The sequence below is a fragment of the Pseudomonas sp. NPDC099000 genome (assembly GCF_044759925.1).
Taxonomy (GTDB): Bacteria; Pseudomonadota; Gammaproteobacteria; order Pseudomonadales; family Pseudomonadaceae; genus Aquipseudomonas.
Window position 1 is genome coordinate 32843 of record NZ_JBIWAF010000025.1, and the last position, 53280, is coordinate 86122.

Genomic DNA, 53280 nt, shown 5'->3' on the forward strand with positions numbered 1-53280 from the left:
CAGGGAGACGCCGCAGGAAAAAAAGCCTCTGAATCGAATGACGATGCGGCGTTCGTCGTCGGTCAGGCCTTCCGGGTCTTTCCAGAGGGCGATGTCGGCGGTCATGTTGACTTCTTGCGGCATCCAGTGGTTTGCGCAACCGTCCAGGTATTTCTGCCAGGCCCAGTCGTACTTGAAGGGTACGAGTTGGTTGAGGTCGGCGCGGCAGTTGATCATGCGCTTTTCGTCGACGGCGACGCGGGCGGAGGCGCCTTCGAGTTCGGCGAGGCCTTCGGCGATGTCGAGGTTGTCCAGGGCAGCTTTGGCACGGGCGATAGCGGCAGAGTCGGTCGCGGTGACGGCGCGAGCTTCTTGAGCGGCGACACCACCAGCGGTGTCGAGTCGGTCCATGTTGGCTTCAGTCGCGTGGCCGGCGTTTGCGCCTTTTACCACGGTCTCGCCGCTGTCTTCTTTGTCGAATTCGTCCCAGCTCAGCATGACGTGTCGTCTCCTGCGTGAGGGCCAGATGCCCGTGTGAAAACTGATTGGTTGGTTTTTCACACGGCCGTACTGGCCGCGTTGGATAGCGTTTTTTGCAGCGGTACACGCAGGCAAATAAACATAATTTTGTACGGGGTTCCGAGAGCCTCTGAGGGGCGCAGAAATCGGTGAGGACTTCGGCGTGGGCTTCAGACTGGCTTTTCGTCCCTGTAAGGGAATATTGCAGGCCCGTTTAAGCCGGCATTATAGGGAAATTTTTGCCGGCGTGGTGCGGCGAATCGGCTCATGGAGGGGCCGGAAGGGGTGGTTTTTGGAGCAAACCGAGGTATTACAGGGCTTTGACCGCTGTAGATTTTTTTTCGTTAATTTTGACGCTGAATCGAATTTGTTCAAAAAACAGCCAAAAACGGCGTTTTTCACTACATCTTGTGTTTTGCAAGGGGTTTCACCGCTTCAAAACACAACTGAGCCCGACCGAAGCCGGGCTGGAATCGACCGTTAGCGATCAGCTGACAAGGTCCGATTCGGTGCAGTCTGGATCAGCCGTTGGTGCAGCCGTTACCCATGATGCTGTAGCGCAGGATGTGGCGTTGACCTTGGGAGTCGTCGTATTCCATTTTCACCGGAACAACTTCGCACACATTGGGGACTTCACTCATGGAGATAACTTTGGCGACGTCCAGGTGAGTCGAGTAAGTGTATTCCTCGATGGCTGGTTTCTGCTGTGCGACATCAGTCGGGACCTCGTCTGCCATGGCGGTTGCGCACAGGCTGGAGAGGGCCAGAACTAATAAAGCTTTCATTTCAGATTTACCTTTTAGAGGTCGAATGGGGTCACGCAACCTTTTTGGGGTTGCGTGTGGAGCTTGATTAAAAGTTTTGGATTAACGGCCTTCGTGGGGGCTGTAACTTGGTTAATCACGTTGCCTTGTTGGCGAGACGGATTTTAGGCGTGGGGTGTCCATTCATATAGGTGGGGTTTTGATAAACACCTTTGACAGATCCTGTAACAATCCTCGAATAAGGTTGTGTTAACCGGTCGATTGCGATTTTGGTGATGTGGTTTTTCAGGTGGGCCGCGTTATCGTTCTTCGCGGGCAAGCCACGCTCCCACAGGGTTTGCGTCCATTTAGACAGCGCATTCCAGGCTTATCACGGTAATTTGTAGGGGCTTGTTACTACCATCGTCGAATGGTTCTATAGGCCCGGCCCGGCTACAACTGGGGGCATACAAAAACAACTATTCCACCGAGGTAAGAAAGATGAGTGCGGCTTCTCTGTATCCCGTTCGTCCCGAGGTTCTGGCCAATACGCTGACTGACGAGGCAACCTACAAAGCCATGTACCAGCAGTCGGTCGTCAATCCGGACGGCTTCTGGCGCGAGCAAGCCAAGCGCCTCGACTGGATCAAGCCTTTCACCACGGTGAAGCAGACCTCCTTCGACGATCACCATGTCGACATCAAATGGTTCGCCGACGGCACCCTCAACGTTTCCTACAATTGCCTCGACCGTCATCTGGCCGAGCGCGGCGATCAAGTCGCGATCATTTGGGAAGGGGATGACCCTGCCGAGAGCCGCAACATCACCTACCGCGAGCTGCACGAACAAGTCTGCAAGTTCGCCAACGCCTTGCGCGGCCAGGATGTGCACCGCGGCGACGTGGTGACTATCTATATGCCGATGATCCCCGAAGCCGTGGTCGCCATGCTGGCCTGCACCCGGATCGGCGCGATTCACTCGGTGGTGTTCGGTGGTTTCTCGCCGGAAGCCCTGGCCGGTCGCATCATCGACTGCAAATCCAAAGTGGTGATCACCGCTGACGAAGGCATTCGTGCCGGCAAGAAGATCCCGCTCAAGACCAACGTCGACGACGCGCTGACCAACCCGGAAACCAGCAGCATTCAGAAAGTCATCGTGTGCAAGCGCACCGGTGGCAACATCAAGTGGAACCAGCATCGCGACATTTGGTACGAAGACCTGATGAAAGTGGCGGGCAGTGTTTGCGCGCCGAAAGAGATGGGCGCCGAAGAAGCGCTGTTCATCCTTTACACCTCCGGTTCCACCGGCAAGCCGAAGGGCGTGCAGCACACCACGGGCGGTTACCTGCTTTACGCCGCCATGACCCACGAGCGTGTGTTCGACTACCGCCCGGGCGAAGTCTACTGGTGCACCGCCGACGTCGGCTGGGTCACCGGCCACACTTACATCGTCTACGGCCCGCTGGCCAATGGCGCGACCACCGTGCTGTTCGAAGGCGTGCCGAACTATCCGGACATCACCCGGGTGGCGAAGATCGTCGACAAGCACAAGGTCAATATCCTCTACACCGCACCGACTGCGATCCGCGCGATGATGGCGTCGGGCAAAGCCGCTGTTGAAGGCGCTGATGGCAGCAGCCTGCGTCTGTTGGGTTCGGTCGGTGAGCCGATCAACCCGGAAGCGTGGGACTGGTACTACAAGAATGTCGGCCAATCCCGTTGCCCGATCGTCGACACCTGGTGGCAGACCGAAACTGGCGGCAACATGATGAGCCCGTTACCGGGCGCTCACGGCCTCAAGCCGGGTTCGGCGGCACGTCCGTTCTTCGGCGTGGTGCCGGCGCTGGTGGATAACCTGGGCAACATCCTCGAAGGCGTTGCCGAGGGCAACCTGGTGATTCTCGATTCGTGGCCAGGCCAGGCGCGCACGCTGTATGGCGACCATGACCGCTTCGTCGATACCTACTTCAAGACCTTCCGTGGCATGTACTTCACCGGTGACGGTGCGCGTCGTGACGAAGACGGTTACTACTGGATTACCGGCCGCGTGGACGACGTGCTCAACGTGTCCGGCCACCGCATGGGCACCGCCGAGATTGAAAGCGCGATGGTCGCTCACCCGAAAGTCGCCGAAGCCGCAGTGGTGGGTGTGCCGCATGACATCAAGGGGCAGGGCATTTATGTCTACGTCACGTTGATCGGTGGCGAAGAGCCGAGCGAGCAGCTGCGACTTGAGCTGAAAAACTGGGTGCGTAAGGAAATCGGCCCGATTGCCTCGCCGGATGTCATCCAGTGGGCACCGGGTCTGCCGAAAACCCGTTCGGGCAAGATCATGCGCCGGATTCTGCGCAAGATTGCTACCGCCGAATACGATGGGTTGGGAGATATTTCCACCCTGGCCGATCCGGGTGTGGTGCAGCATTTGATTGATGAGCACAAGATCATGAACGTCGCGTAAGCGCTGATTCTTGAGTCATCGAAGCCCCGTCCGGCATTGCGCCGAGCGGGGCTTTTTCGTACCGATCGTTCCCATGCTCTGCGTGGGAATGCCGCCCGGGACGCTCCGCGTCCCTTACTGCATGTGACGCAGAGCGTCACTGGATGCATTCCCACGCGGAGCGTGTGAACGATCATCGGAATCAACATCGCCCAATAATTATCGGCTTCATCCGTAAGCCAATTCCCACTGTTACCCGCCACCCTTCAAGTTACTGAATGTGTAACCGCACGCTCCTAGACGGGGCATTGGGAAACGCCAACCCCCATTCCCGGGCCGCTGCAACCCCAATAAAAAATAAGACACAACGCTGCGCTTGCCGGATTAGAAGGGTTTGCCAATAATAGGCCCGCAATTTGCAATATAGATCGGTTCACTGTCTTTTGCTCTTGCATGAATTTGCAAGGCTGTCAACGCGCCCGGGCGGCTTTCTCGGTGCTTCTGTAATTAGTTGTCGCATTGAAGAAATATCGGCTTCGGGCCTGTCGTTAGAATGCCGATCACTCGCTCGTCGTTGCCTGTGTTGAAATTCGCACATGCGCTGTAGGACGCAGCATCGCTTACCGGTTCCACTCATTCGCATATTGGGCTGTCGCTCACTCTGCCGTTTTAGCCCTTTACCGATGGAGTCCCAAGATGAAGAAACTCATGCTGCTTGGCGCCCTGGCACTGTCCGTGCTGTCCCTGCCGACTTTCGCCGATGAAAAGCCTCTGAAAATCGGTATCGAAGCGGCTTACCCTCCGTTCGCTTCCAAAGCACCGGACGGCAGCATCGTTGGTTTCGACTACGACATCGGCAACGCCCTGTGCGAAGAGATGAAGGTCAAGTGCACTTGGGTCGAGCAAGAGTTCGACGGTCTGATCCCGGCGCTTAAAGTGCGCAAGATCGACGCGATCCTGTCGTCCATGTCGATCACTGAAGACCGCAAGAAATCCGTGGACTTCACCAACAAGTACTACAACACCCCGGCTCGCCTGGTCATGAAGGCCGGCACTCAAGTCAGCGAAGGCCTGGCCGAGTTGAAGGGCAAAAACATCGGCGTGCAACGTGGTTCGATCCACGAGCGTTTCGCCCGCGAAGTCCTGGCCCCGCTGGGTGCCGAGATCAAGCCTTACGGTTCGCAGAACGAAATCTACCTCGACGTGGCCGCTGGCCGCCTCGACGGCACCGTGGCAGACGCTACGCTGCTGGATGACGGTTTCCTGAAAACCGACGCCGGCAAAGGTTTCGCCTTCGTTGGCCCGGCCTTCACCGATGTCAAATACTTCGGCGACGGCGTGGGTATCGCGGTTCGCAAGGGCGACGCTCTGAAAGACAAGATCAACACCGCGATCGCGGCCATTCGCGAGAACGGCAAGTACAAGCAAATCCAGGACAAATACTTCGCCTTCGATATCTACGGCAAGTAACACGTCTCGGCGACAAGTCCGAAATGGCGCAAGCAACAGGATCTCTGAGGTTTGCGCCATTTTTTCATCCCCCTTTTCGAGGACCTGAATCATGTTGAAAGGCTACGGGGCTGTCATCCTCGATGGCGCATGGCTGACGCTTCAGCTCGCCTTGTCGTCCATGGTCCTGGCCATCTTTCTGGGTCTGATCGGCGTTGCGCTGCGTCTGTCCCCGATTCGCTGGCTGGCCTGGCTGGGCGACCTGTATTCCACGGTGATCCGCGGTATTCCCGATCTGGTACTGATCCTGCTGATTTTTTACGGCGGCCAGGACCTGCTCAACCGCGTGGCGCCGATGCTCGGCTTTGACGACTACATCGACCTGAACCCGCTGGCCGCCGGTATCGGCACCCTGGGCTTCATCTTCGGTGCGTACCTGTCGGAAACTTTCCGCGGCGCGTTCATGGCGATCCCCAAAGGGCAGGCTGAAGCCGGCATGGCCTACGGCATGAGCAGTTTTCAGGTGTTCTTCCGGGTATTGGTGCCGCAGATGATTCGCCTGGCGATTCCGGGCTTCACCAACAACTGGCTGGTACTGACCAAGGCCACCGCGCTGATTTCGGTGGTGGGTCTGCAAGACATGATGTTCAAGGCCAAGCAGGCGGCAGATGCCACCCGCGAGCCTTTCACCTTCTTCCTCGCAGTGGCGGCGATGTACCTGGTGATCACCAGTGTCTCGTTGCTGGCATTGCGTCACCTTGAGAAGCGCTACTCGGTAGGCGTAAGGGCGGCTGATCTATGATCTTCGACTACAACGTCATTTGGGAGGCCTTGCCGCTGTACTTCGGCGGCCTGGTGACCACCCTCAAATTGCTCGCGCTGTCGCTGTTCTTCGGCCTGCTGGCGGCACTGCCGCTGGGGCTGATGCGCGTCTCGAAGAACGCAGTCGTCAACATGACGGCCTGGCTCTTCACCTACGTGATCCGCGGCACGCCGATGCTGGTGCAGCTGTTTTTGATCTACTACGGGCTGGCGCAATTCGAAGCGGTACGTGAAAGCTTCTTGTGGCCATGGCTGTCCAGCGCGACGTTCTGTGCGTGCCTGGCCTTTGCGATCAACACCAGCGCCTATACCGCTGAAATCATCGCCGGCAGCCTGCGTGCCACGCCGAACGGTGAAATCGAAGCGGCCAAGGCCATGGGCATGTCGCGCTACAAAATGTACAAGCGCATCCTGCTGCCCTCGGCCCTGCGCCGGGCGCTGCCGCAGTACAGCAACGAAGTGATCATGATGCTGCAGACCACCAGTCTGGCGTCCATCGTGACCCTGATCGACATCACCGGCGCCGCGCGCACGGTCAACGCTCAGTTCTACTTGCCGTTTGAAGCCTACATCACGGCGGGTGTGTTCTACCTGTGCCTGACCTTCATTCTGGTGAAGCTGTTCAAACTGGCCGAGCGCCGCTGGCTGGGCTATCTGGCCCCGCGGAAGCACTGATATGGAACGCATCGATCATTCATTGCCGTGGAACCACCTGGGCAGCGAACGCCAGATTTCGGTGTTCCGCTTCGGCACGGGTGAGCGCAAGGCTTACATCCAGGCCAGCCTGCACGCCGATGAACTGCCGGGGATGCGCACGGCCTGGGAGCTGAAAAAGCGCCTGACCGAACTCGAAGCCCAAGGCTTGCTCAACGGCGTGATCGAACTGGTACCGGTGGCCAATCCACTGGGCCTCGGTCAACTGTTGCAAGGCAGCCATCAAGGTCGTTTCGAAGCGGGCAGCGGCAAGAACTTCAACCGGGATTTCGTCGAGCTAAGCGCGCCAGTGGCCGCCGCGGTGGAAGGGCGTCTGGGTGATGATCCGCACGCCAATATTCAGCTGATCCGTCAGGCCATGAGCGATGCGCTGGCCGCATTGCCGCCGGCCGCGAGTCAGCTGCAAGGCATGCAGCGCATCCTGCTCAGCCACGCTTGCACCGCTGATGTCGTGCTGGACTTGCATTGCGATACCGAAGCGGCGCTGCACATGTACGCCTTGCCGCAACACTGGCCGCAATGGCGTTCGCTCGCCGCGCACCTGAATGTGAAAGTGGGGCTGCTGGCGGAAGATTCCGGCGGCAGTTCCTTTGACGAGGCTTGCTCGCTGCCGTGGTTGCGACTGTCGCGTCAGTTTCCTGATGCACAAATCCCGCTGGCCTGCCTGGCGACTACCATTGAATTAGGTGGTCAGGCCGATACCGGTCGCGCTGAGGCCGAGGCGTACGCTGAAGGTATTCTGGCGTTCCTCGCCGAGCAGGGTCTGATCAGCGGCGAATGGCCGAAACCTGCGCAAGACGCTTGCGAAGGCCTGCCGTTCGAAGGCACTGAATTGCTGTTCGCGCCGCACCCTGGCGTGATCAGTTTCTTGCGTAAACCCGGCGAGTGGATCGAAGCCGGCGACGAGATTTTCGAAGTGATCGATCCGTTATCGGATCGGGTCAGCACGGTGTGTGCTGGTACGTCCGGGGTGCTGTTTGCCATTGAACGGCTGCGTTATGCCCAACCCGGTTTCTGGCTGGCCAAGGTGGCGGGGCGCGAAGCGCTGCGTCACGGGCGCTTGCTCAACGACTGACTGACTGTTTTTGTGAGAACCGACCGCATGTACAAACTTGAAGTCCAAGACCTGCATAAACGCTATGGCAGTCACGAAGTGCTCAAGGGCGTGTCCCTGAAAGCGGCGGCCGGCGATGTGATCAGCATCATCGGCTCCAGTGGCTCCGGCAAAAGTACTTTCCTGCGCTGCATCAACCTGCTCGAACAGCCGCACGCGGGCCGGATTCTGCTCAACAACGAAGAGCTGAAACTGGTGGCGAACAAGGACGGCGCGATGAAAGCGGCCGACCCGAAACAGCTGCAACGCATGCGTTCGCGCCTGTCGATGGTGTTCCAGCATTTCAACCTGTGGTCGCACATGACCGCGCTGGAAAACATCATGGAAGCGCCGGTTCACGTGCTGGGCATGTCCAAGGCCGAGGCCCGTGAAAAGGCCGAGCACTACCTGAACAAGGTGGGCGTGGCGCATCGTAAAGACGCTTACCCGGGCCACATGTCCGGCGGCGAGCAGCAGCGCGTGGCGATTGCCCGTGCGCTGGCGATGGAACCTGAGGTGATGCTGTTTGACGAACCGACGTCGGCACTCGACCCGGAACTGGTCGGCGACGTGCTGAAAGTGATGCAGGCCCTGGCGCTGGAAGGCCGGACCATGGTGGTGGTGACGCACGAAATGGGCTTCGCCCGTGAAGTGTCGAATCAGCTGGTGTTCCTGCACAAAGGCGTCGTTGAAGAAAGCGGCAACCCGCGCGAAGTGCTGGTCAATCCACAGTCTGAACGTTTGCAGCAATTCCTCTCGGGCAGCCTGAAGTAAAGCGAACTCCCGTTGCGCACCGGGATAGTGCATGCTTCGCAAATTAGAAGCTGACCCCGATCCCTGTAGGAGCGAGGCTTGCCCGCGAAGGCGGTGGTTCAGACAGCAATGATGTTGACTGATACACCGCTTTCGCGGGCAAGCCTCGCTCCTACAGGGAGTTGCTGCTGGTTTTGAGATTTGCGTTCATTTACGGGCTAGCATTGGCCCATGCCTTCATCACTGTTTTCGTTTCGGATTGCCCGCCATGACTGCCCATCGAATTGGTTTCCTGATTTGGCCCAGCACTAAAGCACTGACGCTTGCGCTGGCTGAGGAGGCCTTGCGTGTTGCCCAGCGTGTGCATCCGGATGTTGTCTACGAATTGTCGTTTTTGCAGGCCGAACCGCCGACCGAAGGCGCCTGGCAATTGCCGGGTGAACCGTGGGCCGGCAAGCTCGAAAACTTTCACAAACTGTTTCTGCTCGCCGATGAGCCGCCAACCACACTCGCACCGGCACTCAGTAGTTCGCTGAAACAACTGGTGCGTGCTGGCTGCGTGATCGGTGGTTTGTCTGCCGGTGTTTACCCGTTGGCGCAACTGGGTTTGCTCGACGGTTACCGCGCTGCCGTGCATTGGCGCTGGCAGGACGATTTCACTGAGCGTTTCCCTAAAGTCATCGCCACCAGTCATTTGTTTGACTGGGATCGTGATCGTCTGACCGCTTGCGGCGGCCTGTCGGTGCTCGACTTGCTGCTGGCGGTGCTGGCCCGTGATCACGGCGCCGAACTGGCCGGTGCCGTCTCCGAAGAACTGGTGGTCGAGCGCATCCGCGAGGGCGGCGAGCGCCAACGCATTCCATTGCAGAACCGCTTGGGCTCCAGCCATCCGAAGCTCACCCAAGCGGTGTTGCTGATGGAAGCGAATATCGAAGAACCGCTGACCACCGACGAAATCGCCCAGCACGTGTGCGTGTCCCGTCGACAACTGGAGCGGATCTTCAAGCAATACCTCAACCGTGTGCCGAGCCAGTACTACCTGGAACTGCGCCTGAACAAGGCCCGGCAAATGTTGATGCAAACCAGCAAGTCGATCATCCAGATCGGCCTGTCGTGTGGCTTCTCCTCGGGGCCGCATTTCTCCAGCGCCTACCGCAACTTCTTCGGCGCCACGCCGCGGGAAGATCGCAACCAGCGGCGCAGCAGCAGTCCATTCGAGTTGTCGTCGGTGCCGTCCGAACGCGGCTGATTTTACTCGTCGATCTCGGAACCCTCTGAGGTGGAAACCTGCATTTCACCTCGGTTGATGACCTCTTCCACACCAAAATCCGCACGGGTCAGTTCAAAGTAGCGGACCAGTCGCGCGAGGCTTTCCTCCGAAAACGGATTGCCTCTCAAGGTGATGTTTTCGGCAACCTCCACCGGTAATTCCAGCAAGTCGCTGGGCACCTCGGTAATCGCATTCATGCTCAAGTCGGCCCAGTCCAGGTCCGTCAGGTGAAGCAGGCCATCGGGTATGTCGGTGATGCCGGTGTCGTTGAGCAATACTGTCGACAGTTCCGGCATTTGACTCAGATCAGGCGTGCGTCCCAGCGGGTTGAAGCCTAGGTCGAGGTAGTCAAGCTGTTCCATTCCTGCCAATGCGCTTGCCGTCTCTGCTGACAGGCTGACCCGGCAATCGGGAAGCGACAGTGAGCGCAAGCGCCCCATTTTGAAGACCGAATCGGGAATGTCACCAAGGTCACACTCGCGCAGCCTCAGGCTCTTGAGGTTGGGAAAGGACTCGAGGAAACGCCCGAGTCGCGTAGCGCCCTCGGCACTGTGCACCTCCAGCGCGGAAACATGACTGAAATCTGCACTCAGGGCCGGCAGTTCTCCATTGATGACCGGACGAACCCTGAGTTCGAACGTCGGCTCAAGTGTGTCGTTGAAATCATCCAGTTCAGACTCACGTTGCCAGCACTTCTCAAGTGCCTGCTTGAATTCGTCTCGGTTGGCGTGCTCGGCAGCGAGTTGGTCGGCGCTGAACGCTTCGCCCGTCACGGCATGCCGGTCCGGAACATCGGCAGTCCACGCAGACAAATCATTTTTCAGTTGGGTGAGCTCTTCTTCAAGGCGTGTCAGATAGGTACGGCCATCCGCCAGAGTCCCCGGCAATTCGTAGACAAACTCGCTGGCCTGTTCGACTTCCATGCCGGGGTACAACGTCTTGACGCGATCAATATCTGCTTCGGGAGCATAGACGCCCATGTCGTAGGCGTTCTCGGAGTGGTGTTGCTTGATCAGTTCTCGGGCGCTGTTCGAAAGCGGGTTGTGGGTGAGGTGCAGGCCGCGCTTGTCGTACAGCGAGCTCTCGAATAACCCGGCAGGCAACTCGCTGATGCGGTTGTTCATCAGCAGGAGGGTTTCGAGCTTCGGGTGTTGCAGAGCGCTGGCCGGAATCCCTGTCAGGCGGGTGTCGCTCAGGTCCAGATGCACCAGTTCGCTCATCGTGTCGATGCGCGGCAGGGTTTCAAACGGATTTTTGTACAGGTCCAGCATCGCCAGTTTGTTCAATGACGTCAGCTTCGACCACGTGGCTGCGTCGACCTTGATGCCGCAATCGCTTAGCACCAGGGCGTGAAGGTTTGGCATTCGGCTGATGGGGTCGGGGAGCGTGGCCAGGGAAAATCGGCGCAGTTCCAGGCGACGCAGCCCGCTGAAGCCCTGCAGAAACGCGGGAATGCCCTGCACGCTGCGGGTGCCTTCCAAGGACAGTCGTGACACATGACTGAAGTCGGCATTCAGTGACGGCAAGTCACCGAGGATCGGCTCTTCAAACCTGAGCACATACTGAGTAACCCCCTCCGGTGTGTCGAAGTCCCGGTCGGACTGTCGCCGCCAGCTGCGCTGGATTTCCTGGGCCAGCAACCGGCGATTGTTTCGCTCGGCTTGTTGCTCCAGCTCGCTGAGCGGGCGCCCGGTTTCAGGATGAGCCGTGGGTGAGTCGCCGACCCAGGCGCGCAGGTCCTGATGCAGTCGGGCCAGCTCCCTCCTCAAACGTGAAAGTTCTACGCGAGCACCATCGGGATGAAGTTGCAGTGCCTGGACAATCGACTGCATTTCTTCCTGAGGCAGGTTGGGGTAAACCTCGCGAACCCGATCGTTGAGCGTCGGTGTCTCGCGGTTGACTCGAGCATAACCTTCAGCACCACCGGGCAGGCGCATGGTGGTCGGGTCATACAACGGTTTTCGATGGGGATTTTTTGCGTACAGCCTGCGTAAACCCGGTTGCTCCAGCGCGTGTTCGGCGATGCGCTGTTTAAGTGCTCGGGCGTCTGCGATCGAAGGGTTCAGCTTATTGCGTTGCGCATCCGGCAGCGCCCGGAACAGGGCCTGATAAAAATCCCCCGGCGTCGAACCATTGTCTTGGTCAACCTGGTAAGTCCCGTCTTCAGCGCGAATCAGTGTTTTTTGAATGGGCGCATCGGGCTGCCCAATGCTGTCGCGCAAGGTTCCCTCGGCAGAGTAGTCCCTCACTTCGATACGCAGTTCGGCTGGTAAATCCGGCAGTGAGTTCAGGCTTTGCAAGGCCAGTCGGTGGGTGTCGGTGGTGTCCAGCGCTTCGGCATAAAAGCCTTCACTCGCCCGGGTTGCGCGCACGGCTTCCATGGCTTTGAGCGCTGCGTCCTTGAGTCGCTGGGGCGTTCGGCCGTTGTGCAGCTGTTTCAGCTCGGTGCCGGACGCATTGCTTACCAGTTCTTCGGCGATATCGGTGGGTAGCCCCTGCACATCATCGAGCAGTCGCTGGACTCGCAGGTCATCGGTTTTTTCCAGCGCGCGATAACGCAGGTCGAACAGTGACTTGCGGTAGTTCCGGGCGAGTTCGGCGGTCCGTTGTCTGAAGGCCGACGTTTGGGCTTCCGGTGTCGGCATCGGCGTGTCGACAGGCCAGGCGTCGTAGCCGCTCAGCAGTTGATGTTGCAGGGTTACATCGGCCTTTCGGTAGTGCTCGGCTTGATCGCTGCCGATCTGCTCGATAAAGGTGTCAATGTCCCGGTTGATTCTGAAACGCTTGATCGTGTCGGTCAGCAGCGAAGGCGGGCGGTAATGTTCGGCATGCATTTCGCGCACGGCGTTGTCGTGGTAACCGCTGACCCGCAGGATCTGCTCGCGCTCGGCGTTGCTGAACGACTCGACATCCTGGCCGAGGCGACGCATGACCGTTTCCCGATCCCATTCCAGCGGTTGCTCCAGCTCGGTGTGCCAGGCGCCGTAGTTGTTGTGCAGTAAAGAAGGCTGATAGGCATCGGCCCGGGTCGGGTGCTCGATCTGATACGCGCCGGATGTGCCATCGGGTTTCACGGCATACAGTTTTCCTTCCAGGGGCAGCAGCGTCTTGCCCTCGTTGCGATAGAGGCCAAGCTGATCGGGTTTTGCGCCGTCGGGCAAACGCTGTGCTTGTTCGTAAGGTGTCAGATCCTGCTTCCAGTAGCGGATTTTTCCTTTCGGCGTTGCGACGGGTTTGAGCGGGTCGACCAGCGCGACCGCTTCGTGCGAAAGCAAACGGCTGAAGGCGCCGGCAGCAATCGCACCACCCACCGCGAATGTGCCCACTTGAACCACTGTTTCAGCGAGCGTAATCAGATGCCCGACCGCCTCTTTTTTCAGCCCTTCGGCCAATTCCACAATGCCTTCGAAGGTTTCGTCGAGTAACTGGTAGGCCATATAACCCAACATCACTTCGCCGAGAAACGGGACGAACGGCAATGCCACGAACGCCGCGATTTCAAGCAGCGTCGAAGCCACTTTGCTGAAGGCATCCCACAATGCCCATCGCGCGTTTCGGTCGGCAGAGGCGGTGGAGACAGCCAGCGTGCTGGCATCGTTGAGGATCTTGTTCAGTTGTCGCTGATAGAGATGATTCCACAGGTCCGCGCTGAACGGCGTCATCGAAAACCGCAGGTTGGGTCTGTCGATGGGCGTTTCGCGCCAGCTCGGCAGTGGGTCGCCCCGCTTGTGCTGATGCCAGGTCACGCGCTGGAGACGATGGTTGAGATCAGCGAAAAAATGGCCCCTTTCCTTGTGCTCGACGAAGCGGCTGAAGAACGTCTGGTAGGCGGGGGCGCGCAGCTTGCGGGTCAGTTCGGTCAGGAACGCCAGGGTGTTCGGGTATTCCTTGAGCGGATGCTCCGGATCGTCGGGAATGTAGGCGATGATCCGTGTTCCCTTGCGTGCGCGCTCCAGGCTCGGCGCGAAAATGACAATCCCGGTCAGGGAGGAAGACATGATGGTCAGGTCATGACCGTACAGCGGTTGGCCATTGAGTCGCACCCCGGAACGTCCTTCCACAAGACGCAGGATCGAGACATAGGCGTCCTCTGAAATATCCTTGCGGATATGAGCCATTTGCAGCGCCGCTTTGAGTGCCGATTTGTGTGAGCTGATCACCTTTGGTTTCAACACCGCGCCGGCCACCGGGTTGGTCAGCCCCAGAGTGTCTTTGAGGTACGTGTTGTACCGGGCGCCGATGTCCAGTTCCCGGCACAGTCGCGCAAAGGCCGCGACGGTCAGCTTCTGATTGACCGCCGGCAGCGTATCGAACTGCCCGGCGGGCGACGGTTCGGTAATAAACGTCGAGGCGGACTCATAAGCATCAGCCGCCATTTCCGATTCCTGGAAGTTGTGCAGGGCGGCGTCGAGCAGCGACACGGTCCAGGTGCGCGCGGCGCCCGTCTTGATCCCGAACCAGGGCACGGTTTGCGGGATGTACAGGCGCAGGAAGGTGGTTTTAACGTCCAGTTCCAGATCAAACCGGGTTTTCAGGGCCACGCTTAGCAGGGTTTCGGCAAAGGCGCGTGCGCTTTGCAGCTTCGACAGCGTTGAGTCCAGTCGATTTCGCTGGGTCCAGTGTTCCTGGCTGAGCTTTTTCAGCGACTGGTGTTGCAGGGATGTCGCGGTGCCGTGCCAGTGCGGCGTGGCAAGCGAGGCGGTTTTGAGGGCGTCGCGTGTAGCGGGCGATGCTTCCAATACCCAGGTCGGCAGATTGTTGAACAGGTGATGGTAGTGATCGTCTGGTTGAGTGGCGGATTCATTGCCACCGACATTTGAAGGGCGATCGTTTTCGTGTCGACTCATGCGCTATTCCCTTAGCGTTTGGATGAGTCGCCAGCAAAACAGACGAAGATCGGTTTTGTGCGGTACATATTTACCGCACCGCTCGACAAGCCTGCCTATAACCTGTGCCGGCGGTTTAAACTGCGCCTTTGCGACCCTATATGTCGCATTGCCGTAAACCCGGGAAAAACCGGGGTTTGCGCTATAAGAAGTTGTCGCTTGGCGGCAAGGCCGGGCTGAAAACTGTCCTTACAATCCCCCCATCGCTCGCCAGTTTCCGGCGAGTGTTCCTCTTCAGGAGACTCCGATGTCCGTTGAGCACGCTGCGGTAGAACGCGCCGATTTCGACCAGGTAATGGTTCCCAACTATGCGCCTGCCGCATTCATTCCTGTGCGTGGCGCCGGTTCCCGCGTCTGGGACCAGTCTGGCCGCGAGCTGATCGACTTCGCCGGCGGGATTGCCGTTAACGTATTGGGCCATGCGCACCCGGCGCTGGTCGGTGCCCTGACCGAGCAGGCGAACAAGCTGTGGCACGTGTCCAACGTGTTCACCAATGAGCCGGCCCTGCGCCTGGCGCATAAGCTGATCAACGCCACCTTTGCCGAGCGCGCTTTCTTCTGCAACTCCGGCGCCGAAGCCAACGAGGCCGCTTTCAAGCTGGCCCGTCGCGTCGGTTTTGATCGGTTCGGCAGCGAGAAGTACGAAATCATCGCCGCACTCAACAGCTTCCACGGCCGTACCCTGTTCACCGTGAACGTCGGTGGCCAGTCGAAGTATTCCGATGGTTTCGGTCCGAAGATCACCGGTATCACCCACGTGCCGTACAACGATCTGGCCGCTTTGAAAGCCGCCATTTCCGACAAGACCTGTGCCGTGGTGCTGGAGCCGATCCAGGGTGAAAGCGGTGTGATCCCGGCTGAACTTGAATACCTGCAAGGCGCCCGTGATCTGTGCACCGCGCACAACGCGCTGCTGATCTTCGACGAAGTGCAGACCGGCATGGGTCGCACCGGCCATCTGTTTGCCTACCAGCATTACGGCGTGGTTCCGGACATCCTGACCAGCGCCAAGAGCCTGGGCGGCGGTTTCCCGATCGCGGCGATGCTGACCACCGAAGACCTGGCCAAACACCTCGTCGTTGGCACTCACGGCACGACTTACGGCGGCAACCCGCTGGCGTGCGCGGTCGCAGAAGCGGTGATCGACGTGATCAACACTCCAGAAGTGCTGGCCGGCGTCCACGCCAAGCACGACAAGTTCAAGGCGCGCCTGGAGCAGATCGGCGAGAAATACGCCATCTTCACCAAGGTCCGCGGTATGGGCCTGTTGATTGGTTGCGTGCTGAGCGATGCCTGGAAAGGCAAGGCCAAAGACATCTTCAACGCCGCCGAGCGTGAAGGCCTGATGATTCTGCAAGCCGGCCCGGACGTGGTGCGTTTCGCGCCAAGCCTGGTGGTTGAAGACACAGACATCGATCAGGGCCTGGATCGCTTCGAACGCGCCGTGGCCAAGCTGACGCAAGCCTGATAGACCCTTCGGCGCCTGGCTATCCGGGCGTCGAACCCAATTTTTATGCCGGACCCGCTTTTCTGTAGGAGCGAGGCTTGCCCGCGAAGGCGGCGTGTCAGCCACCATCATCATCGGCTGACACGCCGCCTTCGCGGGCAAGCCTCGCCCCTACAAGGGGCCGGCTTATTTTCCTCAAAGAGTATGAGAAAGGAGTGACACCATGCTGGTGATGCGCCCCGCGCAAATGGCTGATCTGGGCGAGGTACAGCGTCTGGCTGCGGACAGCCCGATTGGTGTCACTTCCTTGCCGGATGACGTTGAACGCCTGAGCGACAAGATCGCCGCAAGCGAAGCCTCGTTTTCCGCTGAAGTCAGCTTCAACGGTGAAGAAAGCTATTTCTTTGTCCTCGAAGACTCGGCCACCGGCAAACTGGTCGGTTGCTCTGCAATCGTTGCCTCCGCCGGTTATTCCGAGCCGTTCTACAGCTTTCGTAATGAAACCTTCGTGCACGCGTCCCGCGAGCTGAAGATTCACAACAAGATTCACGTGCTCTCGCAGTGCCACGACCTGACCGGCAACAGCTTGCTGACCAGCTTCTACGTGCAGCGCGAGCTGGTGGGTTCGCCTTGGGCCGAGCTCAACTCCCGTGGTCGCTTGCTGTTCGTCGCCAGCCATCCGGAGCGTTTTGCCGATTCCGTGGTGACCGAGATCGTCGGTTACAGCGACGAAAATGGCGATTCGCCGTTCTGGGATGCGATCGGTCGCAACTTCTTCGACCTCAACTACGCCGCAGCCGAGCGTCTGTGCGGCCTGAAGAGCCGGACCTTCCTCGCCGAACTGATGCCGCATTACCCGATCTACGTGCCTTTGCTGCCGGACACCGCTCAAGAAGCGATGGGTCAGGTGCATCCGCGAGCGCAGATAACCTTCGACATCCTGATGCGCGAAGGCTTCGAGACCGATCATTACATCGACATTTTTGACGGCGGCCCGACGTTGCATGCCCGCGTCTCCGGGATCCGTTCGATCGCGCAGAGCCGTGTGGTGCCGGTGAAAATCGGCGAAGCGGTCAAAGGCGCCGGTCGTCAGTACCTGGTGGCCAACGCCCAGTTGCAGGATTACCGCGCCGTATTGCTCGAGCTCGATTACGCGCCGGGCAAACCCGTGACCCTGGATCTGGAAGCGGCCGAAGCCCTGGGCGTCGGAGAAGGTGCCAGCGTGCGCCTGGTGGCGGTTTAACGACTGCTTGAGTGTTTAGAAAGCAGCGAAGTTTCGCGGGTGGCGCAAGCGGCCCGTTTGAGGAGATAGCATGATCGTTCGTCCTGTACGCAGCAGCGATTTACCCGCTCTGATCGACCTGGCCCGCAGCACCGGCACCGGCCTGACCACCTTGCCGGCCAACGAAGAACGTCTGGCCCATCGGGTCGGCTGGGCCGAGAAGACCTTTCGCGGCGAAGCCGGGCGGGGCGATGCGGACTACCTGTTCGTGCTTGAAGACGATGACGGCCGCGTGGTGGGCATTTCCGCCATCGCTGGCGCTGTCGGCCTGCGTGAGCCTTGGTACAACTTCCGGGTTGGCCTGACCGTCAGCGCCTCGCAAGAGCTGAACATCTACCGCGAGATCCCGACGCTGTTCCTGGCCAACGACCTGACCGGCAACTCTGAATTGTGCTCGCTGTTCCTCCACGCCGATTACCGTACGGGCCTCAACGGCCGCATGCTGGCCAAGGCGCGAATGCTGTTCATCGCCGAATTCTCGCAGTTGTTTGGCAACAAGATCATTGCCGAGATGCGCGGCGTGTCCGACGAAGCCGGGCGCTCGCCATTCTGGGAAAGCCTGGGCCGTCACTTCTTCAAGATGGAATTCAGCCAGGCCGATTACCTGACTGGCGTCGGCAACAAGGCGTTCATCGCCGAACTGATGCCGAAATTCCCGCTGTACACCTGCTTCCTGTCGCCAGACGCGCGCAACGTCATCGGTCAGGTTCACCCGGACACCGAACCGGCGCTGGCCATGCTCAAGAGCGAAGGTTTCAGCTACCAAGGCTACGTCGACATCTTCGACGCCGGCCCTGCGGTGGAGTGCGAAACCGGCAAGATCCGCGCAGTGCGCGACAGCCAGGCACTGGTGTTGGCCATCGGCACGCCAGGTGACGACGCAACCCCATTCCTGATTCACAACCGCAAGCGCGAAGACTGCCGGATCACTGCCGCGCCAGCACGCTTCGCCGCTGGTACGTTGGTCGTCGATCCGCTGACCGCCAAACGTCTTCAACTCAACGCCGGCGATCAAGTGCGCGCCGTTCCGTTGTCTGCTGCCAGGGAGTCGAAATAATGAATTCGCTATACATCGCAGGTGAATGGCTGGCCGGTCAGGGCGAAGCCTTCCAGTCGCTGAACCCGGTGACCCAGCAAGTACTGTGGACCGGTGAAGGCGCTACCGCCGCTCAGGTTGAGTCGGCCGTGCAGGCTGCTCGTCAGGCGTTTCCGGGCTGGGCCCGCCGCACGCTGGAAGAGCGCATTACCGTGCTTGAAGCCTTTGCCGCCGCGCTGAAGAACCACGCTGACGAACTGGCCCGCACCATTGGTGAGGAAACCGGTAAACCGTTGTGGGAAGCGGCAACTGAAGTGACCAGCATGGTCAACAAGATTGCGATCTCGGTGCAGAGCTACCGCGAGCGTACCGGCGAGAAGAGCGGCCCGCTGGGCGACGCCACCGCCGTGTTGCGTCACAAGCCACACGGCGTGGTGGCGGTGTTCGGGCCTTACAACTTTCCGGGCCACTTGCCGAACGGTCACATCGTGCCGGCACTGCTGGCCGGTAACAGCGTGCTGTTCAAGCCCAGCGAACTGACCCCGAAAGTCGCTGAGCTGACGGTTAAATGCTGGATCGAAGCGGGTCTGCCGGCGGGCGTGTTGAACCTGCTGCAAGGCGCTCGTGAAACCGGTATCGCCCTGGCGGCGAACCCGGGCATCGACGGTTTGTTCTTCACCGGTTCGAGCCGCACCGGCAATCACCTGCACCAGCAATTCGCCGGTCGTCCGGACAAGATCCTCGCGCTGGAGATGGGCGGTAACAACCCGCTGGTGGTGGATCAGGTTGCAGACCTCGATGCTGCCGTTTACACCATCATCCAGTCGGCGTTCATTTCCGCTGGTCAGCGTTGCACCTGTGCCCGTCGCTTGCTGGTGCCGCAGGGCGCCTGGGGCGACACGTTGCTGGCGCGTCTGGTGGCGGTCAGTTCGACGATTGAAGTCGGTGCGTTTGATCAGCAACCGGCACCGTTCATGGGCTCGGTGATTTCCCTCGGTGCTGCGAAAGCGCTGATGGATGCTCAAGAACATCTGCTGGCCAATGGCGCCGTGGCGCTGCTGGAAATGACTCAGCCTCAGGCGCAAGCCGCGTTGCTGACGCCGGGCATCCTGGACGTGACGGCAGTTGCCGATCGTCCTGATGAAGAGCTGTTCGGCCCACTGCTGCAAGTGATCCGCTACGCTGATTTTGAAGCGGCGATCGCTGAAGCCAACGACACCGACTATGGCTTGGCGGCCGGTCTGCTGTCGGATTCCGAAGCACGTTATCAGCAGTTCTGGCTGGAAAGCCGTGCGGGCATCGTCAACTGGAACAAGCAGCTGACCGGCGCCGCGAGCAGCGCGCCATTCGGCGGCGTCGGCGCCTCGGGCAACCACCGCGCCAGCGCCTACTACGCCGCAGATTACTGCGCGTACCCGGTGGCCTCGCTGGAAACCCCGAGCCTGACCTTGCCGACCGCGCTGACCCCAGGCGTGCGCATGTCGTAAGACCGCTTTCGCGGGCAAGCCTCGCTCCTACAAAGGTTACGCAAAACCTGTAGGAGCGAGGCTTGCCCGCGAAGGCCACAACCCGGTCTTACTGAATAGTTACCAGATGCCTATAACAACAGATTCTCGTGGAGCCTCGCTGATGAAATCCTATGAAGTCAATTTTGACGGTCTAGTGGGGCCGACCCATAACTACGGCGGTTTGTCCTATGGCAACGTCGCGTCCCAGAGCAACAGCCAGCAATCTTCGAACCCGAAGGAAGCCGCGCTGCAAGGCCTGGCGAAAATGAAAGCGCTGATGGAAATGGGCTTTCAGCAAGGCGTTCTGGCACCCCAGGAACGTCCTGACGTCGCCGCGCTGCGCCGCTTGGGTTTCAGCGGCACCGACGCGCAAGTGATCGAGCAAGCCGCCAAAGACGCGATGCCGTTGCTGGTAGCCAGTTGCTCGGCGTCGAGCATGTGGGTGGCCAACGCCGCCACGGTCAGCCCAAGTGCCGACACAGCCGACGGCCGCGTGCATTTCACCGCTGCCAACCTCAACTGCAAATATCACCGCAGCATCGAACACCCGACCACCAGCCGCGTGCTGGGGGCGATGTTCGCTGACCAGCAGCACTTCGCTCACCATGCCGCTTTGCCGGCGGTGGCGCAGTTCGGCGACGAAGGTGCGGCCAACCACACCCGTTTCTGCCGTGAATACGGTGAAGCTGGCGTCGAGTTCTTCGTGTTCGGTCGCAGTGCGTTCGACACCCGTTACCCGGCCCCCCAGAAGTACCCGGCGCGCCAGACGCTTGAAGCCTCGCAAGCGGTTGCTCGCCTGCACGGCTTGAGCGATGACGGCGTGGTCTACGCCCAGCAGAACCCTTCGGTGATCGATCAGGGCGTGTTCCACAACGACGTGATCGCGGTGGGTAACGGCGAGGTGCTGTTCTATCACGAGGACGCGTTCCTCGACACCGAGCAGATGCTCGCTGAATTGCAGGGCAAACTCGCAAAAGTCGGTGGGAAATTCCAGTCAATCTGCGTACCGCGTTCCGCCGTCACCGTCGAAGACGCCGTTCGTTCCTACCTGTTCAATAGCCAGTTGCTGACGCGTCCTGACGGTTCGATGCTGTTGATCGTGCCGGAAGAGTGCCGTGGCAACGAGCGCGTCTGGCAATACCTGCAAGGCCTGACCAGCTCCGGCGGCCTGATCCGCGAAGTGAAGGTTTTCGACCTGAAACAAAGCATGCAGAACGGCGGCGGCCCGGCTTGCCTGCGGTTGCGTGTCGCCCTGAATGAAACCGAACTGGCGGCCGTCAACCCAGGGGTTATCATGACGGCACCGTTGTACGGCACGTTGACCGAATGGGTCGACAAGCACTACCGCGACCGCATGGCCGAAACCGACCTGGCGGACCCGCAATTGCTGCTTGAGTGCCGGACGGCACTGGATGAACTGACGCAAATCCTTAAACTGGGCGCGGTTTATCCATTCCAGATCAATTGAACGTCGAGAGCGTAAAAACATGAGCGATACCCTGCAGCTGATCCTTGAAGACACCGACGGCACGCAACTGGAAACTTCCTGCACCCGCGTCGCGGTCCTGTGGCAAGGCAAAGAGCTGTGGATCCAGCAGGACGGCCGCGGCCAGTTGCTGATCGGCGTGGACGTTGAAGAAGGTGACGCTGAATACGCAAACCTGCTGCTGCGCCCATTGGCGACTAATCTGGTAAGTCTGCAACTGGAAATGGAACCGGCTGAAGTCGGCGACGAAGACCACGTGCACGGCCCGGATTGCGCACACGACCACTAAGGAAACCGCGCTATGCTCGCCCTCGGCAAACTGCTTGAACTGACCCTCGCCGGCCGCGAACCGGCGGAGAAGACTCAACTGACTGTCGAAGGCGTGCGCATGCGCTGGTTGAGCGAAGGTGCGCTGGAGGTCCGGCCACCTGAGGCTCGCGACAATGGCCAGGACTTGCTGCTGTCGGCAGGTATCCATGGCAACGAAACAGCGCCGATCGAGCTGCTCGATCGCCTGTTGCATGACATCGCCCGCGGCGACTTGAAGCCGCGCGCACGTATTCTGTTCCTGTTCGGCAACCCGGAAGCGATTCGCAAAGGCGAGCGTTTCGTCGAGCAGGACGTCAATCGGCTGTTCAACGGCCGTCACGAACAAACCAGCGGTTCCGAAGCCCTGCGCGCCTGTGAACTGGAGCGGTTGGCGGCGAGCTTTTTCAGCCTGCCGGATCGTGAGCGCCTGCACTACGACCTGCACACCGCGATTCGTGGCTCGAAGATCGAGCAGTTCGCGTTGTATCCCTGGAAAGAAGGGCGCCAGCATTCACGCCTGGAGCTGGCCCGCTTGCGCGCTGCGGGAATGGAAGCGGTGTTGTTGCAGAACAAGCCGTCGATCGTGTTCAGCTCCTATACCTACGACAAGCTCGGTGCCGAGTCTTTCACCCTTGAGCTGGGCAAGGCGCGGCCGTTCGGGCAGAACGACGGGGTTAACGTCTCGCTGCTTGAGACCCGCCTCAAACAGATCATCGAAGGCACCGAGCCTGCGGTGACCGACGAAGGACTGGACGGTTTGCAGTTGTTTAGCGTGGCGCGGGAAATCATCAAGCACAGCGATAGCTTCCGCCTGAACCTGCCGGCGGACATCGAGAACTTTTCGGAATTGGACGTGGGTTACGTGCTGGCCGAAGACATCGCCCAGACCCGCTGGATCATCGAAGAGAAGGGCGCCCGGATCATCTTCCCGAACCCCAAGGTCAAGAACGGCCTGCGTGCCGGCATCCTGATCGTGCCGACCACCGACGAAAACCTGGCATAACAGACACAGTGGTCCCCTGTAGGAGCGAGGCTTGCCCGCGAAAGCGATTTTAAATTCAACATCAATGTTGATTATGAAATCGCCTTCGCGGGCAAGCCTCGCTCCTACGGGGGCTGGCTCGGTGTTTAGACAGCTACCGCGCGCGGCTCGCTGCGACGCAACGCACGCATCTTGTGCAGCGTATCCGCACAGGTCTTCGCCGCTTCCTGGCCCTTATGCACGAAATGCTCGAAGAAGAACTTCTGGTGCTCTTCACCGGCATGGAAGTGGTGCGGGGTCAAAACCACCGAGAACACCGGCACTTCGGTTTCCAACTGAACCTGCATCAGGCCGCTGATCACTGACTGGGCGACGAATTCGTGACGGTAGATGCCACCGTCGACCACCAGGCCTGCGGCAACAATGCCGGCATAACGGCCGGACTTGGCCAGCAGCTTGGCGTGAAGTGGAATTTCAAAGGCGCCGCCGACTTCGAAGAAATCGATCTCCGATTCCTGATAACCCTGGGCAATCATTTCGGCGACAAAGCCTTTACGGCTCTGATCAACGATTTCCTTGTGCCAGCAGGCCTGGATGAACGCAACGCGCTCGCCCTGATGGTTTTTGCTTTTGCTATCGATTGCGGTGGGTTGCATGTTCTGACTCCTGTTTATGAAAAAAACAGGGCATATGAATCGAATGGGATTTAAGGGTGCGCACGCTCGCACGAATGCCCGCGGACGGCCCTTTGGCGCCAATCCCGTTCTCTCTTCATCCGGACTATGACCGTCGGCCCCGGAATCACACCGGGTCTGCTGACCTTGCCGCCAGACACCGCCGAAACCGTGTCTGTCATCAAGCGCTCGCGGGCTATGCGCATTGCGCGCAATTACCGCCGGTGGGGAGTTGCACCCCGCCCTGAGAACGTTTTGCCGCCAGATTGTCTGGCGGCGAAGCGTTTTTAACACATATTTCCGAGCCGTGCATTGCTGCTATCTGATGATTGCTATCGACTTTTTCGCTCGCTTGACGGGTCTTTTCCTTCGCCTGGGGTTGATTAATCGTTGTCATGACCGCAGTAATTCCTACCTGAAAGGAATTTTCCCCTGCTTACCGAGGCCCGATTCATGAGCGTTATCGATCTACGCAGCGACACCGTCACCCAACCGACCGCCGGGATGCTCGACGCGATGGCCAGTGCGGCCACCGGTGACGATGTCTATGGCGAAGATCCGACGGTCAATCGTCTGGAAGCGGAACTGGCAAAACGTTTGGGTTTTGCCGCTGCGTTGTTCGTGCCAACGGGCACCATGAGCAACTTGCTGGGCCTGATGGCTCATTGCGAACGGGGTGAGGAATACATCGTCGGCCAGCAGGCGCATACCTATAAGTACGAAGGTGGCGGCGCGGCGGTGCTCGGCTCGATCCAGCCGCAGCCGCTGGAAGTGCAGGCCGACGGCTCGCTGGACCTGGCGCAGGTCGCTGCCGCGATCAAACCGGACGACTTCCATTTCGCCCGCACGCGGTTGTTGGCGCTGGAAAACACCATGCAGGGCAAAGTCCTGCCGCTGGAGTATCTCGCCCGGGCGCGCAGTTTTACCCGTGAACATGGACTGGCCTTGCACCTGGACGGCGCTCGGCTCTACAACGCGGCCGTCAAGTTGGGGGTTGATGCCCGCGAGATAACCCAGCACTTCGATTCGGTCTCGGTCTGCCTGTCCAAAGGCCTGGGCGCGCCGATCGGTTCGGTGTTGTGCGGCTCGGCGGAGTTGATCGGCAAGGCGCGCCGCCTGCGAAAAATGGTCGGTGGCGGCATGCGCCAGGCAGGTCTATTGGCCGCGGCGGGGCTCTATGCGCTGGATAACAACGTTCAGCGTCTGGCCGACGATCATGCCAACGCGCAGTTTCTGGCCGACGGACTGCAAAGGGCTGGTTACGAAGTCGAACCGGTGCAGACCAACATGGTTTACGTGCAAATGGGCGACAAGGCCGAGGCGATCAAGGCCTTTGCGGCCGAACGCGGCATTAAGCTGAGTGCTGCCGGGCGCTTGCGAATGGTCACTCACATGGACGTGGACCGCGCTCAAATCGAGCAAGTTGTGGCGACATTCGTCGACTTTTCTCGTAACTGATCGCCTTAGCGGTCCAATTGACCGTTTCTATCGTATAAACACGCTGTACCCCGCGCGCTGGGCCGATATAATGCGGCCCTTTGCCGTCGCTTCGTCTGTTGACGTTTCGCACAGGCCTTTGGCCGCAGCCTCCGTGGAAGAACCTAATGAAAAGCGCAGAAATCCGTGAAGCCTTCCTTCGCTTCTTCGAAGAGCAAGGCCACACCCGTGTAGCCTCCAGCTCTTTGATTCCGGGCAACGACCCAACCCTGCTGTTCACTAACGCGGGGATGAACCAGTTCAAGGACTGCTTCCTGGGCCAGGAAAAGCGCGCGTACACCCGCGCCGTCTCCAGCCAGAAATGCGTGCGCGCCGGCGGCAAGCACAACGACCTGGAAAACGTCGGTTATACCGCCCGTCACCACACCTTCTTCGAAATGCTGGGTAACTTCAGCTTCGGTGATTATTTCAAGCGTGACGCGATCACCTACGCCTGGAACTTCCTGACGTCCGACAAGTGGCTGAACCTGCCGAAAGAAAAGCTCTGGGTCACCGTCTACGCCAGCGATGACGAGGCCTACGACATCTGGACCAAAGAAATCGGTGTTCCGGCCGAGCGCATGGTCCGTATCGGCGACAACAAAGGCGCGCCGTACGCTTCCGACAACTTCTGGACCATGGGCGATACCGGCCCGTGCGGTCCTTGCACCGAGATTTTCTACGATCACGGCGCCGACATCTGGGGCGGCCCACCGGGCTCGCCGGAAGAAGATGGCGACCGTTACATCGAGATCTGGAACAACGTGTTCATGCAGTTCAACCGCACCGCCGATGGCGTGTTGCACCCGCTGCCAGCGCCGTCGGTCGACACCGGCATGGGCCTGGAGCGGATCAGTGCCGTGTTGCAGCACGTTCACTCGAACTATGAGATCGACCTGTTCCAAAGCCTGCTGACCGCATCGGCCAAGGCCATCGGCTGCACCAACGACGCTCAGGCTTCCCTGAAAGTCGTGGCAGACCACATTCGTTCCTGCGGCTTCCTGATTGCCGACGGCGTGCTGCCGTCCAACGAAGGCCGTGGTTATGTGCTGCGCCGGATCGTCCGTCGCGCCTGCCGTCACGGCAACAAACTGGGGGCCAAAGGCAGCTTCTTCTACCAGATCGTTGCGGCGCTGGTTGCCGAGATGGGCGAAGCCTTCCCTGAGCTGAAATCCCAACAGGCGCACATCGAGCGCGTGCTGAAAGCCGAAGAAGAGCAGTTCTCCAAGACTCTGGAGCACGGCCTGAAGATCCTCGAGCAGGATCTGGCCGAGCTCAAAGGCGACGTGGTGCCGGGCGATGTCGTGTTCAAGCTCTACGACACCTACGGTTTCCCGATGGACCTGACTGGCGACATCGCTCGCGAGCGCAGCTTGACCATCGACGAAGAAGGCTTCGAGCGCGAAATGGAAGCCCAGCGCGTCCGTGCCCGTTCCGCCAGCTCCTTCGGCATGGACTACAACAGCCTGGTCAAGGTTGATGTGGCTACCGAATTTACCGGTTATAAAGCCACCAGCGGTTCGGCGAAAGTCGTTGCTCTCTATAAAGATGGCCAGTCCGTGGACATCTTGAGTGAAGGGCAGGAAGGCGTAGTCGTGCTGAACCAGACCCCGTTCTACGCTGAGTCCGGCGGCCAGATCGGCGACTGCGGCTACATTCAGGCCGGCAGCAGCCGCTTTGAAGTGCGCGACACCACCAAGACCGGCGGCGCTTTCCTGCACCACGGTGTGCTGGCATCGGGCAGCCTGATCGTTGGCGCGCCGGTGGAAACCCACGTTGAAGCCGACGTGCGTCACGCCACTTCGCTGAACCACTCGGCGACTCACTTGCTGCACGCCGCATTGCGTCAGGTGCTGGGCGATCACGTGCAGCAGAAAGGCTCGTTGGTCGACAGTCAGCGCCTGCGCTTTGACTTCAGCCACTTCGAAGCCATCAAGCCTGAGCAGTTGAAGGCGCTGGAAGACATCGTCAACGCCGAGATTCGCAAGAACTCCGAAGTTGAAACCGAAGAAACCGATATCGAAACCGCCAAGCAGAAGGGCGCCATGGCGCTGTTCGGCGAGAAGTACGGCGACAATGTGCGCGTACTCAGCATGGGTGGTAGTTTCTCCGTCGAGCTGTGCGGTGGCATCCACGCCAACCGTACCGGCGACATCGGCCTGCTGAAAATCATCAGCGAAGGCGGTGTTGCTTCGGGCGTGCGTCGTATCGAGGCAGTCACCGGTGCTGCGGCACTGGCTTACTTGAACGCTGCAGAAGAACAACTCAAGGAAGCGGCCAACCTGGTCAAGGGCAGCCGCGACAACCTGATCGACAAGCTGTCGGCTGTGCTGGAGCGCAACCGTCTGCTGGAGAAGCAACTCGAGCAGTTGCAAGCCAAGGCGGCCAGCGCGGCGGGCGACGATCTGTCGGCCTCCGCACTGGATGTCAAAGGCGTGAAAGTGCTGGCCGTGCGTCTGGACGGTCAGGACGCCAAAGCGCTGCTGGCGCTGGTCGATCAGCTGAAAAACAAACTCGGCCGCGCAGTGATCCTGCTCGGCAGTGTCCATGAGGAAAAGGTCGTTCTGGTTGCAGGCGTAACCAAAGACCTGACTGGCCAACTCAAAGCCGGTGATTTGATGAAGCAAGCCGCTGCGGCAGTGGGCGGGAAGGGCGGTGGTCGTCCAGACATGGCGCAGGGCGGTGGTACTGACGCTGGCGCACTGGATGCGGCACTGGCCCTGACTGTTCCATTTGTAGAGCAGGGTTTATAAGGCAGGGTGTCCGGCCCGTCGTCTAGTGGCCGGCCGGAACGCTGTTTGAGTGATTATTTGGGCGCCCTTCATGGGCAGAGGCGGCTTTGAAATGGCTTTGATCGTACAGAAATTTGGAGGCACCTCAGTCGGCACTGTCGAGAGAATCGAGCAGGTCGCCGACAAGGTTAAGAAATTCCGCGATGCCGGCGATGACCTGGTGGTTGTGCTGTCGGCAATGAGCGGCGAAACCAACCGTCTGATCGATCTGGCCAAGCAAATCAGTGGCGACGGCCAACCGGTTCCGCGTGAGCTGGATGTGATTGTCTCCACCGGCGAGCAGGTGACGATTGCACTGTTGGCCATGGCGCTGATCAAGCGCGGCGTACCGGCCGTGTCGTACACCGGTAATCAGGTGCGGATTCTGACGGACAGCGCGCACAATAAAGCGCGTATCTTGCAGATTGATGATCAGAAGATTCGCGGTGATCTGAAAGCAGGTCGTGTGGTGGTTGTCGCCGGTTTCCAGGGCGTCGACGAGCACGGCAACATCACCACCCTCGGTCGTGGCGGTTCCGACACCACCGGCGTGGCGCTGGCGGCAGCCTTGAAGGCTGACGAATGCCAGATCTACACCGATGTCGACGGCGTCTACACCACTGACCCGCGTGTGGTGTCCGTGGCCCAACGCCTGGACAAGATCACCTTCGAAGAGATGCTGGAAATGGCCAGCCTCGGTTCCAAGGTGTTGCAGATCCGTGCGGTGGAATTCGCCGGCAAGTACAACGTTCCGCTGCGCGTACTGCACAGCTTCAAGGAGGGTCCGGGCACCCTCATTACTATTGATTAAGAGTTAACAATGGAACATACTATATTTTCCGGAATTTATTTCTTTTGCGTTTAATTTAAGCTGACCATCCGTGGCGTGCCAGACACCCCGGGCGTTGCATTCAAGATTCTCGGCCCGATCAGTGCCGCGAACATCGAAGTCGACATGATCGTGCAGAACGTTGCGCACGATAACACCACCGACTTCACCTTCACCGTGCACCGCAATGATTTCCAGGCCGCACAAACCGTGCTGGAAAACACCGCTCGCGAGATCGGTGCCCGTGAAGTGGTGGGTGACATCAAGATCGCCAAAGTCTCGATCGTCGGCGTCGGCATGCGTTCCCACGCAGGCGTGGCCAGCCGCATGTTCGAATCCCTGGCGAAAGAAAGCATCAACATCCAGATGATCTCGACGTCGGAAATCAAAGTCTCCGTTGTGATCGAAGAGAAGTATCTGGAACTGGCTGTGCGCGCTCTGCACACGGCTTTCGAACTGGACGCACCGGCCCGTCAGGGCGAGTGATGCGTTTGCCAAAGGGCGCGGTCTGACCGCGCCCTTTGTCTTTTTTGAATAGCGCGACTCAGGAACTGTTCTTTTGCTCGCGCTGGTCAATACTCAGGCATGTAGGGCTGCGATCGTTCCGGTTGTAGGTCGAGTGCCTTTTTTTTGCAGACTGTTGTCCCTGAAATGAAATGCGTGAGGAGAAAGGTATGCTGATTCTGACTCGTCGGTGCGCAGAAAGCCTGATTATTGGTGATGGCGAAATCACCGTGACCGTGCTCGGCGTCAAAGGAAATCAAGTGCGTATTGGCGTTAACGCACCTAAAGAGGTTGCGGTTCACCGTGAGGAAATCTACTTGCGGATCAAGAAAGAGAAGGACGACGAACCAAGCCATTAATTTTTATCGTTTTTTATGTTTGCAAACGGGGAAGAAGCTGGTTAATATACGCCCCGTGTTGCGGAGAGCTGGCCGAGTGGCCGAAGGCGCTCCCCTGCTAAGGGAGTACACCTCAAAAGGGTGTCGGGGGTTCGAATCCCCCGTTCTCCGCCATTATTTGCGTAGTACGTTGTAATCTGGCTTTTTCGGTAAGTGTTTGAAATTACTAGAAAAAGTGCTTTACATAGAGATTAGACGGCCTATAATGCGCGGCAACAAATGCACTCGTAGCTCAGCTGGATAGAGTACTCGGCTACGAACCGAGCGGTCACAGGTTCGAATCCTGTCGAGTGCACCATTTAAGAGTTGTTTGCAGCAATGCAAATGACTTGGCTTCAACCAGTTGTGATCTGGTATAAAAACACAAATGCACTCGTAGCTCAGCTGGATAGAGTACTCGGCTACGAACCGAGCGGTCACAGGTTCGAATCCTGTCGAGTGCACCAAACACCAAAAAGCCCGCGTTTAACGCGGGCTTTTTGCCGTCCTGGATTTGGCTTTTCCCTTGGTGCATCCTTTCTCATCGAACTCGACGTGTGCGCTACGACCTCGTTTTATGTCGTAGCGGTAGCTCGTTGCGGAATTCCTGATACTGATCTTGTCCGGCTTGCCCAGGGCGCTCTCGACGTCCTGTTGTGTCATGCCGGCGACGATCCGTTGATTGATGATTGCTTCGCGACGTTCCTTGGCGGTCATCAGGTTTCCACACTTGTCCTCAGGCTGGCCGACTACGGTTGGCTCCTTCCTTCTGGTTTTCGTCGTGGGTGTTTGCCGAGCGTCAGCCTCCGGCATGAGCGCCACCGGGTTGCCGGGCGTAAAGATGCGCACTTCCTGCAGAGAGATGCTTTCACCGTCCGTGCAACTCAAGGTCGTGAAGGTGAGGCGGCCGTCGGGTGCTTCGCAACGGTGAAGGGTGGTTGCCTGCAACCGGGGCGAAAGGCAGAGCAGGGCAAGCAGTAAAAAATAAAGGGTAATCGATGGCATCAAACGTCCTCCTTGACGGTCCATGTCAGGGTAGCCGCTACATTTTCCGACGAGGGTGTGTTTTCTTTTCAGAATGCGTCGTCGCAGTTGGAGAGATCAGGACTGCACTCAGCTTTGTCTTGCAACCGCTTGTTTCAGCCATGATTTTTTAACGTTTAAAACCGTCGGGCGGTGTATCATTGCGCCCGTCAGCCCCGCCGGGGCTTGTGGAATACCTCCATGGACTTACCCAGTAGTTACTCAGTATCCCGTTTTTCCAATCATGAATTGACTGATTGATCCTTCCGGCGTGCCCCGCTGCTGGGAGTGGAGTTCGCCTATGTCTGAAGTTGAAGTAAAGAAAACGCAGGAAAGCTTGCAGGACCGCCTCGCTCAAGTCGTTGAGCTGCTGCAGCGCCAGCGGGTGGTCGAAGACCTGACTCATCGCCAGGAAGGTCCGCATCACGACCGGGTCGAGAACCTGGTTCACCGGCAAAACCTTGTCGAGCTGCAACGCAAGCTTGATGATCTGCACTCCGCCGACGTTGCCTACATCCTTGAAGCCTTGCCGCTGGACGATCGTCTGACGCTCTGGCAATTGGTCAAGGCTGATCGCGACGGCGACATCCTCCTCGAAGTATCCGACTCGGTTCGTGAAACCCTGATCGCCGACATGGACGATCACGAGCTCCTGGCTGCGGCCAAGGACATGGACGCCGACGAACTTGCTGACCTGGCTTCCGAGCTGCCGCGAGACGTCGTCCACGAGCTGATGGAAACCCTCGATGGTCAACAGCGTGAGCGCGTCCGCTCCGCGTTGTCCTATGACGAGGAGCAAGTCGGAGCGCTGATGGACTTCGAGATGGTGACCATCCGTGAGGATGTCAGTCTCGAAGTCGTTCTGCGTTACCTTCGTCGTCTCAAGGAGCTGCCGGGCCACACCGACAAACTGTTTGTGGTCGACTACGACGGCGTGCTCAAGGGCGTGCTGCCGATCAAGCGTCTGCTGGTCAACGATCCGGAAAAACAGGTTTCGGAAGTCATGGCCAGCGACCCGGTGAGTTTTCACCCGGACGAGGACGCCTACGACGCCGCTCAAGCCTTCGAACGTTACGACTTGATCTCGGCGCCTGTGGTCGACAAGAACGGCAAGCTGATCGGCCGTCTGACCATCGATGAAATGGTCGACCTGATCCGTGAAGAGAGCGAAAACGAAGTGCTCAACATGGCGGGTCTGCGCGAAGAAGAAGATATCTTCGCCTCCGTCTGGAAATCCCTGCGTAACCGTTGGGCCTGGCTGGCGGTCAACCTGATCACCGCGTTTATCGCATCCCGGGTGATCGGCCTGTTCGAAGGCTCCATCGAAAAACTGGTAGCGCTGGCGGCATTGATGCCGATCGTGGCCGGTATCGGTGGCAACTCGGGCAACCAGACCATCACCATGATTGTTCGAGCCATGGCGCTGGACCAGGTGAGCACCGGCAATACCTCGCGATTGATGCGCAAAGAGCTGGCTGTCGGTTTGATCAATGGCCTGGTCTGGGGTGGCGTGATTGGCGTCGTGGCCTATCTGCTTTATGGCAGTTGGTCCCTGGGTGTGGTGATGACCGCCGCCATGACGCTTAACTTGTTGCTGGCGGCGTTGATGGGGGTCTTGATCCCGATGACCCTGGCGCGGCTTGGGCGCGACCCTGCGATGGGGGCGAGTGTGATGATCACCGCCATGACCGACAGCGGCGGGTTCTTCATCTTCCTCGGGCTGGCGACGATCTTTCTGCTCTGATTTACCTGAAGCCCGCCAATCGTTTGGTAGAAACGTCATTGTAGGAGCCAGGCTTGCCGGCGAAAGCGATCTCAAGGACGCCTTCGCCGGCAAGCCTGGCTCCTACAAGTGCAACAACCCGCCAGCCGGCGGGTTTTTTATTGGCGAATTTCAGGCAAAAAAAAGCCAGCGATTATGCTGGCTTGAGCTTTCGGGTCGAATCAGGAAGCGTCTGCGGCCATTTCGGCGTCATGGGCAATCAGCGAAACAAGAGCATTTTGCTGACGATGGGAAAGTTGGCGGAAGCGTTGTAGCAGTTCACGTTCGTGCAATGACAGCTCCGGGCTGTCCAGGCGCATGCTCAACTCTTCGCCCAGTGCACCTTCCTGAATAAGACTCTGCTCAAGGCGCGCAATGATTTCGGAGTTCATGCTGCGATGATGATTGCGAGCCACCTCGGCAATGCGTTCACGCATTCCGTCTGGCAGACGTACGACGAACTTGTCAGCCGTACGGCTGGAATAAATTGCCTGTTTCAATGGGCGCATATATTTAACCGGTTAGTTCAGGGGAGCGGTTCTCGGAATTGGCCGCAGGATGTCTGATAGGACAAGCTCTCTGGCCAAATGTTCAACCTGAATTGATAGAGGCTCGCATCATGCCTCAAAGCAGCCAGATCATTGGCGTCAATTCTGTGACAAATATTGAGCTGGGTAAAGGCGTTATGCCAGCACCTTTGTCAGAAATGCGGACTGGTTGGAAAACTTCGCCCCCAGTCCGTATCGCTGGCCGCGTCCTCTACCCGTCAGGTGATGCCCGAAGACGCCTGAAGGTGCATGGTACGCGGATTCGATCCTCGGTCCTTACCTTATACAGGATAGTGGCAAATGGCCGATTTACTAGTGACAGACCCGCATAGGGGGATGATTCAGGATGGATGGCAGGTTGATTTACTTGATGGGGCCTTCCGGATCCGGCAAGGACAGCCTCATCGAAGCGGCTCGACAACCTTTACGCTCGATAAACGGCGAAGTGGTACGACGGGTCATTACGCGTTCGGCTGAATCCGTAGGCGAAGACGCCATCGGAGTCTCTCGTGAGGAGTTCGAACAACGCCGGGACAAGGGTAACTTCGCGCTGTCGTGGCACGCCAATGGCCTGGATTACGGCATTCCGGTCCAGATTGACCATTGGCTGGAGGAAGGCCGTCATGTGTTAGTCAACGGCTCTCGTGGCCACTTGGCCGAGGCGCTACAACGCTATCCCACGTTGTTGCCGGTGCTGTTGACGGTCAAGGATGAGGTGTTGCGCGAGCGCCTGATGAGGCGTGGCCGCGAGAGCCTTGCAGAAATTGAAGCGAGATTGCGCCGCAACGGTCTGTTTACTGCTGACGATTCCCTCGGTGACACGCAGATCTATCGACTCGACAACTCTGGTGAGCTTGCCGACACCGTCGCCAATCTTCTGAAGTTGTTGAAGATCAGCGTAAAACCGGATCGAACTTGATTTTGCGCCCGACAATCAGCGCCAGCACGAACAAAGCGCCGAATACGCCGCAGGCAATCAGGGGCACGGTGGCGACCGTGTCCGGGACCCATGACAAATGAACAATGCCGCTCAGTAAGGCAAGGATCAAAAACCCTGCGGCTGATTTGGACATGCTGTGCTCCTGATAGGGTGATTCAAAATACCAAGCGTTCCGAAGATTGCGACACCAGTGGGTAATTGTGCTGGCTCACGTTCTGGCCAACAAAGCCGCGCTGATCGTTCATCACCGCCAATTGCGGGGCTTTTTGCAGCTGGAGGTAATGGGGCATCCGTTGCGTGACCTGCACAGCGCCGTTCTCGGGGGCAAAATGACCACCCAGCAGGACGGTAAGGGCGATCGCATTCGAGAGTAAAAGGACGCTGTTCATGAGGCTGACCTCGGTTGTTCGTGAGAACAGCTAAAGCAGCCCGCGTGCCAAGAGTCTAACGGCTATTAAATCCTTTAAAAACAACGAATTAACTTATTGTTCGAAGATGCCGTCGTTGCAAATTGCAATGCTGGCATTTTGAGAGGGTGCAATTTGCACGGTAAATTAAGCCACAGTGACAAAGGGCTGCTGCCTACACTTAAAAAGCCCTACGGACGACATGACAAAAGCAGGCCTGCCCGTTAACATGCACGCCGTCCCTCGCACCGCATTCCTTGCGGGGCGATCTGTGTCTCAGTAGCTCAATTGGATAGAGCATCCCCCTCCTAAGGGGAAGGTTGGCAGTTCGAACCTGCCCTGGGACACCATCTGATTTTCAGCATCTCGCTGTAAAAAAGCCCCGCCGGAGAAATCCTCCAGCGGGGCTTTTTGTGTCCGTCAACCCGACGACCTACATGGCAAGTCCGACATTGCTGTGCCTTACTCCTCGTATCACTCAAGGAGTGAAGCCATGCGACACAGAGGCGCACAGTTCTGGTTATGGACCAACACCCGGCTGCCTCACCACACCCATGAAGAAGTCCTCAGCGATGGCGTGCAGGTCGAGGTTCAGGCGCGGGTAGGCCATGAGGGCATGACTCAGGTGTTTATCGGTATTTATTCCGACAGTGGCTGGGCGATTTGCGAGGAGTTTCACGACAGGACTGTGGGTGAGTTTTACTGTATCGCGTTGAAGTGGGGCGCTCAGCGGGCGAGAGAGTTGGTGGCGGACACTCAGGCGTTTGTCGCGCCGCATCGGGTGCAATTGACGCTCGGCACGGTGATCACCGATGAACCGACCCTGGCGCTGCGGCGCATGGAAATGACCGAGCGTGAGCGTTTGAAAATCCGCTCCGAAGACGCCTGGTCGGAGTACCTGGCTGCCAAAACCGCGATGCTTGAGCTGATGCGCGCAACCAAAGTCGATCCCACGGTCTGGGCGGACCACAAAGAGCGCCTGCGGCAGGCGATTGATCGGCGCATCAGTGTGCAACGCGCCTATCTGCGCTGAGTCATTTGCCGATTGACAGGCTCGAAGAGCGCCGCAGTTCTTCGATGGTCTCGATCAGGTCATCGTAGGACACCGGTTTGCCGATGTGCTGGTCGAAGCCCGATTGCCGGGATTTTTGAATATCGCTGCTGGTGCTGTAGCCCGTCAGCGCAATGGCCGGCACATCCTTGAGCAGCGGGAGTTGGCGCAAGGCGCTCATCAGCTCGTGACCGTTCATGACCGGCATGCCCAGGTCCGAAATGATGAGGTCGAAGCGCGTGCTTTTCGCGGCGTCCAGAGCGGCCACCGGACGGTCGAAGGCAATCACCTGCGCGTCCTCCATTTCCAGCAGCATCTTGAGGGTTTCCAGCACTTCGGCAGAGTCGTCGACCAGCAGAATGGTCAAGCCGCTCAGCCGTCCGGCACCCTGGTCGACTGGTGCAACGGTTTGAACTTCACCCTCAGTCCTGGCCCTCGGCAAGTAGACACTAAACGTGCAACCTGCACCCAACCCGGGTGAGCTCACTTCAACCGAGCCCCTTTGTGCTTCTGACAGTTGGCGGACCAGCGACAGGCCGATTCCCAGCCCTTCACGGTTGTGTGTGGCATGTTGCTTCTCTGCCTGCCCAAACAGATCGAACACGTGCTCAAGGTTCTCGGCGGCAATGCCGGTGCCGTTGTCTTTGATGTCCAGTCGCACCCTGTTCCCATCCTGGCTGGCGACCAGTTGCACGTGGCCAGTGGGTGGGGTGAACTTCAGTGCGTTGTTCACCAGGTTCCAGATGATCTGTTCCAGGCGCGTCGGATCGGCATGCACCATCAAGGGCTGCGAAGGCACATGCAACTCGACCGTGGTTGCGTGCCGCTCGTTGAGGACGACGCTGTGGATATCACGCAGCACGTTGCCCAGGTCCACAGCCACCGGTTGCAGCTTGAGCTTGCCGGTACGGACCCGGGCGACATCCAGCAGATCATCGATGATCCGGGCCTGGCTGTTGACGGCATCGCAGATCGTATTGACGGCTTTGGCGGCGGGCGCCAGGGTCTTGGTCTCCGGCAGGCGCCGCAGCAATTCCGCGTTGAGCTGGATCAGGTTCAGCGGGTGCTTGAGCTCGTGGGACATGACCGCGAAGAACTCATCCTTGAGGTAATTGGTGTTGCGGGTCTCGGCCAGCTCCTGGCTCTGCGCTTCATGCTGACGCTTGTGGCCGGTCAGGTCCCGGGCAATCTTCACGTAGCCTTGCAGGTTGTCGCCGCTGAGCAGGGTCACTTCGCCACTGCAAAAGAACCGGCTGCCATCCTTGCGCATGTGCCAGCGCTCGTCATCGTTGCGGCCGTGGGTGCGAACGGCCAGCAGTTCGTTTTCAGGCACACCGGAGGCGCGGTCTTCCGGCGAAAAAATGAAATCGTAGTAGGCGCCTTCCGCCTCGGTCTTGCTGTGGCCGAATATCAGCTCGGCGCCTTTGTTCCAGCTGGTGATCACCCCTTGTTCGTCGAGGGTGATGATCGCGTAATCGCGGGTGCTTTCAGCCACGAGGCGCATGCGTTCTTCGCCCAGGCGCAGTTCTTCTTCGGCGGCGCGGCGTTTGGTGATGTCGATAAAGGTCAGCACCGTGCCATCGATATGGTCTTCGCTGGAGCGGTAGGGCAGCAGGCGGGCGATGTACCAGCGGTTGTCGGTGCTGCTGACTTCACGTTCGATCATGTTCAAGGATTCGAAGACCAGCGCTGCATCGCGGGCCAGCTCGTCGTAGTGCAGACGGTGGGTGATATCGAGCAACGAGCGGCCGGTATCCACCGGCAACATGCTGAAGATGTCCGTGGCGCGCGGGGTGAACCATTTGATCCGCATGCCGCGGTCGACGAACACCGTGGCAATGTCGGTCGAGGCGATCAGGTTGGTCAGGTAATCGTTGATCTTGTCGGTTTCTTCAACTTTGGTTTTCAGCTCGTAGTTGACCGTCAGCAACTCTTCGTTGATCGACTGCAGTTCTTCCTTGCTGGTCTCCAGCTCTTCGGTGGCTGAGCGCAGCTCTTCGTTGATCGCCTGCATTTCTTCGTTGGAAGCCTTGAGCTCTTCGCTGGAGACTTCCGATTGTTCAATAGTGTCCTGCAAGTGCAACTTGGTACGTTGCAGTTCGCGTTCAAGGTTGGACAGCACATGGCTTTCGGTTTGTAGCAGGGTAGTGGCGGCCTGTTCGGAGGGATCGACTTCGGCCTCTTCGAAAATCACCAGGACGAATTCGCCGTCTGACTCTTCGTCCTTATAAGGCTGCGCCATCAGGTCGACCTTGTAGCGCCGGTTGTCACGGGTGATCGGCACCGCGCGGGATTTCACCACCAGACCACTTTGCTGGACCTGAAACAGCGTGGTGCGAATCTCCAGACGCAACTCGGGAAGGATCAGCGTCAGCAAGTTGCGCGACAACTCACCGCCCACATGACGCAGGAAACGCCCGGCGCTTTCGCTCATGTGCAGGATGTCGGCGTTGGCATCGACGATCATGCTCGGCGGCGCTACGCGTTCGAGGGCACGCTGATGAATGTCGGCGAAGGACAGTTTGCGCTGCACCGCGTTTTGCGGCGTATCACGGGAAACATTGGTGCGCACGTAACCGCCACGCGGCATGGTCGGGGTGCGTCGGCTACTGGCGGTGCCGGTCTTGGCGCGGAAGATCCGGTTGCGCTTGTCCACCGGGGCGAACAGCTCGTGGCAAGCGTCCGCGCTCTCGGAAGATCCCAGGAACAGGAAGCCGCCCGGGCGCAGTGCGAAGTGGAACATCTGCAAAATTTCACGCTGCACTTCGCGATCCAGATAGATCAGCAGGTTGCGGCAGACGATCAGGTCGATTTGCGAGAAGGGCGGGTCGGACAACAGGCTGTGTTTGGCAAACAGGACCTTTTCGCGAATCTCCTTGCGAATCCGGTAGTGGTCGTCTTCCTTGAGGAAGTAATGCCGCAGGCGCGTCGGTGGCACATCGGTCACGATCGCTCGCGGGTACAGACCGGCTCGACCGACGCTGATGGCGCGCTCGTCGATGTCGGTGGCGAAGAGTTGCAGTGAGGCCTTGCTGGCGTCCAGTTGCAGTTGATCGTTGAGCAACATCGCCAGGCTGTAGGCTTCTTCGCCCGTGGAACAACCAGCGGACCAGACGCGGATTTCTTCCTTCTCGGGTTGCGCCGACACGGCAGCACTGACCAGTTGCGGCAGCACGTCCCGTTCCAGGGCTTCGAAAGCCTCGCGGTCACGGAAGAAGTTGGTTACGCCAATCAACATGTCGCCCAGCAAGGCTTTGGTTTCTTCGGGATTGCTTTGCAGGTAGCGAAAATAGGCGCCCTGGTCGGGTTGGGTCGTGACCTGCATCCGGCGCTCGATCCGCCGCAACACAGTCGCGCGTTTGTAGTGCTTGAAGTCATGACCGGTGCCGGTGCGCAACTGGATCAGGATGTCGTGGAGCAGCTGTTCGGCGAGCGCTGCATCACGCTCGGACACGGAGGCGAAAGTTTGCAGTTCCGGGTCATTGGCGGTGGGCAGGCTGATTTCCTGTGAGTTTTGCCACAGCTCCAGCAGCTTTTGCGGCATTTCCACCACTGGCAATACCAGATCGACATTGCCGGTTTCGATGGCCGCGCGAGGCATGCCGTCAAACTCGGCATCTTCCGGCGCCTGGGCCACGGTGATGCCACCGTGTTCCTTGATGCGCGACAGCCCGACCGCGCCATCGGAGCCACTGCCTGAAAGCACCAGGCAGAAGGCACGCTCGCGGTGGACTTCGGCCAGATCGCGAAAGAACAGATCGATCGAGGCGTGTCGCATCTCCCGCGGGTCGTTGCTGCTGACTTCAAGCACACCGTCATTCATGGTCAGTCGCTGAGCCGGTGAAATGACATAGACGTGGTTTTTCTCGATCGGCACGCTCTCGGTGACCTGCAGGACCGGCATCCGTGTCGATTCCTGGATGATCTTGTCCGCGACGCTCTGGTGGTCAGGCGACAAGTGAAGAATGACCACGAAGGCCATGCCGTTGTCGTGCGGCATGTTCTCGAAAAACAATTTGATGGCTTGCAGCCCCCCCGCCGAAGCGCCAATACCGACCACCGGGAAGTCCAGGGTGCTGGGGCTCAGGGCCTTGCGCTCAGGACCTGCGGCCGAGTGCTGGGGGGTGGTGGTCATTTCTTCTGCCTTTGCCGGCGACTACGGTTTAGTGAATTCAGCGGATAGAAAAACGCGCCAATAAAACAGGATAAGCCCGTTTTTCAATAACACCTTCAAATATTTAGAGACACTTGATTGGCAGGAGTTCTCAAGGGAACGGCACTCCTGGCCGATAACCCGAACGGTCATGGTCTTCTTCTCAAATTGCCTGGAAATCTTCGATGCTGTCGTATCACCAAAAGAGTTTTCTGATCGTCGATGATTTCTCGGATTTCCGCAGTTCCGTCAGGTCCATGCTGCGTGAACTGGGGGTCAAGGATGTCGACACTGCGGATACCGGGGAGCAGGCGCTGCGCATGTGTTCGCAGAAGGCCTACGATTTCATCCTGCAGGATTTCCACCTCGGCGACGGCAAGAAGAACGGCCAGCAAGTACTCGAAGACTTGATGATCGAGAAGCTGATCAGCCATGAAAGCGTGTTTGTCATGGTGACCGCCGAAACCAGTCAGGCCATGGTGCTCAGCGCGCTGGAACACGAACCCGACGCTTACCTGACCAAGCCGTTCAACCGGTCCGGTCTGGCCCAGCGCCTGGAACGTCTGGAGCAGCGCAAGAACCTGCTCAAGCCGATCCTGCAAGCGCTCGATCGTGGCAAACCGCTCGAAGTGCTCAATGCCTGTATCGAGCTGTGCAAGAAGGACATCCGTTATTCGCCGCTGTGCCTGCGTTATCGCGCGGACGCCTTGCGTGACCTGAATCAGAACGAAGCGCTGGAGCGCCTCTACGACAGCATCATTGCCGATCGTCCCTTGCCGTGGGCGTTTGCCGGGTTGGGCAAGTTGCTGTTCAAGCGTGGCCAGGTCAGCCAGGCCAAAGGCATCTACGAAAAAGCCCTGAAAGTGTTTCCGATGATGCCGGCGCTGTATGACGGCATGGCCGACGTGCTGGTGGTCGAAGGGGATACCAAGGGCGCGCAGAAAGTATTGGAAGAAGCCATTCGCCTGTCGCCGCTGGCGGTGCGCCGACAAGCGCTGCTGGGCAAACTGGCGATGGCCAACGAAGATTTCGACACGGCCTCCAAGGCTTATCGCCAGGCTGTGTCCCAAGGTGCGCAGTCACGCTTCAAGGATGCCGAAAGCAACCTGGGCCTGGCTCACGCCTTGATCAGCAAAGGCAGCGAGAAAGGCCTGGATACCCGCACCCGACTGGAAATCAACACGACCCTCAGCCTGGTGGCCAAGGAAAATCCCAGCGATCCGGGCCTGCAGATTCGTGCGCGCCTGATGAAAGCCACCAGCCTGTTGCTCAACGACGCAGAAACCGCCGAGAAGCTCACCGAACAGGCGATGATGCGCCTCGATGGCATGGAGCAGTTCATGAGCGCCGAAGCGGCGCTGCTGGTGGCCAAGCAGTTGCAAATGCTCGGCCAGGCGAGCGCCGGCGCGTCGATGCTGAAAAACTGTGCGGAAATCTACGGTGACGATCCGGTGGTGATGCAAGGGATCGCCAAACTGACCGATGACCCGACGATTCTCAGCCAGAGCAACGCGGCCTCCGAACTCAACCGTCAAGGCGTGCAGGTGTACAAGACCGGCAACCTGGCGGAAGCCCGGGCGGTGTTTCGCAAGGCCCTGCACATGCAACCGAAAAACATCAGTATCGCGCTGAACATGGCGCAGTCGCTGCTGCACGGCACGGACACCAGCGTGCCGTCGGCCGAGCTCGATGAATGCCGGGCGTGCCTGAAACTGGTCGGCATGATGCCCGACACCGACGCGCGTTACCCGCGCTACCAGAAACTGAAAATCAAGGCGTTCAGCGGATGAGCCAAGACAACTCTGCACTGGATTTTTCGACGGTGATTGCCTCCACCGTGCACGACATGAAGAACTCGTTGGCCATGCTGATGCAGGCCCACAGCCAATGGCTGGCCCGCTTGCCCGATCCCGAGCGGCATAGCCCGGAGCAGGGTGTCATCGAGTACGAATTCGCTCACCTCAACGGCATGCTCGTGCAGTTGCTGGGGCTGTACAAGCTGGGCGTCAATCAGCTGCCGTTGCAGCCGGCCTACCATGAGCTGGATGATTTCCTCGAAGCGCAACTGGCTTGCCATCAAGAGGTGTTCGCCAGTCGCGGCATCGTCGCGACTTATGAAGTCGACCCGTTGAGCCCCCTGGGGTTCTTCGACCGGGAGCTGGTGGCCTCGGTGCTGGCCAACTGCATCAACAACGCCATTCGTTACGCCCGCCAGTCGTTGCTGATCAGCGTCGGCGACGAGGCCGGCGAATTGGTGCTGACCATCAACGACGATGGCGACGGTTATCCAGCCGAGATGATCGAGCTTCAGGCGGACTATGTGCAGGGCATCAACTACAGCAGTAGCAGCACCGGCCTGGGCCTGTACTTTGCCGGGCGGATTGCCGCGCTGCACCAGCGCAATGGCGTGGGCGGGCGCACCCGCATCAGCAACGGCGGCCCGTTGGGCGGCGGTGTGTTCAGCCTCTATCTCCCCTGATAACACGAGCCCGTGGGCGAACGTGATTTCTTTGTGTGCACTGCTTGATATTCCGAACAGGCGGAGCCTATTTTGTACGGGTCGCCGTTCGCGGCTCGCACAATTACAAAGGATTGCGTCATGACAACCGATGGCCAGCGTTCACTCGCACAGCGATTGACGGGCATTGATGAGATTGAATGTGTCACGCCGGATTTGAACGGCGTGCCCCGTGGCAAGGTAATGACCGCCGAGGGGTTTCTGGAAGGACGGCGTTTGCAGATGGCGCGTGGAGTGCTGCTGCAATGCATCATGGGCGGATATCCGCCAGCACGTTTTTACGGCAGCGATGATGGCGACCTGGCGCTGGTGCCTGACGCGGCGCACATCCACCGCCTGCCCTGGAGCCAGCAACCGCGGGCACTGGCCATTTGCGACGCCGATGAACTGACCGGCGAAAGCTCGAAGCTGTCGACCCGTGGCCAACTCAAAGCGGTCATCGCCCGTTACGCGGCGCTGGGCCTGGCGCCGGTGGTGGCGACCGAGCTGGAATTCTTCGTGTTCGCGCCCAATCCCGACCCGACCCAACCGTTCCAGCCGCCGCTGGGCCTGGACGGTCGTCGCGAGGACGGTCATTCGGCGTTCAGTGTCAGTTCCAATAACGGTTTGCGGCCGTTCTTCAGTGAAGTCTATGTCTGCATGGCGGCTCTGGGCCTGCCACGCGACACCTTCATGCACGAGATGGGCGTCAGCCAGTTCGAGATCAACTTGCTGCACGGCGATCCGTTACTGCTGGCCGACCAGACATTCCTGTTCAAGCACCTGCTCAAGGAAGTCGCGCTCAAGCACGGCCTGACGGTGGTGTGCATGGCCAAGCCGCTGGCGCACACGCCGGGCAGTTCGATGCACATTCACCAGAGCATCGTCGAGATCGGCAGCGGGCGGAATGTGTTCAGCGACAAGGCCGGTCAGCCGACGGCGACCTTCCGGCATTTCATTGGTGGCCAGCAGGCCGGCATGGCGGATTTCACTGCGCTGTTCGCGCCGAACGTGAATTCCTATCAGCGCTTGTGCCATCCGTTTGCCTCGCCGAACAATGCCTGCTGGTCCCACGACAACCGTGCCGCCGGATTGCGCATTCCGGCAAGTTCGCCGGCCGCTCGTCGGGTCGAGAACCGCTTGCCGGGGGGCGACGCGAATCCGTATCTGGCGATCGCCGCCAGTCTTGCCGCCGGTTTGTATGGCATTGAAAACGAACTGGAGCCGAGCGAGGCGATCCAGGGGGAGTTCGAGGTGCCGGATAATCTTTCGTTGCCGTGTACCTTGCATGCCGCTCTTGAGCGTCTGAAACGTAGCCAATTGGCGAAGGAACTGTTTGGCGAGGAGTTCATCGAAGGCTACGTCGCTTCGAAGACCATGGAGTTGACCAGCTTCTTTGATGAAATTACTCCCTGGGAGCGCCGTGTCCTGGCGGCCCAGGCCTGACGACCTGTCGTCTTCGGGCTATCTTTTCGGATAGCCCGATTCTCACTGCAAGGAGCCGCTCGGAACGCCGATGCGCCAAATCTGGAAACCTTTTCGAGCGCTTTATTTTGCCTCGCTGATGATGTTGATCGGCTCAGGCTTGCTGAGTACGTACCTGGGCTTGCGCCTGGCGGCGGATAACGTCGACAGCCTGTGGGTTGGTGCGTTGATGGCGGCCAACTATTTCGGCCTGGTGCTGGGCGGCAAGATCGGTCACCGACTGATCGCCCGGGTCGGGCACATTCGCGCCTATTCAGCCTGCGCCGGGATTGTCGGCGCGGCGGTGCTCGGCCATGGCCTGGTCGACTGGCTGCCGGCGTGGATATTCCTGCGGGTGATCGTTGGCCTCGGCATGATGTGCCAGTACATGGTCATCGAGAGCTGGCTCAATGAGCAGGCCGAAGCCTCGCAGCGCGGCACGGTGTTCAGCGGCTACATGATCGCTTCTTACCTGGGGCTAGTGCTGGGCCAACTGATTCTGGTCATGCACCCGGCCCTGGGTCTGGAACTGCTGATGCTGGTCGCCTTGTGCTTCGCGCTGTGCCTGGTGCCGGTGGCCCTGACCCGGCGGATTCACCCGGCACCACTGCATCCGGCGCCGATGGAGCCGCGGTTCTTCATCAAACGGGTGCCGCAGTCGTTGAGCACAGTGCTGGGGGCGGGGCTGATCATTGGCTCCTTCTACGGTCTGGCGCCGCTGTATGCCTCGCAGCAGGGGTTGTCCACGGAGCAGGTCGGTCTGTTCATGGGTAGCTGCATTTTTGCCGGGTTGGTGGTGCAGTGGCCATTGGGGTGGCTGTCCGACCGTTATGACCGGGCGTTGTTGATCCGCTGTTTTGCGGTAGTCCTGGCCCTGACCGCGTTGCCGCTGGCCATCATGCAGCAGGTGCCGCTGGAGGTTCTGTTTGTCGCCGGGTTCTTCTGTTCGCTGGTGATGTTCTGCCTGTATCCGCTGGCGGTGGCATTCTCCAATGACCACGTCGAAGGTGATCGTCGCGTGTCGCTGACCGCGATGTTGCTGGTGACTTACGGCGTTGGCGCCAGTATCGGGCCGTTGGTGGCCGGGGTCCTGATGAAGCTGTTTGGCAGCCACATGCTGTATGCCTTCTTCAGTTTCTTCGCCTTGGTGCTGGTGTGGCGAATTCGCCCGAAAGCGGTCACCAACCTGCACCAGGTCGAAGATGCGCCGCTGCATCACGTGGCCATGCCGGACAGCATGTCGAGTTCGCCGCTGGTGGCGTGCCTTGACCCACGGGTCGATGAGCAGGTGGTGCAGGATCAGATGCAAAACCCGATCAACCCGGAACCTGCGCCTGAACCCGAACCGGATCCCGAAACCGATCCACCACCAGATGACCCGGACGCGGGTCGCGAGCAAAGCTTTACCGAAGCCAGGCCTTAAACCGGCGCATAAAAAAACGGGCAGTCACCGCAAGGGACTGCCCGTTTTTTGTTGAAGCGCCGTATTACATGTCGTCTTTGTCGAAACGGCGTGCTTCACGCTGGAGCTGATAGACGAACCGTTCGACCTGGCGCTGCACCAGTCCGCTCATGTTGTGAAAGCGGATGCCGGCGAAGGTGGTGGAGATTCTTTCTTCGAAGTGCAGGTAACGCAGTTCTACCGGTGCGGTCATGTTGCCAAAGGGCAGATTGGCGACGAAGCGGTCGTAGACCTGACCCAATTGCAGCCGGGCGGTGATGTCACCTTCGAAGCGCAACTTGCAGCCCGTGGCAGAGATGTCCAGCAGCTTGCCTCTGATCGGGAACTTGAGCTTTTCACCGCCCAGTTCGACATCGACCAGTTGTGCCAGTTTCAATGCAGCCCGGAAGGCATTGCGGCGTTGGTGGTAGACCACTTCATCGGGGAGGGTGCCTCGGTAGCAGCGATCACCGGACTCATCGATGGTCAGCGGGCCGTTGCTTTCCCACGCAATGCGCACGCCGTCGTGGAAGCCTTCAACCCGAAATGGCTCGCCGGCCAGCAGATAGCGTTCGCCATCGCGCGGCACCATCTCGTCCAGGGCAATCCTGTTGCCGTCACGGTCGACGTCCACCAGATAGCTCTGGAAGCGCTGGCTGCGTTCGTGGAACGTGATGATCAGCGGGTCATGGCTTTCTTGCAGCTGCCGCAGGTTACCGGCGATCTCCATCGGCGTGGATAGCACCTTGGGTGGCTGCGGAGCATCTTCCGCGTTTAAGGCATTGAACACGGTTCATCATTCTCCAGACAAAATTTGACTGCGACTTGCTAGCATACTGCCAGCATGTGACGCGTCTTGATAGAGCGTGCTCATTAACAGGCTCAAGCCTGACTAAGCGGGCGCGGCTTCGCTAGCATGGAGGTTGATCCGCGGGCATCGTAAAGCGCTGGTGGTTCGCCGCCGGTGAGGATTTTCAGCTGATTGGCCGTGGCGGCCTGCTGGACCAGGATCGACTGGCCATTATTGACGTTGGCCGCCTGGCATTGAGCCAGCAGATCGGTCAGTTTCTCGCTCTGTTCCAGCAATTGATCGCCAATGCTCGACTGGCTGGCAAGTTGCTCCAGGCCACTGCGATCGGTCGGCAGGTTCAGGCTGGCGAGGATTTCGCTGCGTTTGCGGCCATGCTGTTCAAGCAGAATGATCATTGCCTGTTTCTTCGCCAGAATATCTTCGAGCAGCGGCATATCGCGACCGTGCAAGGCGAGGGACTCGGTTTGCAGTAACTCCAGCAGGTATTGCGCTGGAGCAAAGTCGTCGGTGATCAGTTGCAGTAAATTAGTGTCGTGCATGGCTGGCCTTGGGGTTTAAGCGTCCAAAAGCCTGGCGCAGGCCGTGGCCTAGCGCTGGGCTTCGAAGTTGAGCAGTTTGCTGGCTACACGGTTGCTGTCGACTTTATAGCTGCCATCGGCAATCGCTGCTTTCAACTCGGCCACGCGGGCGTTGTCGACGGCAGGCTGATCGCGCAGCTTGTCAGTGACCTTCTGCAACTGTTGAGCCTCATTGCTGAGGTGTACCGATTCCCCGCTTTTGGCGGTACTGGCCTGTTCGGCCGGGGTATTCAGCGGCGCGGATTTGCCGGTTTCGGCGGTTTCCTTCGCGGTGCTGGTACGCGTACTACCGGTAAGTGACGAGGAGCTGTTCAAACGGCTGAAATCGATGACCATGATAAAAACCTCTGGGTATTTGGACGCTTGCCATGTTTTCGGCTATCCCTGCGAAAACTTTAGGCCCATTTATCAATGAGCTTGCATGCGCCAGCGCTTGTCCTGCCTGCGGCACAGTTTAGGGAACAGCCGGGCGGCGCGCCATCTTTCACCCACAGATCGTTCTACATGGCCACTTCCACCTGGCCCGGCGCCATGACTTGCGCCTTGATGACCCGCTGGGAGTTAAGGTTTTTCACTCGAATCTGTTCACGCAGGCCGCCGTTGGACAGGGCTTCGCCCGGCATACGCACACTGAGCGTACCACTGCGGGCGGTAATCACCACTTGATCGCCCTTGCTGATGACTTCCGCCTGTTCGAGATGGACCAGCGTCAGTACCTGATTGGCGACCGTTGGTCGGGTAAGTTTCTGCCCGACAGCCTGTTCCAGGGAGGTGAAATAACCCTGGTTGATCAGGCTGATGTCCCGCTCGCGCAACATGACGTCGCCGGGCTCGATGACCCCCGCGCGTTTGAGCGGCCGGGTGGTCGTGACAACGTCCCGAAACAGGCGGACTTGAGCGGGTACGAAGACTGTCCAGGGGGATGTGCTGTCGCAGCGGACCTTGACCGTGACTCGCCCGATCGGGGTCGCCGGGCTCTCCAGGGTGGCTGTCAATTCCTTGTCGCACATGGGCATGCGCAGTCGCGGATCGAGCTGGTTGACCTCGATTTCGTAGCGGCCTTCCGTTTGACTGGTGGCCAAATAGTCTTCTACGGTGAATTCAAGAAAGCCCTGAGTGACGCCGATAAGCATGTCAGGCAAGGTAACCGCGTCAGCAAGGGCAGGGCTGCCAGCGTTGAACAGGCAAACGGCCGACATCGCGCAAAGCAATTTGCGGAAGGTTGATGTCAGGCGTCGGAAAAATGTCGGTTCTGTGTTCATAAGAGTTAAAAAGCAAGCGCCGTGCCGTTTAGCAATGAATGAGCGTCGCAACACACTTAAGCGTTGGTGTAGGAGTCTGTGCATGGCTGGTGTAATGGATGCAGTAAACCAGCGCACGCAACTGGTTGGGCAGAATCGCCTTGAGCTGTTGTTGTTCCGTCTTGACGGCCAGCAGCTGTATGGGATCAACGTGTTCAAGGTTCGGGAAGTGCTGCAATGCCCCAAACTGACCCTGATGCCCAAGTCCAGTCCTGTCGTGTGCGGTGTGGCAAATATCCGGGGGGCGACCATTCCGATTCTTGATCTGGCAATGGCGACCGGCTCCGGCGCACTTAAAGATCAAAGCAACCCGTTCGTGATCATCACGGAGTACAACACCAAGACCCAGGGTTTCCTGGTGCGATCGGTGGAGCGCATCGTCAACATGAACTGGGAGGAGATTCATCCGCCACCCAAGGGCACGGGACGCGATCATTACCTGACGGCTGTGACTCGGGTCGACAATCAGTTAGTCGAAATCATCGACGTCGAGAAAGTGCTGGCGGAAGTGGCGCCGACACCGGAAGCGATTTCGGTCGGCGTGGTGGATGTCGAAACCCAGCACAAGGCGCTGTCGTTGCGGGTATTGACGGTCGATGACTCGTCGGTGGCGCGCAAGCAGGTGACCCGTTGCCTGCAGACGGTCGGCGTCGAAGTGGTGGCGTTGAACGACGGCAGGCAAGCGCTGGATTACTTGCGCAAGCTGGTCGATGAGGGCAAGAAGCCGGAAGAAGAGTTCCTGATGATGATTTCCGACATCGAGATGCCGGAAATGGACGGATACACCCTGACGGCCGAGATCCGCAACGACCCGCGCATGCAAAAGCTTCATATCATCCTGCATACTTCGTTGTCGGGTGTATTCAATCAGGCAATGGTCAAGAAAGTCGGCGCGGATGACTTCCTTGCCAAATTCCGTCCTGATGACCTGGCATCCCGGGTAGTCGACCGGATCAAAGCAGCAGACATCAGCTAGGGGCCTTCTGCCCCTGGTGGTTAACACGATTTAAGAGGCGGCATCTTTGTCTACGGGTAATTTGGATTTCGAACAGTTCCGGGTGTTCCTGGAAAAAGCCTGTGGCATTTTGCTCGGTGAAAACAAGCAGTACCTGGTCTCGAGCCGTCTCAACAAACTGATGGAGCAGCAAGGCATCAAGTCCCTGGGTGAGCTGGTTCAGCGCATCCAGACCCAGCCGCGCAGCGGTTTGCGCGAGATGGTGGTGGATGCCATGACCACTAACGAAACCCTGTGGTTTCGTGACACCTATCCGTTTGAAGTCTTGAAGAACAAGGTATTGCCCGAAGCGATCAAGGCGGCCCCCGGCCAGCGCCTGCGGATCTGGTCGGCGGCGTGCTCGTCGGGTCAGGAACCGTATTCGCTGTCGATGTCGATCGATGAGTTCGAGCGCGTCAACATGGGCCAGTTGAAGATGGGCGCGCAAATTGTCGCGACCGACTTGTCCGGCACCATGCTGACCAACTGCAAGACCGGCGAGTACGACAGCCTGGCCATCGGCCGTGGTCTGTCGCCCGAGCGCCTTCAGCGTTACTTCGACCCCAAGGGGCCTGGACGCTGGGCCATCAAGGCGCCGATCAAGAGCCGCGTGGAGTTTCGCTCGTTCAACCTGCTGGACAGCTACGCGGCCCTGGGCAAGTTCGACATCGTGTTCTGCCGCAACGTGCTTATCTACTTCTCCGCCGAGGTGAAGAAAGACATCCTGTTGCGCATTCACAGCACGCTCAAGCCGGGCGGTTATCTGTTCCTCGGCGCCTCCGAAGCGCTGAACGGATTGCCGGATCATTACCAGATGGTCCAGTGCAGCCCGGGGATCATCTACCAGGCGAAGTGATTCGTTGGCCGCATCAAAAAACGGGAGCCCCAGCGGCTCCCGTTTTTTTTTGCCTGCCAACATCTCACCAACACCACATACCCCTGTGGGAGCGGGCCCTGTGGCGAGGGGGCTTGCCCCCGTTGGGTCGCGAAGCGGCCCCGGCATTTCAAAGTTAAATCGCATTTACGACTGCTTCGCAGCCGAACGGGAGCAAGCCCCCTCGCCACAGGGGATGGTGGTGATCTTTGGAGGGTGATAAGCGGCAGAAAAGCGGCAGGCGGCGGAAATCGGTTGCCGCTTTTCTGGCATTGCCGCCTTGCCACCGCCCGCAAAGCCCCGGTTTCCGGGCTTTTTTGAATTGGCACGCCACTTGCTATGTCTCTGTTACGAAAAATCAGGTCACCCGAAGGTTTCCCGACATGAGCATCAGCTTCGATAAAGCGCTCGGTATCCACGAACAAGCCCTGGGCTTCCGCGCTCAGCGTGCCGAAGTCCTGGCCAACAACATCGCCAACGCCGACACCCCGAACTACAAGGCTCGGGACCTGGAGTTCTCCAAAGTGCTGGCCGCACAGAACGAGAAAACCAAGGGTGGCACGTTTGCCTTGAACATGACCAACAACCGCCATATCGAGGCCGAAGGCCTGGGCAATGGCGACGAGTCGCTGATGTATCGCACGCCGATGCAGCCGTCGATCGACCAGAACACCGTGGACGCCCAACTGGAACAGTCGAACTACGCGGAAAACGCCGTCGGCTTCCAGGCCAGCTTCACCCTGCTCAACAGCAAATTCAAAGGGCTGATGTCAGCCCTGCGCGGAGAGTAATTCATGTCTCTATCCAGTGTTTTCAACATTGCCGGTAGCGGCATGAGTGCGCAGACCACGCGCTTGAACACCGTGGCCTCGAACATCGCCAACGCCGAAACCGTCTCCTCGAGCATCGACCAGACCTATCGCGCCCGTCACCCGGTGTTCGCCACCATGTTCCAGGGCGGCCAGAGCGGCGGCAGCGATTCGCTGTTCCAGAACCAGGACGCCGCCGGTCAAGGCGTGCAAGTGCTGGGCGTGGTCGAAGACCAGAGCAACCTTGACGCGCGCTACGAGCCGAATCATCCGGCCGCCGATGCCAAGGGCTACGTCTACTACCCGAACGTCAACGTCGTCGAAGAAATGGCCGACATGATTTCTGCCAGTCGCTCGTTCCAGACCAACGCCGAAATGATGAACACCGCCAAAACCATGATGCAGAAGGTCCTGACCCTCGGTCAGTGATAAGGGGCGACTCAGATGAGTGTTACCGATACCACCAGCGGTGTGAGCATCAAGGACGTCCTGGCCAACTCTTCGGTCAAGACCAATGCCAGTGCTGACGGTCTGGCCGCGGCGACCAACAGCGCTACAGGCAAGAAGGCGTTGGGCAAGGATGCGTTCCTGCAATTGCTGGTCACCCAGCTGAAAAACCAGAACCCGCTGGAACCGCAAGACAACGGCGAGTTCGTGGCCCAGTTGGCGCAGTTCAGTAGCCTGGAAGGCATCACCACGCTGAACGAAACGGTCAGCGGCATTGCCGGCAACTACAACTCGTCGCAAGCGCTGCAAGCGTCTTCGCTGGTGGGCCGCTCGGTGGTCGCGCAGACCGACACAGCGGTCGTCGATACCTCCAAGAGCTTCAACGGCACGGCCGTGGTTCCGGCATCGGTGGATCCGGTCACGATCAAGATCACCGACGCAAATGGCAAAGTGGTCCGCACCATCGACCTGGGCAGCCAGAAGGCCGGCAACGCCAGTTTCATCTGGGACGGCAAGAACGATGCGGGCGAAGTGGCCAAGGCCGGCACCTACAAATTTGCCGCCACCGCGACCTACGACAGCAAGGCGACCTCGCTGGTGACTTACCTGCCGGCAACCGTCAACAGCGTGACCATCAGCCAGACCGGCGGTGAGTTGATGCTGAACCTGGCAGGCCTGGGCAGTGTTGCCCTGTCCAAAGTACAAACCATTGGTATATAGAGCCGACTAACACGGCACAAAGGAGTGGAATATGTCTTTCAATATCGGCCTTAGCGGTCTCTATGCAGCCAACAAACAACTGGACGTGACCGGCAACAACATCGCCAACGTCGCGACCACCGGTTTCAAATCGTCCCGTGCAGAATTCGAAGACGTGTACTCGGCCACTCGCCTGGGTACCGGCAGCAAGACCGTTGGTAACGGCGTGCGTCTGGCCAACGTTGCCCAGCAGTTCGGCCAAGGCGACGTGAACAACACCGGCAACGTGCTGGACATGGGTATCCAGGGCAACGGTTTCTTCATCCTCAGCGACAACGGTTCCCTGAGCTACACCCGTGCCGGTGCGTTCAAGACTGACGCTGAAAACTACGTCGTCGACAACAACGGCAACCGTCTGCAAGGTTACGGCGTTGATGACAACGGCAAGATCATCAATGGCGTGCTGACCGACCTGAAAATCGACACATCGAGCCTGTCGCCAAAGGCGACCACTCGCGTCGACCAGACCATGAACCTTAACTCCTCGGAAACCCTTCCGACCGTTACGCCGTTCAATCCGGCCGAGCCATTGAGCTATAACAAGCCAATCTCCACGCCGATCTACGACAGCCAGGGTAACCAGCACACTCTGGATCAGTATTACGTAAAAACCGGTACTAACGCGTGGACCGTGTACACCTACGTGGACGGTCGTTCGCCTTCCAATCCGGCCACCGAACCACCGGTGCCTGTGACTGCCAACGTGACCTTCAACTCTGACGGTACCGTCAACACCATGACCGGCAGTGCGGGTTTTGCCGTGACCGGCAAAACCTTCAATCTGACCGGTTGGGTGCCAGGCGTGGTAACCAACGGCAGCGTGACGCCGAAAGTCTGGGGTCCTAATGGTTCGGTTCCGGCCACTGGGGGGGTGAAATTCGACATGACCAAAACCACCTCTTTCAACTCGGCGACTGCTCGTACCCAGCAGTATCAGGACGGCTACGCCACTGGCCAGATCTCCAGCCTGACCATCGACGAAAGCGGTATCATGACCGCCAACTTCAGCAACCAGCAAACCAAGGCCATCGGCCAGGTAGCGGTCGCCAGCTTCGCCAACGAGCAAGGCCTGCAGCCAATCGGTGGTACGCGCTGGAAAGAAACCTTCGCCTCGGGCGTGGCCGGTGTCGATGCACCGAAAACCGGTACGCTGGGTGCGGTAGTGTCCAACTCCCTGGAAGAGTCCAACGTCAACCTGACCAACGAACTGGTTGATTTGATCAAGGCGCAGAGCAACTACCAGGCGAACGCCAAGACCATTTCCACCCAGAGCACCATCATGCAGACCATCATTCAGATGACCTGATGCTGGTTGGCGCTGCATAAAGAACCCCTCGCAAGAGGGGTTTTTTATGGCCGGGATTTGTCCCAGGCGTAGACATCTTGGTTATCAGTGCTGGCCTCATCGTCGGAACGCCGCCCGGAGCAGGCTCACTCCTACAGTTGATCGCATTCCTCCGAGCCAACTCGGTCCCCTGTAGGAGCGAGGCTTGCCCGCGATGGCGTCAGCCCGGCCACCACTTTCCTCTTGGCAAAAGAAAACCCCCGACCTATCCAGAGGACTGATCGGGGGTTATCCAGGTAAGCGCCTTTCAGCGCTCACCGGCTCAGCTTATTGGCAAGCTTCGCAATCCGGCTCGTCGATGGCGCAAGCCTTAGGCACTGGAGCAGGGCCGGCCGGCGCTGCCAGGACCGAATCTTCACCGTGGTTGCCGCCGCTGGAAACAGCGTTCAGCTTGCCGGTGTTGATGGTCGACTTCTCGGTGCTGGTCGCGGCCAGGGCACGGAGGTAGTAAGTGGTTTTCAGACCACGGTACCAGGCCATGCGGTAGGTCACGTCCAGCTTCTTGCCCGAGGCGCCAGCGATGTACAGGTTCAGCGATTGAGCCTGGTCGATCCACTTCTGACGACGGCTTGCCGCGTCAACGATCCACTTGGTGTCCACTTCGAAGGCAGTCGCGTAGAGCTCTTTGAGTTCTTGCACAGCCAGGGTAACCAGCACACTCTGGATCAGTATTACGTAAAAACCGGTACTAACGCGTGGACCGTGTACACCTACGTGGACGGTCGTTCGCC

44 protein-coding genes, 4 tRNA genes, 2 pseudogenes and 1 riboswitch are annotated in these 53280 nt (G+C 59.0%); of the genes and pseudogenes, 36 read left to right on the forward strand and 14 right to left on the reverse strand.

Translation table 11 applies throughout. From position 1 onward, the window contains the following. A partial coding sequence (locus ACIQV9_RS23170; protein WP_403106418.1) for a ribonucleotide-diphosphate reductase subunit beta occupies positions 1-477 on the reverse strand: 477 nt, incomplete at its 3' end. Positions 478-1019: 542 nt separating this feature from the next. Continuing rightward, the gene (locus tag ACIQV9_RS23175) at positions 1020-1283 is read right to left on the reverse strand and encodes a DUF2790 domain-containing protein (RefSeq protein ID WP_094471096.1); all 264 of its coding nucleotides are present in this window, start codon (positions 1281-1283) and stop codon (positions 1020-1022) included. A 459-nt stretch (positions 1284-1742) separates the two neighbouring features. Here ACIQV9_RS23175 and acs point away from each other — a divergent pair, with 459 nt between their 5' ends. From acs to argR, 7 genes are all read left to right on the forward strand, one after another. Beyond that, positions 1743-3698, forward strand: a complete 1956-nt coding sequence (gene acs, locus ACIQV9_RS23180; RefSeq protein WP_109634109.1) for an acetate--CoA ligase — start codon at positions 1743-1745, stop codon at positions 3696-3698. Positions 3699-4373: 675 nt separating this feature from the next. Next, complete coding sequence (locus ACIQV9_RS23185) at positions 4374-5147, forward strand: ABC transporter substrate-binding protein (RefSeq protein WP_403106421.1); 774 nt, start codon at positions 4374-4376, stop codon at positions 5145-5147. A 91-nt stretch (positions 5148-5238) separates the two neighbouring features. Further along, the gene (locus tag ACIQV9_RS23190) at positions 5239-5928 is read left to right on the forward strand and encodes an ABC transporter permease (RefSeq protein ID WP_401362289.1); all 690 of its coding nucleotides are present in this window, start codon (positions 5239-5241) and stop codon (positions 5926-5928) included. Then, positions 5925-6623: an ABC transporter permease gene (locus tag ACIQV9_RS23195; RefSeq protein ID WP_403106425.1), complete on the forward strand. Its 699-nt coding sequence runs from the start codon at positions 5925-5927 to the stop codon at positions 6621-6623. The genes ACIQV9_RS23190 and ACIQV9_RS23195 overlap by 4 nt, the downstream gene beginning before the upstream one ends. A 1-nt stretch (position 6624) precedes the next feature. Further along, entirely contained in the window at positions 6625-7737 is a 1113-nt protein-coding gene (locus ACIQV9_RS23200) for a M14 family metallopeptidase (RefSeq protein WP_403106427.1), read from the forward strand. Positions 7738-7764: 27 nt separating this feature from the next. Next, complete coding sequence (locus ACIQV9_RS23205) at positions 7765-8529, forward strand: ABC transporter ATP-binding protein (RefSeq protein ID WP_109634103.1); 765 nt, start codon at positions 7765-7767, stop codon at positions 8527-8529. 247 nt (positions 8530-8776) lie between these two features. Beyond that, a complete protein-coding gene (gene argR, locus ACIQV9_RS23210) occupies positions 8777-9757 on the forward strand; it encodes a transcriptional regulator ArgR (protein WP_403106429.1) in 981 nt (326 codons plus the stop codon). A gap of 2 nt (positions 9758-9759) precedes the next feature. Here argR and ACIQV9_RS23215 read toward each other — a convergent pair whose 3' ends face one another. Beyond that, positions 9760-14625: a dermonecrotic toxin domain-containing protein gene (locus ACIQV9_RS23215; protein WP_403106432.1), complete on the reverse strand. Its 4866-nt coding sequence runs from the start codon at positions 14623-14625 to the stop codon at positions 9760-9762. Positions 14626-14911: 286 nt separating this feature from the next. On the opposite strand from ACIQV9_RS23215, the gene ACIQV9_RS23220 reads away from it, so the two are divergent. The 7 genes from ACIQV9_RS23220 (at position 14912) to astE (ending at position 22735) form a co-directional block, all read left to right on the forward strand. Continuing rightward, on the forward strand, positions 14912-16132 hold the full coding sequence (locus ACIQV9_RS23220) for an aspartate aminotransferase family protein (protein ID WP_403106434.1): 1221 nt from the start codon (positions 14912-14914) through the stop codon (positions 16130-16132). Between the two features lie 202 nt (positions 16133-16334). After that, positions 16335-17354 carry an arginine/ornithine succinyltransferase subunit alpha gene (aruF, locus tag ACIQV9_RS23225; protein ID WP_403106437.1) on the forward strand — a complete coding sequence of 340 codons (1020 nt, stop codon included), beginning with the start codon at positions 16335-16337 and terminating at the stop codon, positions 17352-17354. A 70-nt stretch (positions 17355-17424) separates the two neighbouring features. Further along, positions 17425-18450 carry an arginine N-succinyltransferase gene (astA, locus tag ACIQV9_RS23230; protein WP_219097186.1) on the forward strand — a complete coding sequence of 342 codons (1026 nt, stop codon included), beginning with the start codon at positions 17425-17427 and terminating at the stop codon, positions 18448-18450. Beyond that, positions 18447-19916 carry a succinylglutamate-semialdehyde dehydrogenase gene (astD, locus tag ACIQV9_RS23235; RefSeq protein ID WP_403106503.1) on the forward strand — a complete coding sequence of 490 codons (1470 nt, stop codon included), beginning with the start codon at positions 18447-18449 and terminating at the stop codon, positions 19914-19916. Before astA ends, astD begins: the two co-directional genes overlap by 4 nt. A 142-nt stretch (positions 19917-20058) precedes the next feature. Further along, positions 20059-21405, forward strand: coding sequence for an N-succinylarginine dihydrolase (astB, locus tag ACIQV9_RS23240; protein ID WP_403106441.1), 1347 nt, complete (start codon positions 20059-20061; stop codon positions 21403-21405). 19 nt (positions 21406-21424) lie between these two features. Further along, positions 21425-21712, forward strand: a complete 288-nt coding sequence (locus ACIQV9_RS23245) for a hypothetical protein (RefSeq protein ID WP_010457234.1) — start codon at positions 21425-21427, stop codon at positions 21710-21712. Positions 21713-21724: 12 nt separating this feature from the next. Continuing rightward, a complete protein-coding gene (gene astE / locus ACIQV9_RS23250; protein ID WP_403106443.1) occupies positions 21725-22735 on the forward strand; it encodes a succinylglutamate desuccinylase in 1011 nt (336 codons plus the stop codon). 125 nt (positions 22736-22860) lie between these two features. Here the strand turns inward: astE and ACIQV9_RS23255 are convergent, their stop codons facing one another. Then, complete coding sequence (locus ACIQV9_RS23255; protein ID WP_007943897.1) at positions 22861-23370, reverse strand: 6,7-dimethyl-8-ribityllumazine synthase; 510 nt, start codon at positions 23368-23370, stop codon at positions 22861-22863. A 102-nt stretch (positions 23371-23472) separates the two neighbouring features. Continuing rightward, a riboswitch (FMN riboswitch) is annotated at positions 23473-23644 on the reverse strand. 197 nt (positions 23645-23841) lie between these two features. Between ACIQV9_RS23255 and ltaE the strand changes: the two genes are divergently transcribed. From ltaE to ACIQV9_RS23290, 7 genes and pseudogenes are all read left to right on the forward strand, one after another. Continuing rightward, positions 23842-24846, forward strand: a complete 1005-nt coding sequence (gene ltaE, locus ACIQV9_RS23260) for a low-specificity L-threonine aldolase (RefSeq protein ID WP_403106446.1) — start codon at positions 23842-23844, stop codon at positions 24844-24846. 146 nt (positions 24847-24992) lie between these two features. Continuing rightward, positions 24993-27617, forward strand: a complete 2625-nt coding sequence (gene alaS, locus ACIQV9_RS23265) for an alanine--tRNA ligase (protein WP_403106454.1) — start codon at positions 24993-24995, stop codon at positions 27615-27617. 91 nt (positions 27618-27708) lie between these two features. After that, positions 27709-28950, forward strand: a pseudogene (locus ACIQV9_RS23270) (aspartate kinase). Between the two features lie 188 nt (positions 28951-29138). Next, entirely contained in the window at positions 29139-29327 is a 189-nt protein-coding gene (gene csrA / locus ACIQV9_RS23275) for a carbon storage regulator CsrA (RefSeq protein WP_003178872.1), read from the forward strand. A 62-nt stretch (positions 29328-29389) separates the two neighbouring features. Further along, positions 29390-29480: transfer RNA gene (locus ACIQV9_RS23280), tRNA-Ser, on the forward strand. A 107-nt stretch (positions 29481-29587) separates the two neighbouring features. Then, positions 29588-29664 (forward strand) — tRNA-Arg (locus ACIQV9_RS23285). Positions 29665-29735: 71 nt separating this feature from the next. Continuing rightward, positions 29736-29812, forward strand: a tRNA-Arg gene (locus ACIQV9_RS23290). A gap of 19 nt (positions 29813-29831) precedes the next feature. Here ACIQV9_RS23290 and ACIQV9_RS23295 read toward each other — a convergent pair. Beyond that, entirely contained in the window at positions 29832-30350 is a 519-nt protein-coding gene (locus ACIQV9_RS23295; RefSeq protein ID WP_403106457.1) for a cell envelope protein SmpA, read from the reverse strand. Positions 30351-30669: 319 nt separating this feature from the next. Here ACIQV9_RS23295 and mgtE point away from each other — a divergent pair, with 319 nt between their 5' ends. Then, a complete protein-coding gene (gene mgtE, locus ACIQV9_RS23300; RefSeq protein ID WP_010457218.1) occupies positions 30670-32112 on the forward strand; it encodes a magnesium transporter in 1443 nt (480 codons plus the stop codon). A gap of 200 nt (positions 32113-32312) precedes the next feature. Here mgtE and ACIQV9_RS23305 read toward each other — a convergent pair whose 3' ends face one another. After that, complete coding sequence (locus ACIQV9_RS23305) at positions 32313-32639, reverse strand: Arc family DNA-binding protein (protein ID WP_003178899.1); 327 nt, start codon at positions 32637-32639, stop codon at positions 32313-32315. 385 nt (positions 32640-33024) lie between these two features. Here ACIQV9_RS23305 and phnN point away from each other — a divergent pair, with 385 nt between their 5' ends. Then, positions 33025-33597, forward strand: a complete 573-nt coding sequence (gene phnN / locus ACIQV9_RS23310; RefSeq protein WP_403106461.1) for a phosphonate metabolism protein/1,5-bisphosphokinase (PRPP-forming) PhnN — start codon at positions 33025-33027, stop codon at positions 33595-33597. On the opposite strand, the gene ACIQV9_RS23315 is transcribed toward phnN, so the two are convergent. Both ACIQV9_RS23315 and ACIQV9_RS23320 read right to left on the reverse strand, forming a co-directional pair. Next, positions 33572-33751, reverse strand: coding sequence for a PA3371 family protein (locus tag ACIQV9_RS23315; RefSeq protein WP_403106464.1), 180 nt, complete (start codon positions 33749-33751; stop codon positions 33572-33574). The genes phnN and ACIQV9_RS23315 overlap by 26 nt on opposite strands. A 22-nt stretch (positions 33752-33773) precedes the next feature. Further along, entirely contained in the window at positions 33774-34007 is a 234-nt protein-coding gene (locus ACIQV9_RS23320) for a hypothetical protein (protein ID WP_403106466.1), read from the reverse strand. Positions 34008-34298: 291 nt separating this feature from the next. Here ACIQV9_RS23320 and ACIQV9_RS23325 point away from each other — a divergent pair. Both ACIQV9_RS23325 and ACIQV9_RS23330 read left to right on the forward strand, forming a co-directional pair. Continuing rightward, positions 34299-34375 (forward strand) — tRNA-Arg (locus tag ACIQV9_RS23325). 143 nt (positions 34376-34518) lie between these two features. After that, on the forward strand, positions 34519-35058 hold the full coding sequence (locus ACIQV9_RS23330; protein WP_403106469.1) for a hypothetical protein: 540 nt from the start codon (positions 34519-34521) through the stop codon (positions 35056-35058). A 1-nt stretch (position 35059) separates the two neighbouring features. On the opposite strand, the gene ACIQV9_RS23335 is transcribed toward ACIQV9_RS23330, so the two are convergent. Then, entirely contained in the window at positions 35060-39211 is a 4152-nt protein-coding gene (locus tag ACIQV9_RS23335) for a CheR family methyltransferase (RefSeq protein WP_403106472.1), read from the reverse strand. 203 nt (positions 39212-39414) lie between these two features. Between ACIQV9_RS23335 and ACIQV9_RS23340 the strand changes: the two genes are divergently transcribed. The 4 genes from ACIQV9_RS23340 to ACIQV9_RS23355 all read left to right on the forward strand — a co-directional run bounded on the left by ACIQV9_RS23340 (position 39415) and on the right by ACIQV9_RS23355 (position 44613). Continuing rightward, complete coding sequence (locus ACIQV9_RS23340; protein ID WP_403106475.1) at positions 39415-41019, forward strand: response regulator; 1605 nt, start codon at positions 39415-39417, stop codon at positions 41017-41019. Further along, positions 41016-41708, forward strand: a complete 693-nt coding sequence (locus tag ACIQV9_RS23345) for a sensor histidine kinase (RefSeq protein WP_403106478.1) — start codon at positions 41016-41018, stop codon at positions 41706-41708. Before ACIQV9_RS23340 ends, ACIQV9_RS23345 begins: the two co-directional genes overlap by 4 nt. 222 nt (positions 41709-41930) lie before the next feature. Beyond that, positions 41931-43172 carry a glutamine synthetase family protein gene (locus ACIQV9_RS23350; protein WP_403106505.1) on the forward strand — a complete coding sequence of 414 codons (1242 nt, stop codon included), beginning with the start codon at positions 41931-41933 and terminating at the stop codon, positions 43170-43172. Positions 43173-43242: 70 nt separating this feature from the next. After that, entirely contained in the window at positions 43243-44613 is a 1371-nt protein-coding gene (locus tag ACIQV9_RS23355; RefSeq protein WP_403106481.1) for an MFS transporter, read from the forward strand. Between the two features lie 64 nt (positions 44614-44677). On the opposite strand, the gene ACIQV9_RS23360 is transcribed toward ACIQV9_RS23355, so the two are convergent. The 4 genes from ACIQV9_RS23360 to flgA all read right to left on the reverse strand — a co-directional run bounded on the left by ACIQV9_RS23360 (position 44678) and on the right by flgA (position 47282). After that, positions 44678-45421 carry a flagellar brake protein gene (locus tag ACIQV9_RS23360; RefSeq protein WP_403106484.1) on the reverse strand — a complete coding sequence of 248 codons (744 nt, stop codon included), beginning with the start codon at positions 45419-45421 and terminating at the stop codon, positions 44678-44680. A 92-nt stretch (positions 45422-45513) separates the two neighbouring features. After that, entirely contained in the window at positions 45514-45981 is a 468-nt protein-coding gene (locus tag ACIQV9_RS23365; protein WP_403106486.1) for a flagella synthesis protein FlgN, read from the reverse strand. Between the two features lie 48 nt (positions 45982-46029). Then, positions 46030-46356, reverse strand: a complete 327-nt coding sequence (flgM, locus tag ACIQV9_RS23370) for a flagellar biosynthesis anti-sigma factor FlgM (RefSeq protein WP_109633993.1) — start codon at positions 46354-46356, stop codon at positions 46030-46032. Positions 46357-46520: 164 nt separating this feature from the next. Further along, positions 46521-47282: a flagellar basal body P-ring formation chaperone FlgA gene (gene flgA / locus ACIQV9_RS23375; RefSeq protein WP_403106490.1), complete on the reverse strand. Its 762-nt coding sequence runs from the start codon at positions 47280-47282 to the stop codon at positions 46521-46523. An 82-nt stretch (positions 47283-47364) separates the two neighbouring features. Here flgA and ACIQV9_RS23380 point away from each other — a divergent pair, with 82 nt between their 5' ends. From ACIQV9_RS23380 to flgE, 6 genes are all read left to right on the forward strand, one after another. Continuing rightward, entirely contained in the window at positions 47365-48297 is a 933-nt protein-coding gene (locus ACIQV9_RS23380) for a chemotaxis protein CheV (protein ID WP_403106493.1), read from the forward strand. Between the two features lie 46 nt (positions 48298-48343). Beyond that, positions 48344-49171, forward strand: coding sequence for a protein-glutamate O-methyltransferase CheR (gene cheR / locus ACIQV9_RS23385; RefSeq protein WP_010457158.1), 828 nt, complete (start codon positions 48344-48346; stop codon positions 49169-49171). A gap of 401 nt (positions 49172-49572) precedes the next feature. Further along, a complete protein-coding gene (flgB, locus tag ACIQV9_RS23390; RefSeq protein WP_010457156.1) occupies positions 49573-49980 on the forward strand; it encodes a flagellar basal body rod protein FlgB in 408 nt (135 codons plus the stop codon). A 3-nt stretch (positions 49981-49983) separates the two neighbouring features. Beyond that, complete coding sequence (gene flgC / locus ACIQV9_RS23395) at positions 49984-50427, forward strand: flagellar basal body rod protein FlgC (protein WP_010457154.1); 444 nt, start codon at positions 49984-49986, stop codon at positions 50425-50427. A gap of 15 nt (positions 50428-50442) precedes the next feature. Then, positions 50443-51165, forward strand: coding sequence for a flagellar hook assembly protein FlgD (gene flgD / locus ACIQV9_RS23400; protein ID WP_403106498.1), 723 nt, complete (start codon positions 50443-50445; stop codon positions 51163-51165). A 31-nt stretch (positions 51166-51196) separates the two neighbouring features. Next, positions 51197-52510 (forward strand): flagellar hook protein FlgE, encoded by a 1314-nt coding sequence (gene flgE / locus ACIQV9_RS23405; RefSeq protein ID WP_403106500.1) that lies wholly within the window; start codon positions 51197-51199, stop codon positions 52508-52510. A 306-nt stretch (positions 52511-52816) separates the two neighbouring features. On the opposite strand, the pseudogene ACIQV9_RS23410 reads toward flgE, so the two are convergent. Then, positions 52817-53185, reverse strand: a pseudogene (locus ACIQV9_RS23410) (ribonucleoside-diphosphate reductase subunit alpha); the annotation flags it as partial. On the opposite strand from ACIQV9_RS23410, the gene ACIQV9_RS23415 reads away from it, so the two are divergent. Beyond that, positions 53183-53280: flagellar basal body FlgE domain-containing protein (locus tag ACIQV9_RS23415; protein ID WP_403106508.1), on the forward strand; the 98-nt coding region annotated here is incomplete at its 3' end. The pseudogene ACIQV9_RS23410 and the gene ACIQV9_RS23415 overlap by 3 nt on opposite strands.

What these genes read in the sequence shown, in the direction of transcription:
- ACIQV9_RS23175 (WP_094471096.1), bottom strand. Translation starts at nt 1,283, where the DNA reads ATGAAAGCTTTATTAGTTCTGGCCCTCTCCAGCCTGTGCGCAACCGCC.
- acs (WP_109634109.1), top strand. Translation starts at nt 1,743, where the DNA reads ATGAGTGCGGCTTCTCTGTATCCCGTTCGTCCCGAGGTTCTGGCCAAT.
- ACIQV9_RS23185 (WP_403106421.1), top strand. Translation starts at nt 4,374, where the DNA reads ATGAAGAAACTCATGCTGCTTGGCGCCCTGGCACTGTCCGTGCTGTCC.
- ACIQV9_RS23190 (WP_401362289.1), top strand. Translation starts at nt 5,239, where the DNA reads ATGTTGAAAGGCTACGGGGCTGTCATCCTCGATGGCGCATGGCTGACG.
- ACIQV9_RS23195 (WP_403106425.1), top strand. Translation starts at nt 5,925, where the DNA reads ATGATCTTCGACTACAACGTCATTTGGGAGGCCTTGCCGCTGTACTTC.
- ACIQV9_RS23200 (WP_403106427.1), top strand. Translation starts at nt 6,625, where the DNA reads ATGGAACGCATCGATCATTCATTGCCGTGGAACCACCTGGGCAGCGAA.
- ACIQV9_RS23205 (WP_109634103.1), top strand. Translation starts at nt 7,765, where the DNA reads ATGTACAAACTTGAAGTCCAAGACCTGCATAAACGCTATGGCAGTCAC.
- argR (WP_403106429.1), top strand. Translation starts at nt 8,777, where the DNA reads ATGACTGCCCATCGAATTGGTTTCCTGATTTGGCCCAGCACTAAAGCA.
- ACIQV9_RS23215 (WP_403106432.1), bottom strand. Translation starts at nt 14,625, where the DNA reads ATGAGTCGACACGAAAACGATCGCCCTTCAAATGTCGGTGGCAATGAA.
- ACIQV9_RS23220 (WP_403106434.1), top strand. Translation starts at nt 14,912, where the DNA reads ATGTCCGTTGAGCACGCTGCGGTAGAACGCGCCGATTTCGACCAGGTA.
- aruF (WP_403106437.1), top strand. Translation starts at nt 16,335, where the DNA reads ATGCTGGTGATGCGCCCCGCGCAAATGGCTGATCTGGGCGAGGTACAG.
- astA (WP_219097186.1), top strand. Translation starts at nt 17,425, where the DNA reads ATGATCGTTCGTCCTGTACGCAGCAGCGATTTACCCGCTCTGATCGAC.
- astB (WP_403106441.1), top strand. Translation starts at nt 20,059, where the DNA reads ATGAAATCCTATGAAGTCAATTTTGACGGTCTAGTGGGGCCGACCCAT.
- ACIQV9_RS23245 (WP_010457234.1), top strand. Translation starts at nt 21,425, where the DNA reads ATGAGCGATACCCTGCAGCTGATCCTTGAAGACACCGACGGCACGCAA.
- astE (WP_403106443.1), top strand. Translation starts at nt 21,725, where the DNA reads ATGCTCGCCCTCGGCAAACTGCTTGAACTGACCCTCGCCGGCCGCGAA.
- ACIQV9_RS23255 (WP_007943897.1), bottom strand. Translation starts at nt 23,370, where the DNA reads ATGCAACCCACCGCAATCGATAGCAAAAGCAAAAACCATCAGGGCGAG.
- ltaE (WP_403106446.1), top strand. Translation starts at nt 23,842, where the DNA reads ATGAGCGTTATCGATCTACGCAGCGACACCGTCACCCAACCGACCGCC.
- alaS (WP_403106454.1), top strand. Translation starts at nt 24,993, where the DNA reads ATGAAAAGCGCAGAAATCCGTGAAGCCTTCCTTCGCTTCTTCGAAGAG.
- csrA (WP_003178872.1), top strand. Translation starts at nt 29,139, where the DNA reads ATGCTGATTCTGACTCGTCGGTGCGCAGAAAGCCTGATTATTGGTGAT.
- ACIQV9_RS23295 (WP_403106457.1), bottom strand. Translation starts at nt 30,350, where the DNA reads ATGCCATCGATTACCCTTTATTTTTTACTGCTTGCCCTGCTCTGCCTT.
- mgtE (WP_010457218.1), top strand. Translation starts at nt 30,670, where the DNA reads ATGTCTGAAGTTGAAGTAAAGAAAACGCAGGAAAGCTTGCAGGACCGC.
- ACIQV9_RS23305 (WP_003178899.1), bottom strand. Translation starts at nt 32,639, where the DNA reads ATGCGCCCATTGAAACAGGCAATTTATTCCAGCCGTACGGCTGACAAG.
- phnN (WP_403106461.1), top strand. Translation starts at nt 33,025, where the DNA reads ATGGATGGCAGGTTGATTTACTTGATGGGGCCTTCCGGATCCGGCAAG.
- ACIQV9_RS23315 (WP_403106464.1), bottom strand. Translation starts at nt 33,751, where the DNA reads ATGTCCAAATCAGCCGCAGGGTTTTTGATCCTTGCCTTACTGAGCGGC.
- ACIQV9_RS23320 (WP_403106466.1), bottom strand. Translation starts at nt 34,007, where the DNA reads ATGAACAGCGTCCTTTTACTCTCGAATGCGATCGCCCTTACCGTCCTG.
- ACIQV9_RS23330 (WP_403106469.1), top strand. Translation starts at nt 34,519, where the DNA reads ATGCGACACAGAGGCGCACAGTTCTGGTTATGGACCAACACCCGGCTG.
- ACIQV9_RS23335 (WP_403106472.1), bottom strand. Translation starts at nt 39,211, where the DNA reads ATGACCACCACCCCCCAGCACTCGGCCGCAGGTCCTGAGCGCAAGGCC.
- ACIQV9_RS23340 (WP_403106475.1), top strand. Translation starts at nt 39,415, where the DNA reads ATGCTGTCGTATCACCAAAAGAGTTTTCTGATCGTCGATGATTTCTCG.
- ACIQV9_RS23345 (WP_403106478.1), top strand. Translation starts at nt 41,016, where the DNA reads ATGAGCCAAGACAACTCTGCACTGGATTTTTCGACGGTGATTGCCTCC.
- ACIQV9_RS23350 (WP_403106505.1), top strand. Translation starts at nt 41,931, where the DNA reads ATGACCGCCGAGGGGTTTCTGGAAGGACGGCGTTTGCAGATGGCGCGT.
- ACIQV9_RS23355 (WP_403106481.1), top strand. Translation starts at nt 43,243, where the DNA reads ATGCGCCAAATCTGGAAACCTTTTCGAGCGCTTTATTTTGCCTCGCTG.
- ACIQV9_RS23365 (WP_403106486.1), bottom strand. Translation starts at nt 45,981, where the DNA reads ATGCACGACACTAATTTACTGCAACTGATCACCGACGACTTTGCTCCA.
- flgM (WP_109633993.1), bottom strand. Translation starts at nt 46,356, where the DNA reads ATGGTCATCGATTTCAGCCGTTTGAACAGCTCCTCGTCACTTACCGGT.
- flgA (WP_403106490.1), bottom strand. Translation starts at nt 47,282, where the DNA reads ATGAACACAGAACCGACATTTTTCCGACGCCTGACATCAACCTTCCGC.
- ACIQV9_RS23380 (WP_403106493.1), top strand. Translation starts at nt 47,365, where the DNA reads ATGGCTGGTGTAATGGATGCAGTAAACCAGCGCACGCAACTGGTTGGG.
- flgB (WP_010457156.1), top strand. Translation starts at nt 49,573, where the DNA reads ATGAGCATCAGCTTCGATAAAGCGCTCGGTATCCACGAACAAGCCCTG.
- flgC (WP_010457154.1), top strand. Translation starts at nt 49,984, where the DNA reads ATGTCTCTATCCAGTGTTTTCAACATTGCCGGTAGCGGCATGAGTGCG.
- flgD (WP_403106498.1), top strand. Translation starts at nt 50,443, where the DNA reads ATGAGTGTTACCGATACCACCAGCGGTGTGAGCATCAAGGACGTCCTG.
- flgE (WP_403106500.1), top strand. Translation starts at nt 51,197, where the DNA reads ATGTCTTTCAATATCGGCCTTAGCGGTCTCTATGCAGCCAACAAACAA.